This window comes from Streptococcus pseudopneumoniae ATCC BAA-960 = CCUG 49455 (assembly GCF_002087075.1).
GTDB lineage: Bacteria > Bacillota > Bacilli > Lactobacillales > Streptococcaceae > Streptococcus > Streptococcus pseudopneumoniae.
In genome coordinates this window covers 1-57,671 of the sequence record NZ_MWSM01000031.1, presented here as the reverse complement: position 1 = coordinate 57,671, position 57,671 = coordinate 1, and the positions used below count along the sequence as shown (strand labels likewise).

57 protein-coding genes and 4 pseudogenes (1 of these 61 running past the window's edge) are annotated in these 57,671 nt (G+C 40.5%); 46 read left to right on the top strand and 15 right to left on the bottom strand.

Features of this window, described 5'->3' with window-relative positions:
* The 6 genes from pbp1b to B4W83_RS07775 form a co-directional block, all read left to right on the top strand.
* A protein-coding gene (gene pbp1b / locus B4W83_RS07800) for a penicillin-binding protein PBP1B (protein WP_001180957.1) crosses the window boundary here: on the top strand, positions 1-947 show its 3' portion. Its footprint begins 1,519 nt before the window's first position; the window shows 947 of its 2,466 coding nt (coding positions 1,520-2,466); the start codon falls outside the window, past its left edge; it ends in the stop codon at positions 945-947.
* 71 nt (positions 948-1,018) lie between these two features.
* Positions 1,019-1,930, top strand: a complete 912-nt coding sequence (locus B4W83_RS07795; protein WP_007285066.1) for a DMT family transporter — start codon at positions 1,019-1,021, stop codon at positions 1,928-1,930.
* Positions 1,931-2,161: 231 nt separating this feature from the next.
* Positions 2,162-2,860: a 2,3,4,5-tetrahydropyridine-2,6-dicarboxylate N-acetyltransferase gene (dapD, locus tag B4W83_RS07790; protein WP_000127477.1), complete on the top strand. Its 699-nt coding sequence runs from the start codon at positions 2,162-2,164 to the stop codon at positions 2,858-2,860.
* 68 nt (positions 2,861-2,928) lie between these two features.
* Positions 2,929-4,059 (top strand): N-acetyldiaminopimelate deacetylase, encoded by a 1,131-nt coding sequence (locus B4W83_RS07785; protein WP_000885081.1) that lies wholly within the window; start codon positions 2,929-2,931, stop codon positions 4,057-4,059.
* A gap of 11 nt (positions 4,060-4,070) precedes the next feature.
* Complete coding sequence (locus B4W83_RS07780) at positions 4,071-4,610, top strand: 5-formyltetrahydrofolate cyclo-ligase (RefSeq protein ID WP_000834335.1); 540 nt, start codon at positions 4,071-4,073, stop codon at positions 4,608-4,610.
* Entirely contained in the window at positions 4,594-5,268 is a 675-nt protein-coding gene (locus B4W83_RS07775; RefSeq protein ID WP_000658506.1) for a rhomboid family intramembrane serine protease, read from the top strand. Before B4W83_RS07780 ends, B4W83_RS07775 begins: the two co-directional genes overlap by 17 nt.
* Before the next feature lie 160 nt (positions 5,269-5,428).
* On the opposite strand, the gene galU is transcribed toward B4W83_RS07775, so the two are convergent.
* Positions 5,429-6,328: a UTP--glucose-1-phosphate uridylyltransferase GalU gene (gene galU / locus B4W83_RS07770; RefSeq protein WP_001185619.1), complete on the bottom strand. Its 900-nt coding sequence runs from the start codon at positions 6,326-6,328 to the stop codon at positions 5,429-5,431.
* A 21-nt stretch (positions 6,329-6,349) separates the two neighbouring features.
* Entirely contained in the window at positions 6,350-7,366 is a 1,017-nt protein-coding gene (locus tag B4W83_RS07765) for an NAD(P)H-dependent glycerol-3-phosphate dehydrogenase (protein WP_000745045.1), read from the bottom strand.
* A 411-nt stretch (positions 7,367-7,777) separates the two neighbouring features.
* On the opposite strand from B4W83_RS07765, the gene B4W83_RS13445 reads away from it, so the two are divergent.
* Positions 7,778-8,029 (top strand): hypothetical protein, encoded by a 252-nt coding sequence (locus B4W83_RS13445; protein ID WP_007284768.1) that lies wholly within the window; start codon positions 7,778-7,780, stop codon positions 8,027-8,029.
* A gap of 114 nt (positions 8,030-8,143) precedes the next feature.
* Here B4W83_RS13445 and B4W83_RS07750 read toward each other — a convergent pair.
* The 9 genes and pseudogenes from B4W83_RS07750 to B4W83_RS07710 form a co-directional block, all read right to left on the bottom strand.
* A pseudogene (locus B4W83_RS07750) lies at positions 8,144-8,596 on the bottom strand (transposase); the annotation flags it as partial.
* 40 nt (positions 8,597-8,636) lie between these two features.
* On the bottom strand, positions 8,637-9,287 hold the full coding sequence (gene phoU / locus B4W83_RS07745; RefSeq protein WP_001245782.1) for a phosphate signaling complex protein PhoU: 651 nt from the start codon (positions 9,285-9,287) through the stop codon (positions 8,637-8,639).
* A 14-nt stretch (positions 9,288-9,301) separates the two neighbouring features.
* Positions 9,302-10,054, bottom strand: coding sequence for a phosphate ABC transporter ATP-binding protein PstB (gene pstB / locus B4W83_RS07740; protein WP_000536446.1), 753 nt, complete (start codon positions 10,052-10,054; stop codon positions 9,302-9,304).
* Position 10,055: 1 nt separating this feature from the next.
* On the bottom strand, positions 10,056-10,871 hold the full coding sequence (gene pstA / locus B4W83_RS07735) for a phosphate ABC transporter permease PstA (protein ID WP_000049768.1): 816 nt from the start codon (positions 10,869-10,871) through the stop codon (positions 10,056-10,058).
* Complete coding sequence (gene pstC / locus B4W83_RS07730; RefSeq protein WP_000165892.1) at positions 10,864-11,727, bottom strand: phosphate ABC transporter permease subunit PstC; 864 nt, start codon at positions 11,725-11,727, stop codon at positions 10,864-10,866. Before pstC ends, pstA begins: the two co-directional genes overlap by 8 nt.
* A 117-nt stretch (positions 11,728-11,844) precedes the next feature.
* Positions 11,845-12,720 carry a substrate-binding domain-containing protein gene (locus tag B4W83_RS07725; RefSeq protein WP_000669427.1) on the bottom strand — a complete coding sequence of 292 codons (876 nt, stop codon included), beginning with the start codon at positions 12,718-12,720 and terminating at the stop codon, positions 11,845-11,847.
* Between the two features lie 166 nt (positions 12,721-12,886).
* Positions 12,887-14,218, bottom strand: coding sequence for a two-component system histidine kinase PnpS (gene pnpS / locus B4W83_RS07720; protein ID WP_000833272.1), 1,332 nt, complete (start codon positions 14,216-14,218; stop codon positions 12,887-12,889).
* The gene (locus B4W83_RS07715; RefSeq protein ID WP_000166478.1) at positions 14,219-14,926 is read right to left on the bottom strand and encodes a response regulator transcription factor; all 708 of its coding nucleotides are present in this window, start codon (positions 14,924-14,926) and stop codon (positions 14,219-14,221) included.
* A gap of 83 nt (positions 14,927-15,009) precedes the next feature.
* Positions 15,010-15,150, bottom strand: a pseudogene (locus B4W83_RS07710) (cupin domain-containing protein); the annotation flags it as partial.
* On the opposite strand from B4W83_RS07710, the pseudogene B4W83_RS07705 reads away from it, so the two are divergent.
* Positions 15,143-15,655 (top strand): annotated as a pseudogene (locus B4W83_RS07705) (transposase family protein); the annotation flags it as partial. The pseudogenes B4W83_RS07710 and B4W83_RS07705 overlap by 8 nt on opposite strands.
* 314 nt (positions 15,656-15,969) lie before the next feature.
* On the opposite strand, the gene argS reads toward B4W83_RS07705, so the two are convergent.
* Positions 15,970-17,661 (bottom strand): arginine--tRNA ligase, encoded by a 1,692-nt coding sequence (argS, locus tag B4W83_RS07700; protein WP_001092730.1) that lies wholly within the window; start codon positions 17,659-17,661, stop codon positions 15,970-15,972.
* A gap of 135 nt (positions 17,662-17,796) precedes the next feature.
* On the opposite strand from argS, the gene argR reads away from it, so the two are divergent.
* The 19 genes and pseudogenes from argR to B4W83_RS07595 form a co-directional block, all read left to right on the top strand.
* Complete coding sequence (gene argR / locus B4W83_RS07695; protein ID WP_001231477.1) at positions 17,797-18,243, top strand: arginine repressor; 447 nt, start codon at positions 17,797-17,799, stop codon at positions 18,241-18,243.
* A gap of 50 nt (positions 18,244-18,293) precedes the next feature.
* Positions 18,294-20,828 carry a DNA mismatch repair protein MutS gene (gene mutS, locus B4W83_RS07690; RefSeq protein ID WP_000179944.1) on the top strand — a complete coding sequence of 845 codons (2,535 nt, stop codon included), beginning with the start codon at positions 18,294-18,296 and terminating at the stop codon, positions 20,826-20,828.
* 145 nt (positions 20,829-20,973) lie between these two features.
* Complete coding sequence (gene patA, locus B4W83_RS07685) at positions 20,974-22,680, top strand: multidrug efflux ABC transporter subunit PatA (RefSeq protein WP_000908160.1); 1,707 nt, start codon at positions 20,974-20,976, stop codon at positions 22,678-22,680.
* A 1-nt stretch (position 22,681) separates the two neighbouring features.
* Positions 22,682-24,448: a multidrug efflux ABC transporter subunit PatB gene (patB, locus tag B4W83_RS07680; protein WP_000859875.1), complete on the top strand. Its 1,767-nt coding sequence runs from the start codon at positions 22,682-22,684 to the stop codon at positions 24,446-24,448.
* A 252-nt stretch (positions 24,449-24,700) separates the two neighbouring features.
* Positions 24,701-25,390 (top strand): gamma-glutamyl-gamma-aminobutyrate hydrolase family protein, encoded by a 690-nt coding sequence (locus B4W83_RS07670; RefSeq protein WP_001138353.1) that lies wholly within the window; start codon positions 24,701-24,703, stop codon positions 25,388-25,390.
* Positions 25,391-25,560: 170 nt separating this feature from the next.
* A complete protein-coding gene (locus tag B4W83_RS07660; RefSeq protein WP_000018269.1) occupies positions 25,561-26,910 on the top strand; it encodes a glucose-6-phosphate isomerase in 1,350 nt (449 codons plus the stop codon).
* Positions 26,911-27,040: 130 nt separating this feature from the next.
* Positions 27,041-28,501, top strand: a complete 1,461-nt coding sequence (gene gltX / locus B4W83_RS07655; protein WP_000031080.1) for a glutamate--tRNA ligase — start codon at positions 27,041-27,043, stop codon at positions 28,499-28,501.
* A 13-nt stretch (positions 28,502-28,514) separates the two neighbouring features.
* The gene (locus B4W83_RS07650) at positions 28,515-28,949 is read left to right on the top strand and encodes a cytidine deaminase family protein (protein WP_000355904.1); all 435 of its coding nucleotides are present in this window, start codon (positions 28,515-28,517) and stop codon (positions 28,947-28,949) included.
* A gap of 113 nt (positions 28,950-29,062) precedes the next feature.
* The gene (locus tag B4W83_RS07645; protein WP_000907298.1) at positions 29,063-29,302 is read left to right on the top strand and encodes a hypothetical protein; all 240 of its coding nucleotides are present in this window, start codon (positions 29,063-29,065) and stop codon (positions 29,300-29,302) included.
* 318 nt (positions 29,303-29,620) lie between these two features.
* Entirely contained in the window at positions 29,621-30,661 is a 1,041-nt protein-coding gene (locus B4W83_RS07640; protein WP_000649462.1) for a zinc-dependent alcohol dehydrogenase family protein, read from the top strand.
* Between the two features lie 121 nt (positions 30,662-30,782).
* A complete protein-coding gene (locus tag B4W83_RS07635; protein ID WP_000286404.1) occupies positions 30,783-31,148 on the top strand; it encodes a DUF1033 family protein in 366 nt (121 codons plus the stop codon).
* Between the two features lie 75 nt (positions 31,149-31,223).
* The gene (comGA, locus tag B4W83_RS07630; protein WP_000249547.1) at positions 31,224-32,165 is read left to right on the top strand and encodes a competence type IV pilus ATPase ComGA; all 942 of its coding nucleotides are present in this window, start codon (positions 31,224-31,226) and stop codon (positions 32,163-32,165) included.
* The gene (gene comGB, locus B4W83_RS07625; RefSeq protein ID WP_080564700.1) at positions 32,113-33,129 is read left to right on the top strand and encodes a competence type IV pilus assembly protein ComGB; all 1,017 of its coding nucleotides are present in this window, start codon (positions 32,113-32,115) and stop codon (positions 33,127-33,129) included. Before comGA ends, comGB begins: the two co-directional genes overlap by 53 nt.
* Position 33,130: 1 nt before the next feature.
* Entirely contained in the window at positions 33,131-33,454 is a 324-nt protein-coding gene (comGC, locus tag B4W83_RS07620; RefSeq protein WP_000738649.1) for a competence type IV pilus major pilin ComGC, read from the top strand.
* Positions 33,417-33,851, top strand: coding sequence for a competence type IV pilus minor pilin ComGD (gene comGD, locus B4W83_RS07615; protein WP_007284894.1), 435 nt, complete (start codon positions 33,417-33,419; stop codon positions 33,849-33,851). Before comGC ends, comGD begins: the two co-directional genes overlap by 38 nt.
* A complete protein-coding gene (gene comGE / locus B4W83_RS07610) occupies positions 33,814-34,116 on the top strand; it encodes a competence type IV pilus minor pilin ComGE (RefSeq protein ID WP_000413380.1) in 303 nt (100 codons plus the stop codon). Before comGD ends, comGE begins: the two co-directional genes overlap by 38 nt.
* Positions 34,079-34,540 (top strand): competence type IV pilus minor pilin ComGF, encoded by a 462-nt coding sequence (comGF, locus tag B4W83_RS07605; RefSeq protein ID WP_000250513.1) that lies wholly within the window; start codon positions 34,079-34,081, stop codon positions 34,538-34,540. Before comGE ends, comGF begins: the two co-directional genes overlap by 38 nt.
* Positions 34,518-34,931, top strand: coding sequence for a competence type IV pilus minor pilin ComGG (comGG, locus tag B4W83_RS07600; protein WP_000265633.1), 414 nt, complete (start codon positions 34,518-34,520; stop codon positions 34,929-34,931). Before comGF ends, comGG begins: the two co-directional genes overlap by 23 nt.
* 32 nt (positions 34,932-34,963) lie before the next feature.
* Positions 34,964-35,089: pseudogene (locus tag B4W83_RS07595) on the top strand (SAM-dependent methyltransferase); the annotation flags it as partial.
* Positions 35,090-35,721: 632 nt separating this feature from the next.
* Here B4W83_RS07595 and B4W83_RS07590 read toward each other — a convergent pair.
* The gene (locus B4W83_RS07590; RefSeq protein ID WP_007284935.1) at positions 35,722-36,138 is read right to left on the bottom strand and encodes a GNAT family N-acetyltransferase; all 417 of its coding nucleotides are present in this window, start codon (positions 36,136-36,138) and stop codon (positions 35,722-35,724) included.
* 149 nt (positions 36,139-36,287) lie between these two features.
* Positions 36,288-37,042, bottom strand: a protein-coding gene (locus B4W83_RS07585) for an IS5 family transposase (protein WP_100127772.1) whose coding sequence is annotated in 2 segments (ribosomal slippage) — positions 36,288-36,634 and positions 36,634-37,042 — 756 coding nt in all. Because the reading frame shifts where the segments join, the coding sequence is not laid out codon by codon here.
* Positions 37,043-37,427: 385 nt separating this feature from the next.
* On the opposite strand from B4W83_RS07585, the gene B4W83_RS07580 reads away from it, so the two are divergent.
* The 15 genes from B4W83_RS07580 to gap all read left to right on the top strand — a co-directional run bounded on the left by B4W83_RS07580 (position 37,428) and on the right by gap (position 53,451).
* The gene (locus tag B4W83_RS07580; protein ID WP_000345094.1) at positions 37,428-38,381 is read left to right on the top strand and encodes a class I SAM-dependent methyltransferase; all 954 of its coding nucleotides are present in this window, start codon (positions 37,428-37,430) and stop codon (positions 38,379-38,381) included.
* Between the two features lie 49 nt (positions 38,382-38,430).
* Positions 38,431-39,621 carry an acetate kinase gene (locus B4W83_RS07575; protein ID WP_000167760.1) on the top strand — a complete coding sequence of 397 codons (1,191 nt, stop codon included), beginning with the start codon at positions 38,431-38,433 and terminating at the stop codon, positions 39,619-39,621.
* A 147-nt stretch (positions 39,622-39,768) separates the two neighbouring features.
* Positions 39,769-40,140: a ribonuclease P protein component gene (gene rnpA, locus B4W83_RS07570; protein ID WP_000739244.1), complete on the top strand. Its 372-nt coding sequence runs from the start codon at positions 39,769-39,771 to the stop codon at positions 40,138-40,140.
* Complete coding sequence (locus tag B4W83_RS07565) at positions 40,115-40,939, top strand: membrane protein insertase YidC (protein WP_000727902.1); 825 nt, start codon at positions 40,115-40,117, stop codon at positions 40,937-40,939. The genes rnpA and B4W83_RS07565 overlap by 26 nt, the downstream gene beginning before the upstream one ends.
* Before the next feature lie 17 nt (positions 40,940-40,956).
* On the top strand, positions 40,957-41,943 hold the full coding sequence (jag, locus tag B4W83_RS07560; protein WP_000259999.1) for an RNA-binding cell elongation regulator Jag/EloR: 987 nt from the start codon (positions 40,957-40,959) through the stop codon (positions 41,941-41,943).
* A 50-nt stretch (positions 41,944-41,993) separates the two neighbouring features.
* Positions 41,994-42,617, top strand: a complete 624-nt coding sequence (locus B4W83_RS07555) for a hypothetical protein (RefSeq protein WP_000932647.1) — start codon at positions 41,994-41,996, stop codon at positions 42,615-42,617.
* A gap of 116 nt (positions 42,618-42,733) precedes the next feature.
* Positions 42,734-44,710: a transketolase gene (tkt, locus tag B4W83_RS07550; protein WP_000067886.1), complete on the top strand. Its 1,977-nt coding sequence runs from the start codon at positions 42,734-42,736 to the stop codon at positions 44,708-44,710.
* 116 nt (positions 44,711-44,826) lie between these two features.
* Positions 44,827-45,126, top strand: a complete 300-nt coding sequence (gene yajC, locus B4W83_RS07545; protein WP_001069050.1) for a preprotein translocase subunit YajC — start codon at positions 44,827-44,829, stop codon at positions 45,124-45,126.
* 46 nt (positions 45,127-45,172) lie between these two features.
* Positions 45,173-45,616 carry a low molecular weight protein-tyrosine-phosphatase gene (locus B4W83_RS07540; RefSeq protein ID WP_000737439.1) on the top strand — a complete coding sequence of 148 codons (444 nt, stop codon included), beginning with the start codon at positions 45,173-45,175 and terminating at the stop codon, positions 45,614-45,616.
* The gene (locus B4W83_RS07535) at positions 45,603-46,013 is read left to right on the top strand and encodes an MORN repeat-containing protein (protein WP_000429322.1); all 411 of its coding nucleotides are present in this window, start codon (positions 45,603-45,605) and stop codon (positions 46,011-46,013) included. Before B4W83_RS07540 ends, B4W83_RS07535 begins: the two co-directional genes overlap by 14 nt.
* Before the next feature lie 300 nt (positions 46,014-46,313).
* Positions 46,314-48,965: a bifunctional acetaldehyde-CoA/alcohol dehydrogenase gene (gene adhE, locus B4W83_RS07530; protein WP_000763953.1), complete on the top strand. Its 2,652-nt coding sequence runs from the start codon at positions 46,314-46,316 to the stop codon at positions 48,963-48,965.
* 122 nt (positions 48,966-49,087) lie between these two features.
* Positions 49,088-50,008 carry a helix-turn-helix domain-containing protein gene (locus tag B4W83_RS07525; RefSeq protein WP_001033774.1) on the top strand — a complete coding sequence of 307 codons (921 nt, stop codon included), beginning with the start codon at positions 49,088-49,090 and terminating at the stop codon, positions 50,006-50,008.
* A 305-nt stretch (positions 50,009-50,313) separates the two neighbouring features.
* Positions 50,314-50,997, top strand: a complete 684-nt coding sequence (locus tag B4W83_RS07520) for an ABC transporter ATP-binding protein (RefSeq protein ID WP_007284917.1) — start codon at positions 50,314-50,316, stop codon at positions 50,995-50,997.
* Positions 50,966-52,267 (top strand): ABC transporter permease, encoded by a 1,302-nt coding sequence (locus B4W83_RS07515; protein ID WP_007284918.1) that lies wholly within the window; start codon positions 50,966-50,968, stop codon positions 52,265-52,267. Before B4W83_RS07520 ends, B4W83_RS07515 begins: the two co-directional genes overlap by 32 nt.
* A gap of 176 nt (positions 52,268-52,443) precedes the next feature.
* Positions 52,444-53,451, top strand: a complete 1,008-nt coding sequence (gene gap, locus B4W83_RS07510; protein WP_000260684.1) for a type I glyceraldehyde-3-phosphate dehydrogenase — start codon at positions 52,444-52,446, stop codon at positions 53,449-53,451.
* Between the two features lie 68 nt (positions 53,452-53,519).
* Here gap and B4W83_RS07505 read toward each other — a convergent pair whose 3' ends face one another.
* Positions 53,520-54,395: an RluA family pseudouridine synthase gene (locus tag B4W83_RS07505; protein ID WP_001160820.1), complete on the bottom strand. Its 876-nt coding sequence runs from the start codon at positions 54,393-54,395 to the stop codon at positions 53,520-53,522.
* Between the two features lie 86 nt (positions 54,396-54,481).
* On the opposite strand from B4W83_RS07505, the gene pbp2a reads away from it, so the two are divergent.
* From pbp2a to nusG, 4 genes are read left to right on the top strand one after another with little or no spacing between them, the layout of a single operon-like run.
* Complete coding sequence (gene pbp2a, locus B4W83_RS07500; protein WP_000762638.1) at positions 54,482-56,677, top strand: penicillin-binding protein PBP2A; 2,196 nt, start codon at positions 54,482-54,484, stop codon at positions 56,675-56,677.
* Positions 56,678-56,729: 52 nt separating this feature from the next.
* Positions 56,730-56,882, top strand: coding sequence for a 50S ribosomal protein L33 (gene rpmG / locus B4W83_RS07495; protein WP_014017356.1), 153 nt, complete (start codon positions 56,730-56,732; stop codon positions 56,880-56,882).
* Positions 56,883-56,891: 9 nt separating this feature from the next.
* Entirely contained in the window at positions 56,892-57,068 is a 177-nt protein-coding gene (secE, locus tag B4W83_RS07490; RefSeq protein ID WP_001210991.1) for a preprotein translocase subunit SecE, read from the top strand.
* Between the two features lie 50 nt (positions 57,069-57,118).
* On the top strand, positions 57,119-57,655 hold the full coding sequence (gene nusG, locus B4W83_RS07485; RefSeq protein WP_000376740.1) for a transcription termination/antitermination protein NusG: 537 nt from the start codon (positions 57,119-57,121) through the stop codon (positions 57,653-57,655).
* Positions 57,656-57,671 lie beyond the last annotated feature (16 nt).

Below are 57,671 nucleotides of genomic sequence, written 5' to 3'. Positions count from 1 at the left end.
TGACCTTGGGAGAAGCTCTGAACTATTCATGGAATATCCCGGCTTACTGGACCTACCGTATGCTCCGTGAAAAGGGTGTGGATGTCAAAGGTTATATGGAAAAGATGGGCTACGAGATTCCTGAGTACGATATTGAGAGCTTGCCAATGGGTGGTGGTATTGAAGTCACAGTTGCCCAGCATACCAATGGCTATCAGACCTTGGCTAATAATGGAGTTTATCATCAGAAGCATGTGATTTCAAAGATTGAAGCAGCAGATGGTAGAGTGGTGTATGAGTATCAGGACAAACCGGTTCAAGTCTATTCAAAAGCTACTGCGACAATTATGCAGAGCTTGTTGCGAGAAGTTCTATCCTCTCGTGTGACAACAACCTTCAAGACGAATCTGACTGCTTTAAATCCTACTCTGGCTAATGCAGATTGGATTGGGAAGACTGGTACAACCAACCAAGACGAAAATATGTGGCTTATGCTTTCGACACCTAGATTAACCCTAGGTGGCTGGATTGGGCATGATGATAATCATTCATTGTCACGTAGAGCAGGTTATTCTAATAACTCTAATTACATGGCTCATCTAGTAAATGCGATTCAGAAAGCCTCCCCAAGCATTTGGGGGAACGAGCGCTTTGCTTTAGATCCTAGTGTAGTGAAATCGGAAGTCTTGAAATCAACAGGTCAAAAACCAGGGAAGGTTTCTGTTGAAGGAAAAGAAGTAGAGGTCACAGGTTCGACTGTTACCAGCTATTGGGCTAATAAGTCAGGAGCGCCAGCGACAAGTTATCGCTTTGCTATTGGCGGAAGTGATGCGGATTATCAGAATGCTTGGTCTAGTATTGTGAGGAGTCTACCAACTCCATCAAGCTCCAGCAGTTCAAGTAGTAGTTCTAGCGATAGCAGTAACTCAAGTGCTACACGACCTTCTTCTTCAAGGGCGAGACGATAATTCTCTAAATGAAGTGGCGAATCAATGGATTGCCACTTTTTTCTTTTTTCCTTTCGTGTTACAATAAAGGTATGAATCAGTATCAGAAAAAGATTGTTAAAGGAACTATTTATTCGCTCCTATCCGGCTTAATCTGGGGAATCTGTGGAATTCTAGGAGAGTATTTCTTTACTCATTACCAGGTGTCTTCTGGCTGGATTACCTCTATGCGATTGACACTAGCAGGGAGTCTTGTACTCATTTGGTCTGCAATACAATTAAAATCGCAAGTGCTAGATATTTGGCGAGACAAGAAAAATTACCTACCCTTTTTGGCCTATGCTATTTTGGGGATTTTTTCAGTCCAGTATTTTTTCTATCTCTGTGTAGAATACTCAAATGCAGCGACAGCGACTATTTTACAGTTTATCAGTCCTGTCTTTATCCTCTTTTACAATCGCTTGGTTTATCAAAAACGAGCGTCAAAAAGTGCTATTTTCTATGTTTTGATTGCTATGCTGGGTGTTTGCTTGATGGCGACAAAGGGAGATCTCTCTCAGTTATCCATGACACCACTAGCCCTTGTGACGGGCTTACTGAGTGCTATGGGTGTTATGTTTAATGTTATCTTGCCCCAGCCTTTTGCGAAGCGCTATGGTTTTGTACCCACGGTTGGGTGGGGGATGATTTTGGCAGGTTTATTTAGCAATGTTCTCTCGCCAGTGCATCAGCTTTCCTTTACTCTTGATATTTGGAGTATCTTGATTTGTCTCATTATCGCTTTCTTTGGGACGGCTTTTGCTTTTTTTATTTCCATGAAGGCGGTGTCCTTGGTTTCTCCTTTGGTGGTTTCCGTTATCAGTGCCAGTGAACCTCTCTCTTCTGCTCTCTTGAGTGTTTTGTTCTTAGGCCTGGTAGTGGATTGGTCACTCCTTCTAGCTATGGCCTTGATTATTTTACCCATGATATTTTTGTCTATAGAAGAAGCGAAAGAAAGTAGATAAAAAGTCTTTTCTTAATTCTAAAAGTGTGCTATACTAGAATAGTCAATAAAACACGGGGAGATAGTTGTGAAGAGTGTTTTTAGGTTGTATCGGTAGGGGTTTGCTTTTACCGACAGCACGTTTTATCTCACATCCCTAAAAAAATCATACCTAAAAACAGACAAAAAGGCTTCAAATTTGAGGCTTTTTTTGGTAGAATAGTTATCATTATAAAGAATGAGAGGTTTTTTTATGACTGCTACAAAAATGAATGCTCAAGAAATTATCCAATTTATCGCTAATGCTGAGAAGAAAACCAGTGTGAAAGTAACTTTTGAGGGACAACTCGCAACTGCTGTACCTAGCTCGGTTGTTAGACTAGGGAATGTTTTATTTGGAGACTGGAAGGACGTGGCTCCGCTTCTCAATGGTTTGGTAGAAAATCAAGACTATGTTGTTGAGCAAGATGCCCGCAATTCTGCAGTTCCTTTGCTAGATAAACGTGCTATCAACGCTCGTATCGAGCCAGGCGCTATTATCCGTGACCAGGTAGAAATTGGTGACAATGCTGTTATCATGATGGGAGCTGTTATCAATATCGGTGCTGAAATCGGTGCAGGAACCATGATTGACATGGGGGCTATCCTTGGTGGCCGTGCCATCGTTGGGAAAAATAGCCACGTTGGTGCAGGTGCAGTTTTAGCAGGTGTGATTGAGCCAGCTAGCGCAGAACCAGTCCGTGTTGGAGACAATGTTCTTATCGGTGCCAATGCAGTGGTTATCGAAGGAGTCCAAATCGGTAGTGGTTCAGTTGTCGCAGCAGGAGCTATCGTTACCCAAGATGTTCCAGAAAATGTAGTAGTAGCAGGTGTTCCAGCTCGAATTATCAAAGAGATTGATGCCCAAACTCAACAAAAAACAGCGCTAGAGGATGCGCTTCGTACCTTGTAATTTGTAAAAGAAAAATAGAGGCGGGACCCTTTTTCCAGCCTCTTTCTGCTATATAGGAGGATAGATAGATGTTAGATTTGATTCAGACTAGACGAGATTTGCACCAGATTCCAGAGATTGGCTTGGAGGAGTTCAAGACTCATGCTTATTTGCTGGATGTGATTGAGAAATTGACTGCGGGCAAGGAGTTTGTTCAAGTTCGTACTTGGCGGACAGGTATTTTGGTTTACTTGCAGGGAAGTCAGCCAGAGCGTACTATTGGTTGGCGGACGGATATTGATGGTCTGCCTATCGTTGAACAAACAGGACTTCCTTTTGCTTCTCAGCATCAAGGTCGCATGCACGCTTGTGGTCATGATTTCCACATGACTATTGCCTTAGGCTGTCTCGAGCGCGCCCTTGAGGAACAACCTAAAAATAATCTACTCTTCCTATTTCAGCCTGCTGAAGAAAATGAAGCTGGTGGCATGCTCATGTATGAGGATGGCGCTTTTGGAGACTGGTTGCCAGACCAGTTTTATGGGCTTCATGTTCGACCAGATTTGAAGGTTGGTCAGATTGCGACCAATACTCATACACTCTTTGCAGGAACTTGCGAGGTGAAGATCCGTTTCAAAGGCAAAGGAGGACACGCAGCCTTTCCACATGAAGCTAATGACGCCTTGGTGGCAGCTAGTTACTTTGTGACCCAGGTGCAGTCAGTTGTCAGCCGCAATGTCAACCCAATCGAGGGAGCGGTGGTGACCTTTGGAGTTTTCCAAGCTGGAACAACCAACAATGTTATCACAGATACAGCCTTTTTGCATGGAACTATTCGGGCCTTGACTCAGGACATGAGTCTCTTGGTACAAAAGCGGGTCAAAACAGTTGCAGAAGGAGTTGCAGCTGCCTTTGATATGGAAGTCGAAGTGGAACTCAAACAAGGTGGATACCTACCTGTTGAGAACCATCCAGCCTTGGCGCGTGAACTAATGGACTTTTTTGAAGAGAAAGACGGAATTGAGTTGATTGATATCGAGCCTGCTATGACAGGCGAGGACTTTGGTTATCTCCTTTCAAAGGTTGATGGCGTGATGTTTTGGCTGGGTATCGATAGTCCCTACGCCCTTCATCACCCTCAGATGGCTCCTAAGGAAGAAGCATTAGCTATTGGGGTGGATGCGGTCTCTAGTTTCCTGAAAAAGAAGGCAGCAGAGTAGAGGGGTTGTCTATGAAATCGGAACTACGCAAGCAAGTCTTGCAAGAAATGAAGGCTATATCTCAAGAGCAAAAACAGGCTATAGAGCAAGCTTTAACCGAGCGGCTTTTACACCATCCCTTCTACCAAGAAGCCAAGGTCATCGCAACCTATCTCTCTTTTCCGCACGAATTTCAAACGCAGGGATTGATTGAGCAGGCGCTGAGGGACGGCAAGAAGGTTCTGATACCCAAAACCTATTCCAAGGGGCGCATGGACTTTGTGGTCTATGATCTGCAACAACTGGTCAAAACTTCCTTTGGCTTACTGGAACCACAGGGAAATTTGGAAGTGGTAGATGCCTCTCAGATTGATTTGATTCATGTCCCAGGGCTGGCTTTTACGATGGAAGGCTATCGGATTGGCTATGGCGGAGGTTATTATGACCGCTATCTGGAACAGTTTACTGGTCATACTTTGAGTACGGTTTATCATTATCAAGTTCAGGACTTTATCCCTGAAAACCATGATATTCCTGTTCAGGAGGTTTTGATTGATGAAGGAAATCTTTGATAGGCGTTACCCTGTGACGAGTTTCTTTCTTTTAGTGACGGCCGTGGTATTTCTACTAATGTTGGTAACTACAGGAGGAAACTTTGACAGGGCGGATACTCTATTTCGATTTGGAGCCATGTATGGGCCTGCCATTCGCCTCTTTCCCGAGCAAATTTGGCGTCTCTTTTCGGCTATTTTTGTTCATATTGGGTGGGAGCATTTCATTGTTAATATGCTTTCACTTTATTATCTTGGAAGGCAGGTAGAGGAGATTTTCGGTTCTAAGCAGTTTTTTTTTCTCTATCTTTTATCAGGAATGATGGGCAATCTCTTTGTTTTTGTATTTAGTCCCAAATCCTTAGCAGCAGGTGCATCCACCTCTCTTTATGGTCTATTTGCCGCGATTATCATTCTTCGCTATGCAACTCGTAATCCTTATATCCAACAGCTAGGACAGTCTTATCTGACACTTTTTGTGATTAACATTATTGGAAGTGTTCTGATTCCAGGAATCAGCCTAGCAGGCCATATCGGAGGTGCAGTTGGTGGTGCATTTCTAGCAATTATCTTTCCAGTTAGAGGAGAAAGACGGATGTATAGTGCTAGTCAGAGACTGGTAGCGTTAGTCTTGTTCGTAGGACTCGCAGTCTTACTTCTCTACAAGGGAATGGGATGAAAATTTGTGAAATGAAAAAAGATAAGGCATTTTTTGAACCTTATCTTTTTTTATTTTATACTCAATGAAAATCAAAGAGCAAACTAGGAAGCTAACCGCAGGCTATACTTGAGTACGGCAAGGTGAAGCTAACGTGGTTTGAAGAGATTTTCGAAGAGTATTATTCCTTCTCAGCCAATTCTTTTCCCAGTTGGATGAGGTAATCTTTTAAGTCATCTTTGACTTGTGGATGTTTGAGGGCGTAGTCAATAGATGTTTTCATAAATCCAAACTTATCCCCAACGTCGTAACGAGCTCCTGTAAATTCACGGGCAAAAACACGCTGTGTTTTATTGAGCGTATCAATAGCATCAGTAAGTTGGATTTCATTTCCAGCACCAGGAGCTTGCTTTTCGAGGATATCAAAAATCTCAGGTGTGAGTAGATAGCGACCGATGATTGCAAAATCACTTGGTGCATCTTCGGTCGCTGGTTTTTCAACAAAAGTTTCAACGCTATAGAGTCCGTTGATTCCTTCACCTTGAGGAGCAATGACTCCATATGATGAAACGTCTTCGTGTGGTACGGGCATGACAGCAATGGTTGATGCGTGTGTCTTTTCGTAATCCTTCATCAGTTGTTTTGTCAAAGGAACGGCGTTCTCATCTGTGATGTCCATAAGGTCATCACCCAGCATAACAACGAAGGGCTCATTCCCTACAAAAGCTTTGGCTTGTAGGACAGCATCTCCAAGACCACGAGGGTGAGTTTGGCGGATGAAATGGAGGCGCATACCAGTTGCTTCATCTACCAATTTTAACAGATCTGTTTTACCTTTCTCTTTGAGGTTGTACTCAAGCTCAAAATTTGAATCAAAGTGGTCCTCAATAGAACGTTTTGACTTACCAGTGACAACCAGAATATCTTCAATACCTGATTTGAGAGCCTCTTCCACGATAAACTGGATAGTTGGTTTGTCTACAATTGGCAACATTTCTTTGGCAAGGGCCTTGGTTGCTGGTAAAAATCGAGTTCCTAGTCCAGCGGCAGGAATGACTGCTTTTCTAACTTTCAGTGCCATAAGAATCCTTTCTCTAGAGGGTTAAGACCACTCATTTTCTGCTTTAAATTCATTGTTCATGATGTCATAAATGGCATCTTTGATATTGGTTCCGTGGTAGATAACTTGGTAAATGGCTTGTGTAATGGGCATATAGACTCCAAGTTCTTGCGCTAGTTCATAGGCTGCTCGGGTCGTTGAAATTCCTTCAATCACCATGCCCATATTGGCTTCGATATCAGCTAGAGATTCTCCACGACCAAGGGCATCTCCAGCTCTCCAGTTACGAGAGTGGATGGAGGTTCCCGTTACGATCAAGTCTCCTACACCAGACAAGCCACTATAGGTCAATGGACTAGCCCCGAGTGCCACCCCTAGGCGGGTAATTTCTGCCAAGCCTCGAGCGATGATGGCTGCCTTGGCATTGTCACCAAATCCCAAACCATGTAAAGCTCCGGCACCGACAGCGATAATATTTTTAAGAGCACCAGCGGTTTCGACCCCGATAACATCCGTATTGGTATAAAGTCGGAAGTAGTGATTACTAAATAGCTCCTGAACGTATTGAGCTGTGTGTAAATCTTTAGAAGCAGCAGTGATTAAAGTCAGGTCACGCACAATGGTCTCTTCTGCATGACTAGGACCTGAAACAACGACAATATCACTGCGGAGATGTTCAGGAATTTCTTCTTCAAGGATGGTTGATAATCGTTTATGGCTATCAGGTTCTAATCCCTTTGATGCGTGCATGATGATAACCTTATGGTCCAAGGTTTGTGCAACTTGTTGGGCAACAAGTCGTGTCACTTTTGTTGGGACAACAAACAAAATCGCATCCACATCTCTCAGTGCCTCTGCTAAGTCGGTGTAGGCAATGATATTTTCATCTAGAACGACATCTTTAAAGTAGTGCTTGTTAGTATGATAGGTATTAATTTCATTGATTTGTTCGGGAAGATTTCCCCAAATACGTACCTCGTGTCCATTGTCATTTAAGACTTGTGAAAGGGCAGTTCCCCAGGAACCAGGCCCCAAGACGGCGACGGTTTGTTTTTTCATGATTTCCTCCTTAATAGAGTCCTTTCTCTTATTCTATCATATTCTAGAGGATTTTGCACTTGCATTGCTGGGAAGTGGTGTCTTTGTGACTTCAAAAATACACAAAAACCGGGGCTAGTATTAAACTCTCAGTCTTTAGTTAAAGTGAGAAGAAATCTGATAGATAGTTTGATTCAGTATATGCTTATAATAGAGGTAAACAACTCAGGAGGTTCTTGTAGCTTGCGAGAGTTTGGCGAAAAAATTAAAAGATTACGTTTGGCTAAAAAAATCAGTAGTTCAGAATTTTGTGGCGATGAGTCTGAATGAAGTATCCGTCAATTAATTAGAATTGAAAATGGAGAATCCAGACCAACACTAACAAAGTTAAAATATATCGCTGAACGTTTGGGGGTTGAAGATTACAAGTTGATGCCAAGTTATATAGAGTTGGATAAGGAATACCTAGAATTGAAGTATTTCTTGATGAGGACTCCTACATACGAAGATGAAACTATCGCCCAAAAGAAAGAGAGTGTTTTTGATAAGATTTTTGAAGAGTATTATGATAGGCTACCTGAGGAAGAAAGATTTATCATCCCAAATTATTCATATCTGGCACTAACGAACTACACAGTTCAAAAATCACCAGAAAAGCTAGTTAAACTACTGTCCTTCTGGTGATTTTGCTTAATTTCTGATGTTCGAGACATAATTGAGGAGATTTGTCTTGATTTTTTCCTAAAAAAGGGTAGACTCCTCCCTTGGTTTGATGCTCGATTTTTAAAATAAGGTGACTTATTCTGTTAGGCATGTTTTCCCCTGCCCTCTAGCTCTATATGGAACAGGGAGTATCAGATTTATCTGGCAGATTGTATCAAATAAGGCTTGAAATTGTTTTGAATAGGCGTATAGACTTGAGAATTTGAGAATATGTCGTCTAGCAGTAGAGACATATTTTCCGGCAATATGAAGGAAGAGAGGTCGAAAACGCTTGATAGTCAAGGCCTTTACTTCATCACCAGCTAGCTGCTTTAAAAAGAGGTAGAGATTATAAGCCAGACAGCCCATCATCATACGTACTTCATTCTTAATCATGGTCGAACTATCTGTCTTATCCCCAAAGAATCCTGCTTTCCTTTCTTTGATAAAGTTTTCAGCATTCCCTCGTTCACGATAGAATTGAAACAGCTCCTCACTATCTACACTGCTTAAATTGGTCAAATGAACTTTTTTACAACCATAAAAAAGAGCACTTAATCGTACTCTTCTCTTTTAAGGATTAGTTGAATTAATTCAAATCCACTAGTTCTCCTGTTTCTAGGTAGACTAGGCGTTCACAAATGTTAGCAATGTAATCAGCGAAGCGTTCCAGATGCCCTATGATATAAAGGTATTGTGTTCCATTGGGAATTGAGGTTTCTTGGTCTTTCATAAGTCCAATGATTTCCTTTGATAAGGCATAATAATATTGGTCAATCTGTTCATCTTTTTGAGCAATACTAATAGCTTTTGAGGCTTGGTGCAAAGGAAAGGCAACCAATAAATCGGATAGCATGCTGAGGGATAATTTACCCATTTGGTGTAACTGTTCTTCGTCAGGGGCTAGTTGATTTTCTTTTAGTTGCAAAACAGCTTTAGCAATGCCTGCCATATGGTCTCCCATACGTTCAAGGTCTGAACAAGAAGACATGATGCTAATCACAAATCGAAGGTCAGACACTTGTGGCTGCTGCAAGGCCAACAAACGGGCACAGGTCAATTCGATAGCGCTTTGACCTTGGTTGATAGCATGATCCTTATTGATAATTAGCTCTGCCATCTCCTTGTCTTTGGAGGCTAAGGCCAGTAAGGCTTTTGAAGCTGTTTCAAGGACAAGTTGCCCTAGTCCTAAAAAGGATTGTTCTAATTCATGCAATTCTAAGTCAAATTGATTTCTCATAGGTTTTTCCTTCCTTATCCGAACCGTCCTGAAATATAGTCTTCTGTGCGCTGATCTTTTGGATTGGTAAACACGTCAACGGTGTCTCCAAATTCGCAAATTTCTCCTGTTAAGAAAAAAGCAGTTTTATCTGAAATACGTGAAGCTTGTTGCATGTTATGGGTAACAATGATAATCGTATAATCCTTTTTTAGTTGCTGAATGAGGTCTTCAATTTTTAAAGTGGAGATAGGGTCTAAGGCTGAAGTCGGCTCATCCATTAACAGAATATCAGGTTCTACTGCTAAAGCTCGCGCAATGCAAAGGCGTTGCTGCTGACCGCCTGATAAGGACATGGCACTCTTTTTAAGATTATCTTTGACTTCGTCCCAAATGGCTGCCCCTTTTAAAGATTTTTCCACTAAGGCATCTAATTGTTTTTTGTCTCGAATACCATGTGTCCTTGGGCCATAAGCCACGTTATCATAGATAGACATGGCAAAGGGATTAGGCTGTTGAAAAACCATCCCTACACGCTTACGTAGCTGATTAAGGTTGAATTTGCTACTATAAATATCTTGCTCATCTAAGAGGACTTGGCCTTCAATATGGCAAGAAGGAACCAAATCGTTCATCCGATTAAGGGTTTTTAGAAAAGTTGATTTACCACAACCAGATGGGCCTATCAAGGCAGTAATCTGTCTTTCTGGTAATTGAATCGAAATATTTTTTAAGGCTTGAAAGTCCCCGTAAAATAAGTCTAGGTGTCTGACTGAAAATGTTCCCATACTAGGAAGCTCCTTTCACAAGTTTTCGAGATAATAAGCTTGATAGAGTATTTATCATTAAAACAGTAATAATCAAAATCACACCGGTAGCATAGGCTTCATTGACATGTAGCCCCTCACTTGACAGCATATACATATGCAGGGCTAGAGAACGACCTGAAGACATGAGACTACTTGGCGTATTGGTAGAGGTACCTAATGTATACATGAGGGCAGCTGTCTCACCAACGATACGGCCAATAGCTAGTATCACTCCAGCTAAAATACCTGGCATGGCAACTGGTAGAACAATTCTAAAAACAGTCCGTAACTTACCTGCCCCAAGTCCATAACTTGCTTGACGCATGCTATCACTAACAGATAAAAGGGCTTCTTCTGTTGAGCGAATAATGACTGGCAACACCATGATGACTGAGGTTAAGATTCCTGATAACAGAGAGTATTGAAAACCTAAGAAGACTACAAAGAAGAGCATGCCAAACAGACCAAAAACAATGGAAGGAATCCCAGACAAGGTATCTGAGGCCAATCGCATGATTTTAACACAAAGGGAATCTTTTTTTGTATATTCCACAAGATAAAAACCAGCAAAAATCCCTATGGGCAAGGCTAAAAGAAGAGCACCAAAGACCAGAATAACGGTGGAAATAATCGCTGGCATAAGGGAAATGTTCTCAGAAGTATAAGTCCAAGAAAAGAGGGATAGACTTAGATGAGGTAAGCCTTTGATGAGGATAAAACCAATGATTAAAAAGAGAGAGCCAAAGGTTAAAGCTGAAAAACAATAAACGAGAAGTTTTAGCAGGTATTTACTCATAAGATGATTTTCCTTTCAAGTAGGCAAAGTAGGCATTAATCAAGAGAATAAGGAAAAAGAGAACTGCTGAGGTTGCAATAAGGGCTTCCCTATGCTGACCTGATGCGTAAGCCATCTCCAGAACAATATTGGTTGTTAAGGTTCTGGTTCCTGAAAAGAGTCCACTTGGAATAATTGGCTGGTTGCCTGCCACCAAAATAACTGCCATGGTTTCACCTACTGCGCGACCGATTCCTAAAATAACTGCTGATAAAATACCAGATCTCGCAGCTGGCAAGATGACACTAAAAATACTCCGTTCATGACTAGCTCCTAGAGCCAAGCTACCAGAATAATACGTTTTGGGAACTGTTCGGATAGCAGATTCTGACAAACTGATAATGGTTGGCAAAATCATTATTCCTAATAGTAACGAAGCGGTTAGGACACTCATGCCATTTCCTAAAAAGCTTCTAATCCAAGGCACCAATAATTGTAGGCCGAAAAAACCATAAACAATAGATGGAATGGCCGCCATCAAGTTGATAGCTGATTTTAAGAAGCCATAGACGGGCTTTGGACAATAATAAACCATAAACACCGATGTCAAGATGCCTGTTGGCACCCCAATCACAATCGCTCCTAAGGTAATTAATAAGGAACCAACGATCATTGGTAAAATACCATAGCTTGCCGGAATGTTCGTTGGCGACCAATCACTGCCTAATAAAAAACGGGCAAAGCCGTAGTTAGCCATGAAAGGTAAGCCATTACTAAAAATAAAGAAACAGATTAGCAAAATAGCTACAACAGCTACTGTTGCACTCATGAAAAAAATTGCCCTAAAAACTGCTTCTTTGAAGGCTTGTTTTGTCACATCTTGTCCTTTCTAGTGAAGAAAGTAAGGGAGATACGACACCTCCCTACTTGCCTTCTTTATCTTATTGTACGATGAAACGTCTGCATCTCTTTAGAGATTTATGGAGCAAACATTTTATTTAATCTTGTCCCAGATGGTTAATTTGCCACTAAAAACGTCTGCAAGTTCAGCCATACTGACTTGGCTTGCCTTATTGTCATTATTGACCACAACAGCAATACCGTCTAAAGCAATAGCATCATGGGTGAGACTCTTACCTTCTTCAGGAGTTAATTCCCTAGAAACCATACCAATATCAGCGGTTTTCTCCGTAACAGCGGTAATACCTGCTGAAGACCCATTAGAGGTAATATCAATCGTAACTTCTGGATTTTCTTTTTTATAAGCTTCTGCTAATTTTTCCATTAAAGAAGATACTGAAGTGGAACCTACAACAGACAACTTGCCTGATAAGTGTTGGCTTGTATATTCTGTGGTTTCAGTTTTAGCTTCAATAAATTTATTATCTGTGACCACTTGTTGACCTTGTTTGGAGTGGATAAAGCTGATAAAATCTTGACCTAGCTTGGAAAGATTAGAAGACCAAACAATGTTGAAGGGACGTTGAAGAGGGTATTCACCATCTAAAACTGTGTCTCGACTAGCCTTGACACCATCAATCTCTAAAGCCTTGACAGATTTCGTTAAAGATCCCAAGGAGATGTAGCCGATAGCATTAGCATTCCCTTGAACTGCTGAGAGAACACCTTCTGTACTATTTTGAATCACAGCTGTTTTGGCAGTGTTGTCAATTTTTTTATCACCGTCTTTTTTGAGAATCCCTGTGATTTCTGTGAAGGCACCCCGTGTCCCAGAGCCATTTTCTCGTGAAATCACCTCAATCGTTCCTGAAGCTGACTGTTTGGAAGCAGATGACTGATTGCCACAGGCAACAAGCCCAAATCCTGATAAGCCAATGGCTGCAAGAGTAAGTATTTTTTTGAATTTCATAATAATCACCTTTATCTCTATGTATTTTTCTTGTGTAGGCTTACTACATTTATAGTCTAACAAGTCTTTGTAAAGGTTTATCCCTGATTCATGTAAAGATTGTGTAAAGAATCAAAAAAAGCCACTTTTGAAAAATGGCTGCTCCTAAAAATAGCTTTAAAAATTATTAGTCCTGTGCGAAAGATTGGTTAGGAAGAAAAATCGTGAAGCAACTGCCTCTGCCAAGCTGACTCGTCACCGTGACTTGGCCACCTAATAATTGACTGAGTTCTTTGACAATGGCAAGGCCAAGACCAGTGCCACCAGTTTGTCTGCTTCGACCTTTATTAACTCGGTAAAAACGTTCAAAAATACGATCCTGCTCTAATTGACTAATACCAATCCCTGTATCTGATACAGAAATCTTAATGCCTTCGTTCACCTTTTGGGTCTTGACCTCAATTTTTCCCCCTTGTTCAGTGTAACGGATGGCATTGGATAAAAGATTGAGTAAGATTTGGGAAAGTAATTGACTATCTGATACGAGGGTGACATCATCTGGCACCTGCACCTTTAGCTGTAAATCCTTCTTCTTGAGCTGAGGTTGCAAGCTTTGAGTCAAATCCTGTACAAATTCTGCCAAAGAAAGGGTCGTCCATTGTATAGGCATTTGTTGAGCCTTAGATAAGGTAAGAAGGTGCTCAACAATATGCTCAAGACGCAAGCTTTCTTTGTAAATAATGTCTAGAAAGTTATCCTTGAGCGCTTCTTCTTCAGCTGACATCCCCTTAATGGTTTCAGCAAAGCCCTTAATCGAAGTAACTGGTGTCCTCAATTCATGGGAGGCATTTGAGACAAAGGCTAAATTTAACTTTTCATAAGTTCTAATCGTTGTTAAATCATATAGCAAGACGAGCACAGCTTCCACAGATTGGGTGGGGCTAAAAACGGGAACTGCTGTCACTTCTAAAATCAAGTCACCCTCATGAAACCCACTTACTTCTTGTTTTAACCTTGTTTTTTGATCAAAGGCTTGGTGAACTAAATTCCGAATATCCATCCGTTTGAGGTCATCAAGTGAACTTATGTCGCCGTCCACATCGGGAAAATAATGAGGCAGAGAGCGACTGGATAATAACATCTGACCTTGAGCGGAAACTAAAAACGTCCCCATGGTTAGGTGCGACAGAAGAACCTCCATTGTTTCGGCTAGGTCCTTGTATTGCTGATCCTGTTGGGAGACTTTGGTTTTTAGGCCAGACACATACTGAGCCAAAGACTTTAAGTCTTCTTGCCCTTTTTCTAAAAAGTATTCACTACTGGTCAAGAGAGGTTGGTGCAAGGTCTCAAAAGCAACTTCCCATTTCCAAAGGCAAAAGAGCCAGTAGCTACCTAGTCCCAAAGAAAGGGCTAGAAGAAAGAGACCGATGCCTTTACTGATCCAAGTTAATGCCATCCCTGCAATCAGAATGAGGCTAACACTTAGATTGACTAGCCAAAATTGAAGGTAGCGTTTCATCTATAACTCCTTGAACTTATAACCATAACCCCGAATGGTTCGAATAAATTGAGGGGCTTTAGGATTGTCTTCAATTTTTTCCCTCAACTTACCAATATGAACGTCCACCAAACGTGTTTCCTGCCCAAAGTCATACCCCCAGATACGTTCCAAAAGACGCTCTCTAGTCAGTGTCATGTTGGGATGTTTCATAAGATAGAGCAAGAGTTCAAATTCTTTTGGGGTCAAACTCAGTAACTTATTCGCCTTGTAGACTTCATGACGCTCAGGGTATACTTTCAAGGTCCCAAATAGCCAAGAATCGTCAGCGATATTATCTGAATCATCTCCTTCTTGTTCTCCTTTAGTTCGCCTGAGGACAGCCTTGACACGCGCCAGCAATTCTCTAGGGCTAAAAGGCTTGGTCAGGTAGTCATCAGCCCCTAATTCCAAGGCCAAAACCTTATCAAATTCATCACTTTTCGCAGAAACCATCATAATTGGAGTTTTGACGCCTTTGGCTCTCAGCCGCTTACAAACTTCTATGCCATCTAATTGTGGTAACATGATATCAAGCAAGATAAAATCAAAGGGTTCTGTTTCTGCCAAAGCTAAGGCCTTCCGTCCATTTGTTACCAATTGAGTAGAAAAGCCTTCCTTACTTAAATGGTAGTCAAGCAATCTCAGAATGTGTTCTTCATCATCCACTAATAAGACTTGTTTTGTCATCTATTATCTCCTATTGGTAACATTATAACACAATTATCAGAAATCCTAACATTGCTAAATCAGATTAAATTTGCTTATCAAGACTAGGATCTGGTCAAACGCTCAATCATCTCCTTGTGCTCTAGATAGGTCGCCAGTAGATCTACCCTTTCAAATAATTCAAAATCCTCAAATTCAAAACCAGGAGCAACAAGACAAGAAACCAGAGCATAATCCTTATCAACTTCAAGAACTCCTCTCAGTTCTGAGGACACGGTAATGATTGATGCGACGGAAGTAAAAATCCATCGCCCTAAAAAACAATTAGCGAATGATTCTGGTAAAAAGAAATGCCACGCTATGAAGGCTCAAGCGATTGTCACAAGTCAAGGGAGAATTGTTTCTTTGGATATCGCTGTGAACTATTATCATGATATGAAGTTGTTCAAAATGAGTCGCAGAAATATCGGACAAGCTGGTAAAATCTTGGCTGACAGTGCTTATCAAGGGCTCATGAAGCTATATCCTCAAGCACAAACTCCACGTAAATCCAGCAAACTCAAGCCACTAACAGCTGAAGAGAAAGCCTGTAACCATGCGCTATCTAAGGAGAGAAGCAAGGTAGAGAACATCTTTGCCAAAGTAAAAACGTTTAAAATGTTTTCAACAACCTATCGAAATCATCGTAAACGCTTCGGATTACGAATTAATTTGATTGTTGGTATTATCAATCATGAACTAGGATTCTAGTTTTGCAGGAAGTCTATTATTTGGTTAGGTGAATTAGTGAAGCGTTTAGGCAAGTGTCTCTGGTTACGACGTCATGGACTCTAAATCGATTATATTTAGGGGTCATGACTAGTGAAGCAATTAGCTAGTTCGCATATAAGCGGCTAGCGTCTAACAATTAGGAACTTTAGTTCCAATAACTTTAAGATTACGACGTTTTAGGACATAAATCGATCATATTTATGTCCTAAAACTAGTGAAGCGCCTAGCCAAAGTCCGAATAGGATTTGGCGTTAGTTACTTAGATTGCTTTGCAATCAAGTAACTTTGGCGATTTACATCTTCTCTGGCGCTTCTACTCCAAGCAAGCGAAGGGCTTCTTTGAGAACGACTGCAGTTGCGTAGCTGAGGGCTAGACGGCTGTCGCGTTCTGGGTTTTCATCCAAGATACGCGTATGTGCATAGTATTTGTTAAAGGATTGAGCTAGGTTAATTGCAAATTTAGCAATGATAGAAGGTTCAAAGTTATCTGCCGCACGGTTGATAATACGTGGGAAGTCTTGAATGAGTTTAATGATTTCCCAGCTTTCAGCATCATTCAAGCTATAGTTGCCAGCTGTTTCTGGTTTGAAATCCGCTTTGCGTAAGATCGATTGGATACGAGCGTAGGCGTATTGAACATAAGGTCCAGTTTCACCCTCGAAGGATACCATGGCCTCTAAGTCGAAGTCATATCCGTTTGTACGGTCAGTCTTGAGGTCATAGAATTTAATGGCTCCAACCCCAACAGCATGCGCTACCTGGTCTTTGTTTTCTAGTTCAGGATTTTTAGCCTCGATTTGGGCCTTGGCACGACTAACAGCCTCTGCAACAGTAGGCTCTAGCAAGATGACATTCCCTTTACGAGTAGAGAGTTTTTTCCCTTCTTTGGTAACTAAACCAAAAGGAACATGAGTAATGTCTTCACTCCAGTCGTAGCCCATCTCTTGCAAGACAGCCTTGAGCTGTTTAAAGTGGGCAGATTGCTCTTGACCAACGACGTAGATAGATTTAGCAAATTGATATTCGTTTTTACGGTAAAGGGCTGCAGCCAAGTCACGTGTGATATAGAGAGTTGCACCATCCGATTTCTTGATAAGGGCTGGATGTTCAATTCCATACTTCTCAAGATTCACAACTTGGGCCCCTTCTGACTCAACAAGAAGGCCTTTTTCAGAAAGAATGTCTACAACTGCATCCATCTTATCGTTGTAGAAGGCTTCCCCGTTATAGCTGTCAAAATCAACCTTCAATTCATTGTAAAGGCGGTTAAATTCCACTAAACTTTCATCACGGAACCATTGCCAAAGAGCGAGAGCTTCCTCGTCACCATTTTCCAGTTTACGGAACCATTCGCGTGCTTCTTCATCCAAGCTAGGGTCATTTTCAGCTTCAGCATTGATGCGGACATAGAGTTTAAGAAGTTCATCGATTGGATGAGCTTTTACAGCTTCTTCGTCGCCCCATTTTTTGTAGGCAACAATCAACATCCCAAACTGTTTACCCCAGTCTCCCAAGTGGTTGACCTTGACTGTTTGATAACCGATTTTTTGGAAAATATGTGACAAGCTATCTCCGATAACAGTTGAGCGTAGGTGGCCAATAGAGAATGGCTTAGCGATATTGGGACTAGACATATCGATAACAACATTTTCTTGTTTGCCAATAGTTTGATCAGCATAGTGTTCTTTTTCAGTGATAACAGCTTGCAATACTTGAGCAGAAATGGCAGATTTATCAAGGAAAAAGTTGACGTAAGGTCCTGTTGCAACAACCTTTTCAAAGGATTGGCTGTTAATTTTTTCAGCCAGTTCAGCCGCGATCATTTGAGGTGCTTTACGTTCGACTTTTGCAAGAGAAAAAGCAGGGAAAGCAATGTCTCCCATTTCTGAGTTTTTAGGGGTTTCCAGTAAATTTAAAATAGCCTCTTGGTCCAGGCTATCAATGACGCTAGCCAATTCGCTAGCAATCAATTCTTTTGTATTCATTAAGAGCTCCTTTTTGGACTTTTCTACTATTTTATCACAATTTTAAAGAAAGAAGAAAAAATTTTTGAAATCTCCTATTTTTTTGGTATAATATAGTTATAAAAATAGTTATAAATATTCACATAAGAGGATTTTATGAGAAAAAGAGATCGTCATCAGTTAATAAAAAAAATGATTACTGAGGAGAAATTAAGTACACAAAAAGAAATTCAAGATCGGTTGGAGGCGCACAATGTTTTTGTGACGCAGACAACCCTGTCTCGTGATTTGCGCGAAATCGGCTTGACCAAGGTCAAGAAAAATGATATGGTGTATTATGTGCTAGCAAATGAGACAGAAAAGATTGATTTGGTGGAATTCTTGTCTCATCATTTAGAAGGTGTTGCAAGAGCAGAGTTTACCTTGGTACTTCATACCAAATTAGGAGAAGCCTCTGTTTTGGCAAATATTGTAGATGCAAACAAGAATGAATGGATTTTAGGAACAGTTGCTGGTGCCAATACCTTATTGGTTATTTGTCGAGACCAGCACGTTGCCAAACTCATGGAAGATCGTTTGCTAGATTTGATGAAAGATAAGTAAGGTCTTGGGAGTTGCTCTCAAGACTTATTTTTGACAAGGAGAGACGGACAATGGCGACAGAAAAGCTATCACCTGGCATGCAACAGTATGTGGAGATTAAAAAGCAATATCCAGATGCGTTTTTGCTCTTTCGTATGGGTGATTTTTATGAATTATTTTATGAGGATGCGGTCAATGCTGCGCAGATTCTGGAAATTTCCTTAACGAGTCGTAACAAGAATGCCGACAATCCGATCCCTATGGCGGGTGTTCCCTATCATTCTGCCCAACAGTATATTGATGTCTTGATTGAGCAGGGTTATAAGGTGGCTATCGCAGAGCAGATGGAAGATCCTAAACAAGCAGTTGGGGTTGTGAAACGAGAGGTTGTTCAGGTCATTACGCCAGGGACAGTGGTCGATAGTAGTAAGCCAGACAGTCAGAATAATTTTTTGGTTGCTATAGACCGCGAAGGCAATCAATTTGGCCTAGCTTATATGGACCTGGTGACGGGTGATTTTTATGTGACAGGTCTTTTGGATTTTACGCTGGTTTGTGGGGAAATCCGTAATCTCAAGGCGCGAGAAGTGGTGCTGGGTTATGACTTGTCTGAGGAAGAAGAACAAATCCTCAGCCGCCAGATGAATCTGGTGCTCTCTTATGAAAAAGAAAACTTTGAAGACCTTCATTTACTGGATTCGCGATTGGCAACGGTGGAGCAAGCGGCATCCAGTAAGCTGCTACAGTATGTTCATCGGACTCAGATGAGGGAATTGAACCACCTCAAGCCTGTTATCCGTTATGAAATTAAAGATTTCTTGCAGATGGATTATGCGACCAAGGCTAGTCTGGATTTGGTTGAGAATGCCCGTTCAGGCAAGAAGCAAGGCAGTCTTTTCTGGCTTTTGGATGAAACCAAGACGGCTATGGGCATGCGTCTCTTGCGTTCTTGGATTCATCGTCCTTTGATTGATAAGGAACGAATCGTCCAACGTCAAGAAGTAGTGCAGGTCTTTCTCGGCCATTTCTTTGAGCGTAGTGATTTGACAGACAGTCTCAAGGGTGTTTATGACATCGAACGTTTGGCTAGTCGGGTTTCTTTTGGCAAGACCAACCCAAAGGATCTCTTGCAGTTGGCGACCACCTTGTCTAGTGTGCCACGGATTCGTGCGATTTTAGAAGGGATGGAGCAACCTGTTCTAGCTTATCTCATCGCACAACTGGATGCAATCCCTGAGTTGGAGAGCTTGATTAGCGCAGCGATTGCTCCTGAAGCTCCTCATGTGATTACAGATGGTGGAATTATCCGGACTGGCTTTGATGAGACTTTAGACAAGTACCGTCGTGTGCTCAGAGAAGGGACTAGCTGGATTGCTGAGATTGAGGCTAAGGAGCGAGAAAACTCTGGTATCAGCACGCTTAAGATTGACTACAATAAAAAAGATGGCTACTATTTCCATGTGACCAATTCTCAACTGGGAAATGTTCCTGTTCACTTTTTCCGCAAGGCAACGCTGAAAAACTCAGAACGCTTTGGAACCGAAGAATTAGCCCGTATCGAGGGCGATATGCTGGAGGCGCGTGAGAAGTCAGCTAATCTAGAGTACGAAATTTTTATGCGTATTCGTGAAGAGGTCAGCAAGTACATCCAACGTTTACAAGCTCTAGCCCAAGGAATTGCGACAGTTGATGTCCTGCAAAGTCTGGCGGTTGTAGCTGAAACCCAGCATTTGATTCGACCTGAATTCGGAGATGATTCGCGAATTGATATCCAGAAAGGACGCCATGCTGTCGTTGAAAAGGTTATGGGGGCTCAGACCTATATTCCCAATACGATTCAGATGGCAGAAGATACCAGTATTCAACTGATTACAGGGCCCAACATGAGCGGGAAGTCAACCTACATGCGTCAGTTAGCCATGACGGCGATAATGGCCCAGTTGGGCTCTTATGTGCCAGCAGAAAGTGCCCATTTACCTATTTTTGATGCTATCTTTACCCGTATCGGAGCAGCCGATGATTTGGTTTCAGGCCAATCAACCTTCATGGTGGAGATGATGGAGGCCAACAATGCCATTTCGCATGCAACAAAGAATTCCTTGATTCTTTTTGATGAGTTAGGTCGTGGAACTGCAACTTATGACGGGATGGCTCTTGCCCAGTCCATCATCGAATACATCCATGAACATATCGGAGCCAAGACCCTCTTTGCGACCCACTACCATGAGTTGACTAGTCTGGAGTCTAGTTTACAACACTTGGTCAATGTCCACGTGGCAACCTTGGAGCAGGATGGGCAGGTCACCTTCCTTCACAAGATTGAACCAGGGCCAGCTGATAAATCCTATGGTATCCATGTTGCCAAGATTGCTGGTTTACCGGCTGATCTTTTAGCGAGAGCGGATAAGATTTTAACGCAACTGGAGAGTCAGGGGCAAGAAAGTCCTGCTCCTATGAAACAAACAAGTACTGTCTCAGAACAAATTTCACTCTTTGATACGACTGAAGAACATCCTATCCTAGCAGAATTAGCTAAACTGGATGTTTACAATATGACACCTATGCAGGCTATGAATGTCTTGGTCGAGTTAAAACAGAAACTATAAAGAGAAAATTACTAGTCATTCTAGCTGTATCAAGGAGACTTCTTTGACAATCCCCCACTTTTTTGCTAGAATAACATCACACAAACAGAATGAGAAGGAGCTGACGCATTGTCGCTCCCTTTTGTCTATTTTTTAAGGAGAAAGTATGCTGATTCAGAAAATAAAAACCTACAAGTGGCAGGCCTTGACTTCGCTTCTGATGACAGGCTTGATGGTTGCTAGTTCACTTCTGCAACCGCGTTATCTGCAGGAAGTCTTAGACGCCCTCCTTGCTGGAAAATATGAAGCTATTTATAGTATCGGGGCTTGGTTGATTGGTGTGGCCGTAGTCGGTCTAGTTGCTGGTGGACTCAATGTTGTCCTCGCAGCCTATATTGCCCAAGGAGTTTCATCTGACCTTCGGGAGGATGCCTTCCGTAAAATCCAAACCTTTTCTTATGCTAATATTGAACAATTTAATGCGGGAAATCTAGTCGTTCGCATGACAAATGACATCAACCAGATTCAGAACGTGGTCATGATGACCTTCCAAATTCTTTTCAGACTTCCCCTCTTGTTCATCGGTTCGTTTATCCTGGCGGTTCAAACCCTTTCTTCTCTGTGGTGGGTGATTGTTCTCATGGTAGTCTTGATTTTTGGTTTGACTGCTGTCATGATGGGGATGATGGGGCCTCGTTTTGCCAAGTTTCAAACCCTTCTTGAACGCATCAATGCCATTGCCAAGGAAAATTTGCGTGGCGTTCGTGTGGTCAAGTCCTTTGTCCAAGAAAAAGAGCAGTTTGCTAAGTTTACGGAGGTTTCAGACGAGCTACTCGGTCAAAATCTTTACATTGGGTATGCCTTTTCAGTAGTGGAACCCTTTATGATGTTGGTCGGTTATGGGGCGGTTTTCCTCTCTATTTGGCTAGTTGCAGGGATGGTTCAGTCGGATCCGTCAGTTGTTGGCTCCATTGCTTCCTTTGTCAATTACCTGAGCCAGATTATCTTTACCATTGTTATGGTTGGATTTTTAGGAAATTCTGTCAGTCGTGCCATGATTTCTCTGCGTCGTATTCGAGAAATTCTTGATGCAGAGCCAGCCATGACTTTCAAGGATGTCCCAGATGAAGAGTTGGTCGGAAGTCTTAGCTTTGAAAATGTGACCTTTACCTATCCAATGGACAAGGAACCGATGCTGAAAGATGTGAGCTTTACTATTGAGCCTGGTCAAATGGTTGGTGTCGTTGGAGCGACTGGTGCAGGAAAATCAACCTTGGCTCAATTGATTCCACGTCTCTTTGACCCGCAGGAAGGGGCCATCAAAATTGGAGGCAAGGATATTCGAGAAGTGAGTGAAGGAACCCTGCGTAAAACAGTTTCTATCGTTCTTCAACGTGCTATTCTTTTCAGTGGAACGATTGCAGATAACTTGAGACAGGGTAAGGGAGATGCTACTCTATTTGAAATGGAACGCGCAGCTAATATTGCCCAGGCTAGTGAATTCATTCATCGTATGGAGAAAACCTTTGAAAGTCCAGTTGAGGAACGGGGAACCAATTTCTCTGGTGGGCAAAAACAAAGGATGTCGATTGCGCGTGGGATTGTTAGCAATCCACGTATTCTGATTTTTGACGATTCGACCTCGGCCTTAGATGCCAAGTCAGAGCGCCTGGTGCAAGAAGCCTTGAATAAGGACTTGAAGGGAACAACAACCATTATCATCGCTCAAAAGATTAGCTCGGTTGTTCATGCAGATAAAATCTTGGTTCTAGATCAAGGACGATTGATTGGTCAAGGTACGCATGCAGACTTGGTTGCCAACAATGCCGTTTACCGTGAAATCTACGAAACACAGAAAGGAAAGGAGGAGTAAAATGAAGACAGTTCAATTTTTTTGGAATTATTTTAAAGCCTATAAGCTATCATTTGTAGTTGTCATCCTGATGATTGTTCTGGCGACTCTTGCCCAAGCCCTCTTTCCGGTCTTTTCTGGACAAGCAGTGACGCAACTAGCCAATTTAGTTCAAGCTTATCAAGATGGCAGTCCAGAACTTGTTTGGCAAAGTCTATCAGGAATCATGGTCAATCTAGGCCTGCTGGTTTTGCTTCTCTTTATCTCCAGTGTCATATACATGTGTCTCATGACGCGCGTGATTGCAGAGTCGACCAACGAGATGCGTAAAGGTCTTTTTGGCAAATTGGCTCGTTTGACCGTTTCTTTCTTTGACCGCCGACAAGATGGCGATATCTTATCTCGTTTTACCAGTGATTTGGATAATATCCTCCAAGCCTTTAACGAAAGCTTGATTCAGGTCATGAGCAATATTGTTTTATATATCGGTCTGATTCTTGTCATGTTTTCGAGAAATGTGACGCTGGCCCTCATCACCATTGCCAGCACACCAGTTGCCTTCCTCATGCTGATTTTCATCGTGAAAATGGCCCGCAAATACACCAACCTCCAGCAGAAAGAGGTAGGGAAACTCAACGCTTATATGGATGAGAGTATCTCAGGCCAAAAAGCCGTGATTGTGCAAGGAATTCAAGAGGATATGATGGCAGGATTTCTTGAACAAAATGAGCGCGTGCGCAAGGCGACCTTTAAAGGAAGAATGTTCTCAGGAATTCTGTTCCCTGTCATGAATGGGATGAGCCTGGTTAATACAGCCATCGTCATCTTTGCTGGTTCAGCTGTACTTTTGAATGATAAGTCTATTGAAACAAGTACAGCCCTAGGTTTGATTGTGATGTTTGCCCAATTTTCACAGCAGTACTACCAGCCTATTATCCAAGTTGCAGCTAGTTGGGGAAGCCTTCAGTTAGCCTTTACAGGTGCTGAACGGATTCAGGAAATGTTTGACGCAGAGGAAGAAATCCGACCTGAAAAGGCTCCAATTTTCACTAAGTTGCAAGAAGGTGTTGAAATCAGCCATATTGATTTTTCATACTTGCCTGATAAACCTATTTTGAAAGATGTCAGCATTTCTGCCCCTAAAGGCCAGATGACAGCAGTTGTTGGCCCAACTGGGTCAGGGAAAACGACTATTATGAACCTCATCAATCGCTTTTATGATGTTGATGCTGGTGGTATTTATTTTGACGGCAAAGACATCCGTGACTATGATTTAGATAGTCTTAGAAGTAAAGTGGGAATTGTCTTGCAAGATTCCGTTCTTTTTAGCGGAACCATTCGAGACAATATCCGTTTCGGTGTGCCAGATGCCAGTCAGGAAATGGTTGAGTCAGCAGCCAAAGCAAGCCACATTCACGACTATATCGAAAGTTTGCCTGATAAGTACGATACTCTTATTGATGATGAGCAGAGTATCTTCTCGACAGGGCAGAAGCAATTGATTTCCATTGCTCGAACCCTGATGACAGATCCAGAAGTTCTCATTCTCGATGAAGGCACTTCAAACGTAGATACGGTGACAGAAAGCAAGATTCAGCATGCCATGGAGGCAGTTGTAGCAGGCAAAACCAGTTTCGTTATTGCCCACCGCTTGAAAACTATTCTCAATGCTGATCAGATTATTGTCCTTAAAGATGGAGAGGTCATTGAACGTGGTAACCACCATGAACTCTTGAAACTAGGTGGCTTCTACTCAGAACTCTATCACAATCAATTTGTTTTTGAATAAGAAAGAAGTTGTCCTATGGGGCAGCTTTTTCTTGTCCATAAAAAATTTTTATCACAGTCTTAAAAAAAACATATTAGACGAAAGATGCTTTGAGTGATATGATAGGACTATCGTTATACTCAATGAAAATCAAAGAGTAAACTAGGAAGCTAGCCGNNACTGACGAAGTCAGTAACATATATACGGTAAGGCGATGCTGACGTGGTTTGAAGAGATTTTCGAAGAGTATTAATATTCGAAAGGAGAGACATCATGCCTAGAACCGTTGTAGGAGTTGCTGCAAATCTATGTCCCGTAGACATAGAAGGCAAAAACATTCATTCATCTGTATCTTGTAGATTCGCAGAGAGCATTCGTCAAGTCGGTGGTCTCCCTCTAGTCATTCCTGTTGGTGATGAGTCAGTTGTACGCGATTATGTAGAAATGATTGACAAATTGATTTTGACAGGAGGCCAAAATGTTCATCCTCAGTTTTATGGAGAGAAAAAGACCATCGAGAGCGATGATTATAATCTGGTCCGTGATGAATTTGAATTGGCACTCTTGAAAGAAGCACTCCGTCAGAATAAACCAATTATGGCAATCTGTCGCGGTGTTCAACTTGTCAATGTTGCCTTTGGTGGAACCCTCAATCAAGAAATCGAAGATCACTGGCAAGGACTACCTTTCGGAACATCTCACTCTATTGAGACAGTGGAAGGAAGCGTGGTTGCCAAGCTATTTGGAAAAGAAAGTCAGGTCAATTCCGTCCATCGTCAGAGTATCAAAGAATTGGCATCTAATTTCCGTGTAACTGCTATTGATCCGAGAGATCAAACCATTGAAGCGATTGAATCTATCGACGAACACCGCATTATCGGTTTGCAGTGGCATCCAGAGTTTCTGGTTAATGAAGAAGATGGTAATTTAGAATTATTTGAGTATTTATTGAATGAACTGTAACGACTGGAACATCTAGTCGTTCTTTCTTTTATTTTTTCAAAATTTTTGGAATGTGACATTTTTACGCAAACGTTTGAATTCTGATAAAAATTGGAGAAATTCGACAAAAAAGCTTGAAAAAAACGAAGGTAAGCGTTATGATAGAAAAGAAGAAATATTGGAGGAATAACATGTCACATATTAAATTTGATTATTCAAAAGTTTTAGACAAATTTGTTGCACCACATGAAGTGGAATACATGCAATCACAAGTAACAGCAGCAGATGAATTGATTCGTAAAGGAACTGGTGCTGGTAGCGACTTTTTGGGATGGTTGGACCTTCCTGAAAACTACGACCGCGAAGAATTTGACCGTATCTTGAAAGCTGCTGAGCAAATCAAATCAGACAGCGATGTTTTAGTTGTGATCGGTATCGGTGGATCTTACCTTGGTGCCAAAGCAGCAATCGACTTCTTGAACCACCACTTTGCAAACTTGCAAACAAAAGAAGAACGCAAGGCTCCACAAATCCTTTACGCAGGAAACTCAATCTCATCTACTTACCTTGCTGACTTGGTAGAGTACGTAGCTGATAAAGATTTCTCAGTAAACGTGATTTCTAAATCAGGTACAACAACTGAACCAGCGATTGCTTTCCGTGTCTTCAAAGAACTTTTGGTTAAGAAATACGGTCAAGAAGAAGCCAACAAACGTATCTATGCAACAACTGACCGCCAAAAAGGTGCTGTTAAGGTTGAAGCAGACGCTAACGGTTGGGAAACATTTGTTGTTCCAGATGATATCGGTGGACGCTTCTCAGTATTGACAGCTGTTGGTTTGCTTCCAATCGCAGCATCAGGAGCTGACATCAAAGCCCTTATGGAAGGTGCGAATGCAGCTCGCAAAGACTACACTTCAGATAAAATCTCTGAAAACGAAGCTTACCAATACGCAGCAGTTCGTAACATTCTTTACCGTAAAGGCTATGCAACTGAGATCTTGGTAAACTACGAGCCATCACTTCAATACTTCTCAGAGTGGTGGAAACAATTGGCTGGTGAATCAGAAGGAAAAGATCAAAAAGGTATCTACCCAACTTCAGCCAACTTCTCAACTGACTTGCACTCACTTGGTCAATTTATCCAAGAAGGAACTCGTATCATGTTTGAAACAGTTGTTCGTGTTGACAAACCTCGTAAAAATGTGATTATTCCTACTTTGGAAGAAGACCTTGACGGACTTGGTTACCTTCAAGGAAAGGACGTTGACTTTGTAAACAAAAAAGCAACTGACGGTGTTCTTCTTGCACACACAGACGGTGATGTACCAAACATGTACGTGACTCTTCCAGAGCAAGACGCTTTCACTCTTGGTTATACAATCTACTTCTTCGAATTGGCTATCGCTCTTTCAGGTTACTTGAATGCTATCAACCCATTTGACCAACCAGGTGTTGAAGCCTACAAACGTAACATGTTCGCCCTTCTTGGAAAACCAGGGTTTGAAGAATTGAGCAAAGAACTTAACGCACGTCTATAATAATAGAAGAAAAGAGTGGTTTGTCCACTCTTTTTACTCTCTTTATCCATAGAAATTGGACTCAGCCAAGACTTGTGATATAATATAGAGAGCAAAAAGGCAGACGCCTAGAGACTTTATAGGAGAAACTATGTCAAAAGATATCCGCGTACGTTACGCACCAAGTCCAACAGGACTACTACACATCGGGAATGCCCGTACAGCATTGTTTAATTACTTGTATGCGCGCCATCATGGTGGAACATTTCTCATTCGTATCGAAGATACTGACCGTAAACGCCATGTCGAGGATGGTGAACGTTCACAACTTGAAAACCTTCGCTGGTTAGGCATGGATTGGGATGAAAGTCCAGAATCACATGAGAATTATCGCCAGTCTGAGCGTTTGGACTTGTATCAAAAATACATCGACCAACTGTTAGCTGAAGGAAAAGCCTACAAATCTTACGTCACAGAAGAAGAGTTGGCAGCTGAACGCGAACGCCAAGAAGCAGCAGGTGAAACACCTCGCTATATCAACGAATACCTTGGTATGAGTGAAGAAGAAAAAGCAGCTTACATAGCAGAACGTGAAGCAGTAGGGAGCATCCCAACGGTTCGTTTGGCTGTCAATGAGTCAGGTATCTACAAGTGGCATGATATGGTCAAAGGTGATATTGAATTTGAAGGTGGCAATATCGGTGGTGACTGGGTTATCCAAAAGAAAGACGGTTACCCAACATACAACTTTGCCGTTGTCATCGATGACCATGATATGCAAATTTCTCACGTAATCCGTGGAGACGACCACATTGCTAATACACCAAAACAGCTCATGGTTTATGAAGCACTTGGTTGGGAAGCTCCAGAGTTCGGTCACATGACCTTAATCATCAACTCTGAGACTGGTAAGAAGTTATCTAAACGTGATACTAATACACTTCAATTTATCGAAGATTACCGAAAGAAAGGCTACCTTCCAGAAGCAGTTTTTAACTTTATTGCTCTTCTTGGTTGGAACCCAGGTGGCGAAGATGAGATTTTCTCTCGTGAAGAATTGATTAAACTTTTCGATGAAAACCGCCTCAGCAAGTCTCCAGCAGCCTTTGACCAGAAAAAACTAGACTGGATGAGCAATGATTATATCAAGAATGCAGACCTAGAAACTATCTTTGAAATGGCAAAACCATTCCTAGAAGAAGCAGGTCGATTGACTGACAAGGCTGAAAAATTAGTTGAGCTCTATAAACCACAAATGAAATCAGTAGATGAGATTATCCCATTGACAGACCTCTTCTTCTCAGACTTCCCAGAATTAACTGAGGCTGAGAAAGAAGTCATGGCAGGTGAAACAGTCCCAACAGTTCTTGAAGCCTTCAAAGCAAAACTCGAAGTGATGACAGATGATGAATTCGTGACAGAGAATATCTTTCCACAAATTAAAGCAGTCCAAAAGGAAACAGGTATTAAAGGGAAAAATCTTTTCATGCCTATTCGTATCGCAGTTTCAGGTGAAATGCATGGACCAGAATTACCAGATACAATTTTCTTGCTTGGACGTGAAAAATCAATCCAGCATATCGAAAATATGTTAAAGGAAATCTCTAAGTAAGAAGGGGACAATAATGGACATCTGGGAAAAGATGTACGAAGAAGCACAGAAACTATACAATCCACATGAAGTATCAGACTTTGTTTATGCCAATCATGTTGTAGCTGCAGTAGAAGCAGAAGATGGACAAATATTTACAGGTTTCTGTATGGAGGGAACCTGTGGTGTTTTCCATCTCTGTGCAGAACGGGCGGCCCTCTTCAATATGTACCAATTTTCAGGACAAACTAAGGTTAAAAAAGTATTAGCCTTTCGAGATAAAGCACCTTATGGTGGAAGTTCAGGAATGCCCTGTGGAGCTTGCAGAGAATTTCTCTTGGAGTTGAACGCTGAAAATAAAGATGCAGAAGTCATGATGGACTATGATACAAGAAAAACAGTTAAAGTCGCAGAACTAATGCCCTATTGGTGGGGAGAAGAACGTGCTTCTAAGTTTAATAATCAATAGAAGAGTCAGTATAATTCTGGCTCTTTTTACTATAATTTGAAAAACTGTACTTGAAAAAATGAAAAAAGTTTAAAAAAGTAGAAAATCTAATTGCTACTGCTATTTCCGGTGGTGTGGCAGGCATTGGTAATTTGGTAAAGAAAAAAGGATTGGCAGTTGCTAAAGCTACTTTAAGTAGGGTAGCTAAAAAAGCTGCTATTCGTTTAGGCATTTATAGCAATCGGTTAGCTGAACTTCTTGAACGTATATTTGATTATATTAACATTTTCTACAATGTAGGTTATGCGGTAGCTCAATGGGTTGATGCTAGGGATGTATATCCAAATAATGGACGGATTAATTTCTGGGCTTAAATCTATGTGTAAGATTTTATTATCTTTGTTTTTGTTTGTTTTCTTATTTCATTTGCTAGCACATTACATTTTTGGATTTGATCAGTTGAGTGTTACCCAATTATTATTATCTTCGATTTTTGTTGCAGGTATCAGAAAAATTGGAGATGAGTCATAAGAGAGAAGGCAGAAGTTAGAGGCTAGCTTCTGCTTTTTTATCTACATTGCTTTACCGGTAAATAAAAAAGTTAAAAATATCACAAAAATACCTAAAGAGCCAATTGAAAAGGCTTGCAATTATATTATAAATAGTACATTTAAAAAACGGAGGAGTGCTTTATGAAAGCCTATACTTATGTTAAACCAGGACTTGCTTCTTTTGTTGACGTTGACAAACCAGTGATTCGTAAGCCAACAGACGCTATTGTGCGTATCGTAAAAACCACTATTTGTGGAACAGACCTCCATATTATCAAAGGGGATGTTCCTGCTTGCCAAAGTGGTACCATTCTTGGTCACGAAGGGATTGGGATTGTTGAAGAAGTTGGAGAAGGAGTTTCTAACTTCAAAAAAGGCGACAAGGTCTTGATTTCTTGTGTCTGTGCCTGTGGTAAATGCTACTACTGTAAAAAAGGAATTTATGCCCACTGTGAAGACGAAGGGGGCTGGATTTTTGGTCACTTGATTGATGGTATGCAGGCTGAGTATCTACGTGTCCCTCATGCAGATAACACTCTTTACCATACTCCAGAAGACTTGTCAGATGAATCCTTGGTTATGCTATCAGACATTCTGCCTACTGGATATGAAATTGGTGTCTTAAAAGGGGAAGTGGAACCTGGTTGTAGCGTAGCTATTATTGGTTCAGGACCAGTTGGATTGGCTGCACTTTTGACAGCTCAATTGATTATGGTAGACCTAGATGATAACCGCTTGGAAACTGCCCTATCATTCGGTGCGACTCATAAGGTTAATTCTTCAGATCCTGAAAAAGCCATTAAAGAAATTTATGATTTGACAGATGGTCGTGGTGTGGATGTCGCTATCGAAGCTGTTGGTATTCCTGTAACATTTGATTTCTGTCAAAAGATTATCGGTGTAGACGGAACAGTTGCCAACTGTGGTGTACATGGTCAACCAGTTGAATTCGATTTGGACAAACTTTGGATTCGCAACATCAATGTAACAACTGGTTTGGTATCTACAAATACAACTCCACAATTGTTGAAAGCACTTGAAAGTCATAAGATTGAACCAGAAAAATTGGTAACTCACTATTTCAAACTCAGTGAAATTGAAAAAGCCTATGAAGTTTTCAGTAAGGCAGCAGACCACCATGCCATTAAGGTTATTATCGAAAACGATATTTCAGAAGCTTAAATAGAAATTCAGTCATCCATCAGATGGCTGGATTTTTTATCAAGAAATTAAGAAATGAGCATATTTCTTTCCTTGTTTAGCGGAATTGGTTATAATATATGGTACAAAGGAATGAATGAATATGTATCGTGTTATAGAAATGTACGGAGATTTTGAACCCTGGTGGTTCTTAGAAGGTTGGGAAGAAGATATTGTAGCAAGTAAGAAATTTGACCAGTATTATGATGCTCTCAAATACTACAAGACTTGCTGGTTTAGATTGGAACAAGAATCCCCTCTTTATAAAAGTAGAAGGGACTTGATGACCATTTTTTGGGACCCGGAAGATCAACGCTGGTGTGATGAATGTGATGAGTATTTACAACAATACCATTCTTTGGCTCTTTTACAGGATGAGCAGGTTATTCCAGATGAAAAACTACGTCCAGGCTATGAAAAACAAACAGGTAAGGAAAGGCACCGTTCTTGCCGTATGAAAGTAAAATAGAGAAAAAGTAACTTTTTGGAGTTGCTTTTTTATTTTTTCCAAATCTTTGCGAATAGTATAGGTGAGGAGGTAGGTATGGTTCAAGAAATTGCACAAGAAATCATTCGTTCGGCCCGGAAAAAAGGAGCGCAAGATATTTATTTTGTCCCTAAGTTAGATGCCTATGAGCTTCATATGAGGGTAGGAGACGAGCGCTGTAAAATTGGCTGTTATAACTTCGAAAAATTTGCGGCCGTCATCAGTCACTTTAAGTTTGTGGCGGGTATGAATGTGGGAGAAAAGCGACGTAGTCAACTCGGTTCCTGTGACTATGAATATGACCAGAAGATGGCGTCCCTACGTTTATCTACCGTAGGCGATTATCGAGGGCATGAGAGTTTAGTCATTCGCTTGTTGCACGATGAAGAGCAGGACTTGCATTTTTGGTTTCAGGATATTGAAGAATTAGGCAAGCAGTACAGGCAACGGGGACTCTATCTTTTTGCTGGCCCGGTTGGGAGTGGTAAGACGACCCTGATGCATGAATTGTCCAAGTCACTCTTTAAAGGACAGCAAGTTATGTCCATCGAAGATCCTGTCGAAATCAAGCAGGACGACATGCTTCAGTTGCAGTTGAACGAAGCAATCGGCCTAACCTATGAAAATCTAATCAAACTTTCCTTGCGTCATCGACCAGATCTCTTGATTATCGGAGAAATTCGGGACAGCGAGACGGCGCGTGCAGTGGTCAGAGCTAGTTTGACAGGTGCAACAGTTTTTTCAACCATTCACGCCAAGAGTATCCGAGGTGTTTATGAGCGTCTGCTGGAGTTGGGTGTGAGTGAAGAAGAATTGGCAGTTGTTCTGCAAGGAGTCTGCTACCAGAGATTAATCGGGGGAGGAGGAATCGTTGACTTTGCAAGCAGAGATTATCAAGAACACCAAGCAGCCAAGTGGAATGAGCAAATTGACCAGCTTCTTAAAGATGGACATATCACAAGTCTTCAGGCTGAGACGGAAAAAATTAGCTACAGCTAAGCAAAAAAATATCATCACCCTATTTAACAATCTCTTTTCTAGCGGTTTTCATCTGGTGGAGACCATCTCCTTTTTAGATAGGAGTGCTTTGTTGGACAGGCAGTGTGTGACCCAGATGCGTGTGGGCTTGTCTCAGGGGAAATCATTCTCAGAAATGATGGAAAGTTTGGGATGTTCAAGTGCCATTGTCACCCAGTTATCCCTAGCTGAAGTTCATGGCAATCTCCACCTGAGTTTGGGAAAGATAGAAGAATATCTGGACAATCTGGCTAAGGTCAAGAAAAAATTGATTGAAGTAGCGACCTATCCCTTGATTTTGCTGGGTTTTCTTCTCTTAATTATGCTGGGGTTACGGAATTACCTGCTCCCACAACTGGATAGTAGCAATATTGCCACCCAAATTATCGGTAATCTGCCACAAATCTTTCTAGGAATGATAGTTTTTGTTTCAGTAGGTGTCCTTTTAGCACTAACTTTTTATAAAAGAAGTTCTAAGATGCGCGTCTTTTCTATCTTAGCGCGCCTTCCCTTTATTGGAATCTTTGTGCAGACCTATTTGACAGCCTATTATGCACGTGAATGGGGGAATATGATTTCACAGGGAATGGAGTTGACGCAGATTTTTCAAATGATGCAGGAACAAGGTTCCCAGTTCTTTAAAGAAATCGGTCAAGATTTGGCTCATTCTCTCCAAAATGGTCGAGAATTTTCTCAAACTATAGGAACCTATCCTTTCTTTAAAAAGGAGTTGAGTCTCATCATCGAGTATGGGGAAGTCAAGTCTAAGCTGGGGAGTGAGTTGGAAATCTATGCTGAAAAAACTTGGGAAGCCTTTTTTACCCGAGTCAACCGCACCATGAATTTGGTGCAGCCACTGGTTTTTATCTTTGTAGCACTGATTATCGTTTTACTTTATGCGGCAATGCTCATGCCCATGTATCAAAATATGGAGGTAAATTTTTAAAATGAAAAAAATGATGACATTCTTGAAAAAAGCTAAGGTTAAAGCTTTTACACTTGTGGAGATGTTGGTGGTCTTGCTCATCATCAGCGTACTTCTCTTGCTTTTTGTACCTAATTTGACCAAGCAAAAAGAAGCAGTCAACGACAAAGGAAAAGCTGCTGTTGTTAAGGTGGTGGAAAGTCAGGCAGAGCTTTATAGTTTGAATAAAAATGAAGAGGCTACTCTAAGCAAATTACAAGCAGATGATCGCATCACAGAAGAGCAAGCTAAAGCTTATAAAGAATATCATGCAAAACAAAATAAGACTCAAACGGTCGCGGATTAAGGCCTTTACCATGCTTGAAAGTCTCTTGGTTTTGGGACTTGTGAGTATCCTTGCCTTGGGCTTGTCAGGCTCTGTCCAGTCCACTTTTGCGGCGGTAGAGGAACAGATTTTCTTTATGGAGTTTGAAGAACTCTATCGGGAAACCCAAAAACGCAGTGTAGCTAGTCAACAAAAGACTAGTCTGAACTTAGATGGGCAGACCATTAGCAATGGCAGTCAAAACTTGACAGTTCCTAAAGGAATTCAGGCACCATCAGGCCAAAGTATTACATTTGACCGAGCTGGGGGCAATTCGTCCTTAGCTAAGGTTGAATTTCAGACCAGTAAAGGAGCGATTCGCTATCAATTATATCTAGGAAATGGAAAAATTAAACGCATTAAGGAAACAAAAAATTAGGGCAGTGATTTTACTGGAAGCAGTAGTCGCTCTAGCTATCTTTGCCAGCATTGCGACCCTCCTTTTGGGACAAATTCAAAAAAATAGGCAAGAGGAAGCAAAAATCTTGCAAAAGGAAGAAGTCTTGAGGGTAGCTAAGATGGCCTTGCAGACAGGTCAAAATCAGGTAAACATAAACGGAGTTGAGATTCAGGTGTTTTCTAGTGAAAAGGGATTGGAGGTCTACCATGGTTCAGAACAGTTGTTGGCTATCAAAGAGCCATAAGGTCAAGGCTTTTACCTTATTAGAATCCCTGATTGCCCTCATTGTCATCAGTGGAAGCTTACTCCTCTTTCAAGCCATGAGTCAGCTTCTCATTTCAGAAGTTCGCTACCAGCAACAGAGCGAGCAAAAAGAGTGGCTCTTGTTTGTGGACCAGTTGGAAGCAGAATTAGACCGTTCGCAGTTCGAAAAAGTGGAGGGCAATCGTCTCTATATGAAGCAAGATGGCAAGGACATAGCCATTGGCAAGTCCAGATCAGATGATTTTCGTAAAACAGATTCTAGTGGTCGAGGCTATCAGCCTATGGTTTATGGTCTCAAATCTGCGCAGATTACAGAGGAGAATCAAGTGGTTCGCTTTCGTTTTCAATTCCAAAAAGGCTTAGAAAGGGAGTTCATCTATCGTGTGGAAAAAGAAAAAAGTTAAGGCAGGTGTTCTCCTCTATGCAGTCACCATGGCAGCCATCTTTAGTCTTTTGTTACAATTTTACTTGAACCGACAAGTCGCCCACTATCAAGACTACGCTTTAAATAAAGAAAAGCTGGTCGCTTTTGCCATGGCCAATCGAGCCAAAGATAAGGTTGAGCAAGAAAGTGGGGAACAGACCTTTAATCTGGGTCAGGTGAGCTATCAAAATAAGAAAACAAGCTTGGTGACAAGGGTTCGTACGCCGAAGAGTCAATATGAGTTTCTGTTTCCTTCAGTCAAAATCAAAGAAGAGAAAACAGAGAAAAAGGAAGAGGTAGTGACTGATTCAAGTAATCAAGCAGAGAAGAAAAAATCAGAAGAGAAGGTTGAAAAGAAAGAGAATTCCTAGCCAATCAAGCTACTTTGTGCTAAACTAAAAATATGAGACATGATTTTAACCACAAAGCAGAAACTTTTGATTCCCCTAAAAATATCTTCCTTGCAAACTTGGTTTGTCAAGCAGTCGAGAAACAGATTGATCTTCTATCAGACAAAGAAATTTCGGATGCTTTTTGTATGAATAATCGGGGTAGCTACCTATCCGAATTTTTAAATTTTCCTAGTACGAAGAAGTTACTAAGGAACATCGCGAAAGGTTCTCTTAATCAATCCAATATAAAGGCAAGGAGTAGTAAATACGAAACAAATTTTAAAATTTTTTAAATTGAAATTTGGCTTTTAACATGAGGGGTCTCCCTTCACCAAATTCGAGTCTGCCTATCCCTTGACTATTCTTTCCTTTCACAAACGAGTCGCTTATTCAATTATAAGTTTACGTGCTCCTAGTCACAGTTCTTGTGCTTGATGGAAAGAATGACACCTATAAAAATGCGAGGTAGTGGCTGTACCACTCACTTATTCACCTCCCCGTGATTTGTAGTAGTGATAGGCTTTCTCACTATTATTATAAAACAAAGAGCACAACACTTTTTCATTCTGTCTTGTGCCTTGAGTGAAACGAAAGGAATGAATTATAAACATAAAAGTTTAGTATATAGATTATTCCTCTCAAAATATGCAAATAAGCTAGGATACTAAATTTATAGCAGACTTAGTGAAAAGCAGAAACTAGAAATGATACTAGTTTCTGCTTTTCTCCATAATAATTAATTTCCCCTTTTTTCCTTCTAAATCTTTCTTCACAACAAAAAAACCTGAATTTCTATATGCTTTTTGAGCCAATATATTTTTTCATTTACAGCCAATACAATATGGTTAATTTCTAATTTTAAAGTTGAGTCTATGAATTCAAATATTTTATTCAGAGCATTAGAACCATATCCTTGATTTCTGAAATTATCATCAATAGAAAATCCTCTAATAAGCGCATAATCTTTTTGATAATAGCTATACTTTTTAGGACCAGTGTTTAGGTGTAGGCAAAAAAATCCAATTACTTTATGTTCTTTATTAAGTATTACTATTGGGTATCTATACTTATCTTTTTTAGACTTTTCAATAATATTTTTTGGGGTATCAGTATGTGTAATATCATTTAAAGAATAAGAACTTAAAGAATGGTAATGGTCAACTTCACTATACAAAGATAATTTCATGATAATTAATTCCTTTCTCTTTATGTAAGATACATAACTAAATAGGACTCTAGGTATGTAGATTTTTTTATGAAATGTCCTATAAAAATCAGATATATTTAGAGTTATTACTTTAGTCCTTTATTTTCATTATTAGACTTCCTGCAAAACTAGAATCCTAGTTCATGATTGATAATACCAGCAATCAAATTCATTCGTAATCCGAAGCGTTTACGATGATTTCGATAGGTTGTTGAAAATATTTTAAACGTTTTTACTGTGGCAAAAATATTCTCAACCTTGCTGCTCTCCTTAGATAGTGCATGGTTACAGGCTTTGTCTTCAAGAGTTAATGGCTTAAGTTTACTTGATTTCCTCGGAGTTTGTGCTTGAGGATATAGCTTCATGAGTCCTTGATAAGCACTGTCAGCCAAGATTTTACCAGCTTGTCCGATATTTCTGCGACTCATTTTGAACAACTTCATATCGTGACAATAGTTCACAGTGATCTCCAAAAAACAATTCTCCCTTGACTTGTGACAATCGCTTGAACCTTCATAGCGCGGCATTTCTTTTTACCAGAATCATTCGCTAATTGTTTTTTAAGGCGATGGATTTTTACTTCCGTCGCATCAATCATTACCGTGTCCTCAGAACTGAGAGGAGTTCTTGAAATCGTAAAACCACTTTGAACAAGAGTTACTTCAACCCATTGACTCCGATGGGTTAAGTTGCTTTCGTGAATACCAAAATCAGCCGCAATTTGTTCATAAGTTCGATATTCTCGCAAATATTGAAGAGTGGCCATAAGAAGGTCTTCTAGGCTTAATTTGAGTTTTCGTCCCCCTTTTGCGTGTTTACCTTGATAAGCTGTTTTTAATACAGCTAACATCTCTTCAAAAGTCGTGCGCTGAACACCAACCAGGAGCTTAAATCGTGCATCAGTTAGTTGTTTACTTGCTTCATAATTTTATTGTATCATATTTTTGTTTCACAGGAAGTCTAATAAAAACTCTTTAAAATTTTGTTGGGAAAATGGGAAAAGATATAAATGGAAACTTAGTATAACACTTGGAAAACTCTGTAAAAATAGTAAGTCAATTCATGCTTCGTTTTTTCTCTAGGGAAGTTGGGCGGCTATATTTCTATGACCATTTGTCGGAATAAACATCCCTGCCAAGAGTCAATAGAAATAAATTCAACGAAACTTTTGCTGTCAGATTTAGATGCCCAACTTGTCATTTATACTCTTTCATATAGGATTTTCTATAAGGATGGAAAAAAGAAGGGAAATTTGATAAGATAGGAATATGGATTTTGAAAAAATTGAACAAGCTTATACCTATTTACTAGAGAATGTCCAAGTCATCCAAAATGATTTGGCGACCAACTTTTATGACGCCTTGGTGGAGCAAAATAGCATCTATCTGGATGGCGAGACTGAGCTAAATCAGGTCAAGGAGAACAATCAGGCTCTTAAACGCTTAGCGCTTCTCAAAGAAGAATGGCTCAAGACCTACCAGTTTCTCTTGATGAAGGCTGGGCAGACAGAGCCCCTGCAGGCTAATCACCAGTTTACGCCAGATGCTATTGCCTTGCTTTTGGTATTTATTGTGGAAGAGTTGTTTACAGAGGAAGAAATCACTATCCTCGAAATGGGTTCTGGGATGGGAATTCTAGGAGCTACTTTCTTGACCTCGCTTGCTAAGAAAGTGGATTACTTGGGAGTGGAAGTGGATGATTTGCTGATTGATTTGGCAGCTAGTATGGCAGATGTAATTGGTTTGCAGGCTGGCTTTGTCCAAGGAGATGCCGTTCGTCCACAAATGTTCAAAGAAAGTGATGTGGTCATCAGCGACTTGCCTGTTGGCTATTATCCTGATGACGCCGTTGCGTCGCGCCATCAAGTTGCTTCTAGTCAAGAACATACTTACGCCCATCACTTGCTCATGGAACAAGGACTTAAGTACCTCAAGTCAGATGGATACGCTATTTTTCTCGCTCCGAGTGATTTGTTGACCAGTCCTCAAAGTGATTTGTTGAAAGGGTGGTTGAAAGAAGAAGCAAGTCTGGTTGCTATGATTAGTTTGCCTGAAAATCTCTTTGCCAATGCCAACCAATCCAAGACTATTTTTATCTTACAGAAGAAAAGCGAAACAGCAGTAGATCCTTTTGTTTATCCACTTGCTAGCTTGCAAGATGCAAGCATTTTAATGAAATTCAAAGAAAATTTTCAAAATTGGAGCAAAGGTACTGAAATATAAAATAGATTTTGTTATAATAGTTGAAAACGCTTAAAAGAGGTAATTGATAATGACAAAAACAATCGCAATAAATGCAGGAAGTTCAAGTTTAAAATGGCAATTATACTTAATGCCAGAAGAAAAAGTATTGGCGAAAGGCTTGATTGAACGTATCGGTTTGAAAGATTCAATTTCAACTGTAAAATTTGATGGCCGTTCTGAACAACAAATTTTAGATATCGAAAATCACACACAAGCTGTTAAAATCTTATTGGATGACTTGATTCGTTTCGATATTATCAAGGCTTATGATGAGATTACAGGTGTTGGACACCGTGTTGTTGCGGGTGGAGAATATTTCAAAGAATCAACAGTTGTTGAGGGGGATGTTTTAGAAAAAGTTGAAGAGTTGAGTTTGTTGGCTCCTCTCCACAATCCAGCCAATGCAGCAGGTGTTCGTGCCTTCAAGGAATTGTTGCCAGACATTACCAGTGTAGTTGTTTTTGATACTTCCTTCCACGCAAGTATGCCAGAGAAAGCTTATCGCTACCCTCTACCAACAAAATATTACACAGAAAACAAGGTTCGTAAATACGGTGCTCATGGTACAAGTCACCAGTTTGTAGCAGGAGAAGCTGCAAAACTCTTGGGACGTCCATTAGAAGACTTGAAGTTGATTACCTGTCATATTGGTAACGGAGGCTCAATTACAGCTGTGCAAGCCGGTAAATCTGTTGATACTTCTATGGGCTTCACTCCTCTGGGTGGTATTATGATGGGAACGCGTACAGGGGACATTGATCCAGCTATCATTCCTTATTTAATGCAATATACAGAGGATTTTAATACACCAGAAGATATCAGTAGTGTTCTTAATCGTGAATCGGGTCTTTTGGGAGTTTCTGCTAATTCTAGCGATATGCGTGACATAGAAGCTGCTGTAGCAGAAGGGAATCACGACGCTAGCTTGGCTTATGAAATGTATGTTGACCGTATTCAAAAACATATCGGTCAGTACCTTGCAGTACTAAATGGAGCAGATGCCATTGTTTTCACAGCAGGTGTTGGTGAAAATGCAGAAAATTTCCGTCATGATGTAATCTCAGGAATTTCGTGGTTTGGTTGTGATGTTGATGATGAAAAGAATATCTTTGGTGTGACAGGAGACATCTCAACAGATGCAGCGAAGATCCGTGTCTTGGTTATTCCAACAGATGAAGAATTAGTCATTGCCCGTGATGTTGAACGCTTGAAAAAATAAGTGAAACTAAAAAAATATTCAATACAAGGAGTTGGGAAAGAGATTTTCCGGCTCCTTTTTCTGATGAAATTGTCCAAAACCTTGCTATGATTGGCTTTTTTGAAAAATATGGTATAATAGTAGTAATTTAATAGATGGAGTTGAGTTTTGAAGAAAAACTTTCGTGTAAAAAGAGAGAAAGATTTTAAGGCGATTTTCAAGGAGGGGACAAGTTTTGCCAATCGCAAATTTGTCGTCTACCAACTAGAAAACCAGAAAAACCATTTTCGAGTAGGTCTATCAGTTAGCAAAAAGCTGGGGAATGCGGTCACTAGAAATCAAATCAAGAGACGAATCCGACATATTATCCAGAATGCAAAAGGGAGTCTGGTAGAAGATGTCGACTTTGTTGTCATTGCTCGAAAAGGGGTTGAAACCTTGGGATACGCAGAGATGGAGAAAAATCTACTCCACGTATTAAAATTATCAAAGATTTACCAGGAAGGAAATGGGAGTGAAAAAGAAACTAAAGTTGACTAGTTTGCTAGGACTGTCTCTATTGATCATGACAGCCTGTGCGACTAATGGGGTAACTAGCGATATTACAGCCGAATCGGCTGATTTTTGGAGTAAATTGGTTTACTTCTTTGCGGAAATCATTCGCTTTTTATCGTTTGATATTAGTATCGGAGTGGGGATTATTCTCTTTACGGTCTTGATTCGTACAGTCCTCTTGCCAGTCTTTCAGGTGCAAATGGTGGCTTCTAGGAAAATGCAGGAAGCTCAGCCACGCATTAAGGCGCTTCGAGAACAATATCCAGGTCGAGATATGGAAAGCAGAACCAAACTAGAGCAGGAAATGCGTAAAGTATTTAAAGAAATAGGTGTCAGACAGTCAGATTCTCTTTGGCCGATTTTGATTCAGATGCCGGTTATTTTGGCCTTGTTCCAAGCCCTATCAAGAGTTGACTTTTTAAAGACAGGTCATTTCTTATGGATTAACCTTGGTGGTGTAGATACAACCCTTGTTCTTCCGATTTTAGCAGCAGTATTCACCTTTTTAAGTACTTGGCTGTCTAATAAAGCCTTGTCTGAGCGTAATGGAGCTACGACAGCGATGATGTATGGGATTCCAGTCTTGATTTTTATCTTTGCAGTTTATGCGCCAGGTGGAGTCGCCCTATACTGGACAGTGTCCAATGCTTACCAAGTCTTGCAAACCTATTTCTTGAACAATCCATTCAAGATTATCGCAGAGCGCGAGGCTGTAGTACAGGCACAGAAAGATTTGGAAAATAGAAAAAGAAAAGCCAAGAAAAAGGCTCAGAAAACGAAATAATAAGGAGGAATCTGGTAATGGTAGTATTTACAGGTTCAACTGTTGAAGAAGCAATCCAAAAAGGATTGAAAGAATTAGATATTCCAAGGAAGAAGGCACATATTAAAGTCATTTCTAGGGAGAAAAAAGGCTTTCTTGGTTTATTTGGTAAAAAACCAGCCCAAGTGCATATTGAAGCGATTAGTGAAACGACTGTTGTCAAAGCAAATCAACAAGCTGTAAAGGGAGTTCCAAAACAAATCAATGATTTGAATGAGCCTGTTAAAACAGTTAGTGAAGCGACCGTTGATTTGGGTCATGTTGTAGAGGCAATTAAAAAGATTGAGGAAGAAGGCCAAGGTATTTCTGATGAAGTCAAGGCTGAAATCTTAAAACATGAAAGACATGCCAGCGCTATCTTAGAAGAAACTGGTCACATTGAGATTTTAAATGAACTTCAAATCGAGGAAGCGATGAGGGAAGAAACGGGCGCTGATGACCTTGAAACTGAGCAAGACCAGACTGAAAATCAAGACTTGACAGAGATGGGCTTGAAAGTTGAACCGAGCTTTGATATTGCCCAGGTGGCTACGGATGTGACTGCCTATGTTCAAGCGATTGTGGATGACATGGACGTTGAGGCGACGATTTCAAATGACTATAACCGTCGTAGCATCAATCTACAAATTAACACCAACGAACCAGGTCGTATTATCGGTTACCATGGTAAAGTCTTGAAGTCCTTGCAACTGTTGGCTCAAAATTATCTTTATAATAGCTATTCAAGAACCTTCTATATTACAATCAATGTCAATGATTATGTTGAACACCGTGCAGAAGTCTTGCAGACCTATGCGCAAAAATTGGCGACTCGTGTTTTAGAAGAAGGCCGCAGTCATCAAACAGATCCCATGTCAAATAGCGAACGCAAGATTATCCACCGTATTATTTCACGTATGGATGGCGTGACTAGTTACTCTGAGGGTGACGAGCCCAATCGCTATGTCGTTGTAGATACAGAATAAGTAAAATCAGGTTTATCCTGATTTTTTGCTAGCTAGAGGAGATGAAACGGATGTTGAATAAGATAAGAGATTATTTAGACTTTGCTGGTTTGCAGTACCGTAATCCTGATAAAGCGGGAGCAGAGCGAAAGAAGATGCTGGAATTGCGCTATAAAGGCCAAGAGGCACGAAAGGCTTTTACAGAACTGGCCAAAGCCTTTCAAGCAAGCCATCCAGAATGGCAACTCCAACAGACTAGTCAGTGGATGAATCAGGCCCAGCGTTTGAGACCACATTTTTGGGTTTATCTACAGAGAGACGGACAAGTGACAGAACCTATGATGGCCTTACGTTTGTATGGGACATATACTGACTTTGGAATTTCTTTGGAAGTCAGTTTCATCGAACGTAAGAAGGATGAGCAAACACTGGGCAAGCAGGCCAAAGTTTTAGACATTCCAACCGTTAAAGGGATTTATTATCTAACCTACTCTAATGGTCAAAGTCAACAGTGGGAGGCGAATGAAGAAAAGCGTCGTACTTTACGCGAGAAGGTGAGAAGTCAAGAAGTTCGAAAAGTTTTAGTGAAGGTAGATGTTTCTTTTATTGAAAATCAATCATTAGAAGTGATTTTAGAAAAATTAGATGAAGCTTATGAACGCTTACTTCCCTACTATCAGGCGACAAGAGAGTAGAAAATAGGAGACTTATCTAGCGCCGAATTGTTTAATTGCTATTCTATGTATTTTTTCATATAATAGTAAAATAGAATGTGTGATTCAATAATCACCTCAAATAGAAAGGAAATTCTATGTCAAATCTATCTGTTAATGCAATTCGTTTCCTAGGTATTGACGCTATCAACAAAGCCAACTCAGGTCACCCAGGTGTGGTTATGGGAGCAGCTCCGATGGCCTACAGCCTCTTTACAAAACAACTTCGTATCAATCCAGCTCAACCAAACTGGATTAACCGCGACCGCTTTATTCTTTCAGCTGGTCATGGTTCAATGCTCCTTTATGCCCTTCTTCACCTTTCTGGCTTTGAAGATGTTAGTATGGATGAGATCAAGAGCTTCCGTCAATGGGGTTCAAAAACACCAGGTCATCCAGAATTTGGCCATACAGCAGGGATTGATGCTACGACAGGTCCTCTAGGTCAAGGGATCTCAACTGCCACTGGTTTTGCCCAAGCAGAACGTTTCTTGGCAGCCAAATATAACCGCGAAGGCTACAACATTTTTGACCACTATACTTACGTTATCTGTGGAGACGGAGACTTGATGGAAGGTGTCTCAAGCGAGGCAGCTTCATACGCAGGCTTGCAAAAACTGGATAAGTTGGTTGTTCTTTATGATTCAAATGACATCAACTTGGATGGTGAGACAAAGGATTCATTTACTGAAAGCGTTCGTGACCGTTACAATGCTTACGGTTGGCATACTGCCTTGGTTGAAGATGGAACAGACTTGGAAGCAATCCATGCTGCTATCGAAACAGCAAAAGCTTCAGGTAAACCATCTTTGATTGAAGTGAAGACTGTTATTGGATACGGTTCTCCAAACAAACAAGGAACTAATGCCGTACACGGTGCTCCTCTTGGAGCAGATGAAACTGCAGCTACTCGTCAAGCTCTCGGTTGGGACTATGAACCATTTGAAATTCCAGAACAAGTTTATGCTGATTTCAAAGAACATGTTGCAGACCGTGGCGCATCAGCTTATCAAGCTTGGGTAAAACTAGTTGCTGATTATAAAGAGGCTCATCCAGAACTGGCAGCAGAAGTAGAAGCTATCATCGACGGACGTGATCCAGTGAAAGTGACTCCAGCAGACTTCCCAACCTTAGAAAATGGTTTCTCTCAAGCAACTCGTAATTCAAGCCAAGATGCCTTGAACGTTGTAGCGGCTAAGTTGCCAACTTTTTTGGGTGGATCAGCTGACCTAGCTCACTCAAACATGACTTACATCAAAACGGATGGGCTTCAAGACGATGCCAATCGCTTGAACCGTAACATTCAGTTTGGTGTTCGTGAATTTGCAATGGGAACGATCTTGAACGGGATGGCCCTTCACGGTGGACTTCGTGTATACGGTGGAACTTTCTTCGTCTTCTCTGACTATGTGAAGGCAGCTGTTCGCTTGTCAGCCTTACAAGGACTTCCTGTGACTTATGTCTTTACCCACGATTCTATTGCAGTTGGGGAAGACGGTCCGACTCACGAACCAGTTGAGCACTTGGCAGGTCTTCGTGCTATGCCAAATCTAAATGTTTTCCGTCCAGCAGATGCGCGTGAAACTCAAGCAGCTTGGTACCTTGCAGTGACAAGTGAGAAAACACCAACTGCCCTTGTCTTGACACGTCAAAACTTGACTGTTGAAGAAGGGACAGACTTCGACAAGGTTGCAAAAGGTGCCTATGTTGTCTATGAAAATGCAGCAGACTTTGATACCATCTTGATTGCGACAGGTTCAGAGGTCAATCTTGCTGTCGCAGCTGCCAAAGAATTGGCTAGTCAAGGCGCAAAAGTCCGCGTAGTCAGCATGCCATCTACAGATGTCTTTGATAAACAAGATGCAGCTTACAAGGAAGAAATTCTTCCAAATGCAGTTCGCCGTCGTGTTGCAGTCGAGATGGGTGCAAGTCAAAACTGGTACAAATATGTTGGTCTCGATGGTGCCGTTCTAGGTATTGATACCTTCGGAGCCTCTGCCCCAGCACCAAAAGTATTGGCAGAATATGGCTTTACTGTAGAAAATCTTGTAGAATTTGTGAATAACTTGAAATAATCCTAAAAATCAGGGCGTAAGCTCTGGTTTTTCTTACCAGAAAAGTAAGGTACAATCTTGTAAAAGTAGCTGAAATTTGATATAGTAGTCCTATGTAAAAGACAAAGGAGAAAACAATGAATCCAAATATTACTTTTTTAATCATGCTTGTAGGTATGATGGCCTTGATGTTCTTTATGCAACGTTCTCAAAAGAAACAAGCTCAAAAGCGTATGGACAGCTTAAATAAACTACAAAAAGGCTATGAAGTGATTACAATCGGTGGACTTTATGGAACAGTCGATGAAGTAGATACGGAGAAGGGAACAATAGTTCTTGACGTAGATGGAGTTTACTTGACTTTTGAACTAGCTGCTATCAAGACAGTATTACCGCTGAAAGAAACAGCTTCACTAGAAGGCGCAATTGAAAAATAAGACGGGATCACGAACTCCCGTTTTTCTATAAAAGAAAGGAAGTGGGATGAAAAAATTAGTCTTTGTCTGTCTGGGAAATATTTGCCGTAGCCCTATGGCCGAGTTTGTTATGAAATCAATGACAGATAACTACGAAATCCAAAGTCGAGCGACTTCCTCTTGGGAACATGGCAATCCGATTCATAAGGGGACTCAGGGAATTTTTCAAGAGTATGAGATTCCTTATGACAAGAACAAGACATCGCTTCAGATTAGTAAGGAAGATTTTGAAGCCTTTGATTATATTATCGGAATGGACGCTTCAAATATTTCTGACTTACGTCAGATGTGTCCAGCAGACTGTCAAGATAAGATTTACTCATTTGCATCTGAAAGTGTTCCAGACCCTTGGTATACAGGAGATTTTGAGGAAACCTATCGACGTGTTCAAGAGGGCTGTCAAGTTTGGCTAGAACGTTTAGAAAAGGAGAGTGAAGATGGAAAATCTTAAGAATTTTTACAACAAGTATCGTGTCTATCTGACTCGTCCACGTTTAGAGCTTTTGGCAGTAGTTGCCATTGTTTTCTGTGCTGTACTCGTCTTTTTTCTAAATATTCCCGGAAAAGGTGTTCTAAAACTCGATAATGGAACGATTGTTTACGACGGCAGTCTTGTCCGTGGTAAAATGAATGGCCAAGGTACCATTACCTTCCAAAATGGAGACCAATATACAGGTGGCTTCAACAATGGAGCCTTCAACGGAAAAGGCACCTTTCAATCCAAAGAAGGCTGGACCTACGAAGGTGATTTTGTAAATGGTCAGGCTGAAGGAAAAGGGAAACTAACAACAGAACAAGAAGTCGTTTATGAAGGAACTTTTAAACAAGGCGTTTTTCAACAAAAATAAAGCCTCCTTATTAAAGGAGGTATTGTTAGAATGTTTAAGTAAGCGCTTACCTGTAAATCCCTTTCTTTCCAAGCTCCTCTTCCAAGCAAGTTTGTGAAATAAAAAAATATTTGAAATAAATTTCACAAACTTTAAAGAAAAAGCTTGCTAAGAAAAGATAATGACAAACATTTCACAAGGTGCTAAAAATTCTTTGTGAAATGTTTATGAAACTGTTTACAAAGTTGAAATAATACGTTATAATAAACTTGTGAAAAAATTAACAAAGGATATCAATCCTTGAAAGCTATGGAGGAAATTATGGCTGATAAAAAAACTGTGACACCAGAGGAAAAGAAACTCGCTGCTGAAAAGCATGTCGATGGATTGGTGCAAAAAGCTCTAGTTGCTCTTGAAGAAATGCGTAAGTTGGATCAAGAGCAGGTTGACTACATCGTTGCCAAAGCATCAGTAGCAGCTTTGGATGCCCACGGAGAATTGGCTTTACATGCCTTTGAAGAAACAGGACGTGGTGTATTTGAAGATAAAGCGACTAAGAACTTGTTTGCTTGTGAACACGTAGTAAACAACATGCGCCACACTAAGACAGTTGGCGTTATCGAAGAAGACGATGTAACAGGTTTGACTCTTATCGCTGAACCAGTTGGTGTTGTTTGTGGTATCACTCCTACAACAAACCCAACATCAACAGCAATCTTCAAATCATTGATTTCATTGAAGACACGTAATCCAATCGTTTTTGCCTTCCACCCATCAGCACAAGAGTCATCAGCTCACGCAGCTCAAATCGTTCGTGATGCTGCGATTAAAGCAGGAGCTCCTGAAAACTGTGTGCAATGGATTACTCAACCATCTATGGAAGCAACAAGTGCCCTTATGAACCACGAAGGTGTTGCGACAATCCTTGCAACAGGTGGTAATGCCATGGTTAAGGCGGCTTACTCATGTGGTAAACCAGCTCTTGGGGTAGGTGCCGGAAACGTGCCAGCTTATGTTGAAAAATCAGCAAACATTCGTCAAGCAGCACACGATATCGTCATGTCTAAATCATTTGATAACGGTATGGTCTGTGCATCTGAACAAGCGGTTATCATTGATAAAGAAATTTACGATGAATTTGTAGCAGAGTTCAAATCTTACCACACTTACTTTGTAAACAAGAAAGAAAAAGCTCTTCTTGAAGAATTCTGCTTCGGCGTGAAAGCAAATAGTAAAAACTGTGCTGGTGCAAAATTGAACGCTGACATCGTTGGTAAACCAGCAACTTGGATTGCAGAACAAGCAGGATTTACAGTTCCAGAAGGAACAAACATTCTTGCTGCAGAATGTAAAGAAGTTGGCGAAAATGAGCCATTGACTCGTGAAAAATTGTCACCAGTTATTGCAGTTTTGAAATCTGAAAGCCGTGAAGATGGTATTACTAAGGCTCGTCAAATGGTTGAATTTAACGGTCTTGGACACTCAGCAGCTATCCACACAGCTGACGAAGAATTGACTAAAGAATTTGGTAAAGCTGTTAAAGCTATTCGTGTTATCTGTAACTCACCTTCTACTTTCGGTGGTATCGGGGACGTTTACAATGCCTTCTTGCCATCATTGACACTTGGATGTGGTTCTTACGGACGCAACTCAGTTGGGGATAACGTTAGTGCCATTAACCTCTTGAATATCAAAAAAGTCGGAAGACGGAGAAATAATATGCAGTGGTTTAAAGTTCCTTCAAAAATTTACTTCGAACGCAATTCTATCCAATACCTTCAAACATGTGAAGATATTGAACGCGTTCTGATTGTTACAGACAAATCTATCGAAAAACTCGGTTTCGTTCAACGTGTTATCGATCAATTGAACGCACGTAGCAACCGTGTAACTATCCAAGTCTTCTCAGATGTTGAACCAGATCCAGACATCACAACTGTAGAACGTGGTGCTGAGGTGATGAAAGCATTTGAACCAGACACAATCATTGCTCTTGGTGGTGGTTCACCAATGGATGCAGCCAAAGTAATGTGGCTCTTCTACGAACAACCAGAAATCGACTTCCGTGACTTGGTTCAAAAATTCATGGATATCCGTAAACGCGCCTTCCGCTTCCCATCACTTGGTAAGAAAGCGAAGTACATCGGTATCCCAACAACTTCAGGTACTGGTTCAGAAGTAACACCATTTGCCGTTATCTCTGATAAGAAAAACAACCGCAAATACCCATTGGCTGACTACTCATTGACACCGACTATTGCCATTGTTGACCCTGCTTTGGTTGAATCAGTTCCAGACTTTATCGCTGCTGATACAGGTATGGATGTCTTGACACACGCGACTGAAGCCTACACTTCAAACTTTGCTAACGACTATACAGACGGTATTGCGCTTCAAACAATCAAACTTGTCTTTGAATGGTTGGAAAAATCTGTTAAGACAGCTGACCCAGAAGCTCGTGAGAAAATGCACAATGCGTCTACAATGGCTGGTATGGCCTTCGCCAATGCCTTCCTTGGAATGAGCCACTCAATGGCCCATAAGATTGGTGGTGTTCATCACACTGTTCACGGACGTACAAATGCTATCTTGCTTCCGTACGTTATCCGTTACAACGGAACTCGTCCAGCTAAGACTACTACATGGCCTAAATACAACTACTGGAAAGCTGATGAGAAATTCCAAGACATCGCGAAAATGCTTGGCTTGCCTCACTCAACTCCAGAAGAAGCAGTTGAGGCATACGCTAAAGCTGTTTACGAACTTGGTGTTGCAGTAGGTATCAAGATGAACTTCCAGGATCAAGGAATTGATGAAAAAGCTTGGAAAGACAGCTTGCATGAAATTGCTTTGCTTGCTTATGAAGACCAATGTTCTCCTGCTAACCCACGCTTGCCAATGGTAGCTGACATGGAAGAAATTATGGCAGATGCATATTATGGCTACAAAGAAAGACCAGGACGCCGTAAATAATTGTTATCAGTTTAGAGGCAGGAGTTATCCTGTCTCTTTTTTGTAATTCTATTTGAAAAATGGTATAATCATCGCATATATTTATTTGAAAATCAAATCTTTAATAATCATGCGAGGGGCAAATGAACAAGATAAATGAGTTAGGGGATAAAGTGCGACTTTTAAGAGAGGAGAAAGGCCTTAGTCGTCCAGTTTTTTGCGGAGATGAGTCTGAATTATCAGTGCGTCAGTTGGTGCGGATTGAAAAAGGAGAATTTCGCCCGACGATAAAAACCCTAGAATATATTGCAGATAGATTAGAAATTCCGTCCTACGTCTTGATGCCAGATTATAAGGAATTGCCTAAACGCTACCAAGAATTAAAGTACTTTCTTTTACATCATCCTGACTATGGAGACAAGGAGTTGCAGGAACAAAAGGAAGAATATTTCGATGAGATTTTTGAGAATTTTTATGATGATTTGCCACGTGATGAGAAAGTGCTAGTGGATTGTCTTCAAGCTATAGATGCAGTGAGAATGACTAGTAATTCCTTATATGGAAGCAGTGTGATTGAGGACAGTCTTCAAGACTTGCTATCCAGAGATGTATATAAAGCCGAGGACTTGTTGAAACTGAGACTGTATTTCAACTGTCAGTTAATGGATGGTTTAAATATGGGTGAGATAAAAGAATCTGAGCATGAAACCATTCTTTGTTTTCATGACAAACTAAGTTCTCAGGTTGATAAGATAGAGTTCGATTGTTTGGACTTACTTAGAGACTCCTTGTTAGCTTCTTTAACTTGTATAGAGATTATGGGGTTGCTTCCTTATTTTAAGAGGGCAGTCGAGACCTTAAATAAAATAGGGCAAAAAACACGAGATTTTCAAAAACAACCGATTGTCTTGATGGTGGAGTGGAAATATTATATTCAGACGGATTATGATACAGCCAAACAAAAGTATGAAGAAGCAAAAATGATGGCGAGGATGTTTGGCAATGAGAAGTTAATCGTTAGTTTAGATAAGGAATGGAGCGAGGATCTAGAAAGATATCGTTAAAGAGTTTATAGGAGTGACATTTCTGTCATTGAGGAAATGCCGCTTTTTTGTTACAATGAATTTTATACTCAATGAAAATCAAAGAGCAAACTAGGAAACTAGCCGCAGGCTGTACTTGAGTACGGCAAGGCGACGTTGACGTGGTTTGAATTTGATTTTCGAAGAGTATTACTTGATATACATCCAGAAGCAAACGAGGCAATAGAGAGAAAATTCTAAGTAGTAGGCCTATAGGGTCAATCAACTTGAAGGATTTTCTATAAGTGTGATGTATGACGATAACAGTTTTAAACAAGGGGGAAAGAATGTCCATTTTATCCATTAAAAATATTTCAAAGTTTTACACTTTGGACGGTAAACATCAAGAGCAGGCTCTAAGAAATGTTAACCTGCAGATTGCAAAAGGTAAAATTACAGCGATTTACGGTCCATCAGGCTGTGGCAAAACCAGTCTACTCAATATCATCAGCGGTTTAGATAGACAATATGAAGGAGATTTAGAGTTTAAAGGGGAATCCCTCCGTGACTTATCAGAGATTGAACTAACTCAATTTCGTAAAGATAAGATTGGATTTGTGTTTCAAAACTTTAACCTCATTCCTCATCAGTCTGTTTTGGACAATGTCAAGCTACCTCTCTATGTCAAAGATTTATCTGACAGGGAGATGACAATGGTTGCAAAGGAGCAATTAAGTAACTTGGGCATGGAGCCTTTTGTAGCTAAAAATGTTAAACAACTTTCTGGTGGGCAAAAGCAACGTGTAGCAATCGCGCGTGCACTGGTAAATCAGCCAGATATGATTGTAGCAGATGAGCCAACGGGTTCGCTGGATTCTCAATCTCAAGAAATGGTATTGGAGGTATTTAAAAATTTAGCCCAAACAGGGAAAACAGTATTGATCGTAACCCATAATCCAGAGGTTGCCGAGTATGCAGATGTGATTATCAAAATGAAGGATGGTGAAATCGTTGAAGAAGTCAAAAAATAAAGGATTATCATTGAAAAACAAATTCAAACTTTCTTTAAATAACTTTATGGAAAGAAAGTGGCGTAATCTATTGATTGCGCTAGCAACCTCAATCGGTTTTGTAGGAGTCTTAATTTCTTTCGGCTTGGGAAATGCATTGATTTCGATGATTGATGAAAATACGAATGGAGGTCAAATCCCTTCTCAAGTTCAGATTGCTTTAAACACAAAAAATGTTGGACGAGGCTTTTTGAACCAAGATGATAAGAACTATATCACGGATACAGTTGGCAAAGAAGCTATTAAATATTTGGAGAGTCCTTTTGGGATGATCATGTCAAATATGACTATAGATGGTCAAGAAATGGATCTGAGTCAAACGATGCCTTCTTATGCTCAAGTAGTGAGTCTATATGAGGATACAAGTATTTCTGTTAGTAGTAATGAGGCGGACAAAGTATTAGCCGGTTCCCTCTATACGGATTCAAATGAACAGGGATTGACGATTCCAAGCAGTTTACTAAAAAATTGGAATGAACAGACAGGAAAAAATCTGACAGCTAGTGATATTATTGGCAAATCAGTCTCAGCCAGCATTGTAGAAAATGATGCTGAAGCTAGCAAGACTGCTCAATTTCAAACAAAGATTGTACGTGTAATCAATGATGAAGATGACTTGGAGGACAGCAACAGTTTCATGCCGTCTCATCAAATGGAAACGATTTTGAAAGAGGCTGGATTTACAAAAGCTGTATCTTATTTTATCTTGGAACTCAAAGATCCATCACAAACAAAAGCGATAACAGAAGAATTGCAGAAAAACAAGAAGTATACTGTTCTTTCTCAACAGAAGGTTCTTGATATTGTGATTACTTTTATTCGTGTCATTCAGGGATTGTTGATTGTACTTTCATCACAAGCTATTGTGGTAGCAGCGGTCATGATTGGTATCATTATTTACATCAATATCATGCAACGTTCTAAGGAAATAGGTGTCATGAAGGCAGTTGGTTATCAAAATCGTGATGTCAAAGGAATTTTTATTTACGAGGCTATCTGGATTGTAGGAATCGCCTTGCTGCTGGCATTTTTGGTTGCACAAGGGGTGGGAAGTTTGGCGAATGCGGTTGTAAATCACTTTTACCCATCCATCACGAAGGTTTTTGAATTAAATCTTTTATCTGTTTTAGGAACTCTAGCTTTCGCTCTATTACTTGGTTATGTCTCAGCCTACTTCCCAGCGCGTAAAATTAGTAAAATGGATCCTGTAGAATCGCTACGATATGAATAGTAAGGAAGTTCTTGATTTATAGCCTTAAAAAGAAACAAACATAGAAAAACAATGCCCATACTTGCAATTCAACTCAAATAGTTATATAATAGGTTTGTTGAAAGGTGATTTGTAGTGATTCAAGTTACTCTTTTCACAATAAAAATTTCATGATTTTCATAAGGAGGAAATCACTAATGGTAGTTAAAGTTGGTATTAACGGTTTCGGACGTATCGGTCGTCTTGCTTTCCGTCGTATCCAAAACGTAGAAGGTGTTGAAGTTACACGCATCAACGACCTTACAGATCCAGTTATGCTTGCACACTTGTTGAAATACGACACAACTCAAGGTCGTTTCGACGGTACTGTTGAAGTTAAAGAAGGTGGATTCGAAGTTAACGGTAAATTCGTTAAAGTTTCTGCTGAACGTGATCCAGAACAAATCGACTGGGCTACTGACGGTGTAGAAATCGTTCTTGAAGCTACTGGTTTCTTTGCTAAGAAAGAAGCCGCTGAAAAACACCTTAAAGGTGGAGCTAAAAAAGTTGTTATCACTGCTCCTGGTGGAAACGACGTTAAAACAGTTGTATTCAACACTAACCACGACGTTCTTGACGGTACTGAAACAGTTATCTCAGGTGCTTCATGTACTACAAACTGCTTGGCTCCAATGGCTAAAGCTCTTCAAGACAACTTTGGTGTTGTTGAAGGATTGATGACTACTATCCACGCTTACACTGGTGACCAAATGATCCTTGACGGACCACACCGTGGTGGTGACCTTCGCCGTGCTCGCGCTGGTGCTGCAAACATCGTTCCTAACTCAACTGGTGCCGCTAAAGCTATCGGTCTTGTAATTCCAGAATTGAACGGTAAACTTGACGGATCTGCACAACGCGTTCCAACTCCAACTGGATCAGTTACTGAATTGGTAGCTGTTCTTGAAAAGAACGTTACTGTTGATGAAGTGAATGCAGCTATGAAAGCAGCTTCAAACGAATCATACGGCTACACAGAAGATCCAATCGTATCTTCAGATATCATAGGTATGTCTTACGGTTCATTGTTTGACGCAACTCAAACTAAAGTCCTTGACGTTGACGGTAAACAATTGGTTAAAGTTGTATCATGGTACGACAACGAAATGTCATACACTGCACAACTTGTTCGTACTCTTGAATACTTCGCAAAAATTGCTAAATAATTCATGAGTCGATAAAAAGCAAGGCCTCTTGGTCTTGCTTTTCTTATATGGAAAAATGGATGACACAATCATCCATTCTTTTTTAATTCTGTTTCAAAAGTATCTGATGGGACAGTGAAGCTTAATTTCTCTAGAGTAAGCGGATGGGTAAAGGACAGTCGGAAGGCGTGGAGCATAAGCCGACTCGTCTTTGAATTGCTGTTATAGAGAGGGTCGCCCAAAATAGGGAAGTTATGATGCGAAAGGTGCACACGAATCTGATGGGTTCGCCCTGTCTTTAGTTTACAACGGACAAGGGTCGTTTTGTTTGGGAATTGCTTTAATCTGCTTACATGCGTTTCAGCATATTGCCCATTTTTTGTATCAACTATTCGTTTTCTGCGGTCATGGCGATCACGCCCAATTTTGTCTTTGAAAACAAGTTCTTTGCTGTTGATATTTCCGTCAACAAGCGCCCAATATTCCCTAGAAATCTCTTTTTTCTCCAATAAGCGGTTGAGAATGGGCAGGATAAAAGGATTTTTTGCAAAGAGAACCAAGCCACTGGTTTCCATGTCCAGACGATGAACGACATAGCAGGTTTGGCCAACATAGGCACTGACATGGTTGAGAAGGGCGATTTCGTTTGGCTGATTACCATGCGTTTTCATCCCCTCTGGTTTGTTCACAATAACCAAGTGTTGATCTTGATAAACTTCCTGAACGAGATTTGGGTTGCCCCAAGGAATTTCTTTTTCGGGATAATCTTCTTCGTCAAAAGTCAACTGGCAAACATCTCCAGGATTTACCATCTTGTTCCAGTGAACTTCTTTTTGATTTATCAAAATATGTTTCTTGATCCTCAAAAAATGACGGATTTTTCTAGGGATGAGGAGTTGTTCCTCCAGTAATTGCTTAACCGTCATTTGAGGTAAAGAGTCTGGTAAAGTAAAAGTGAATTGCATACAGATATTGTAACAAAAAAAGCCCTATTTGGATAGAAAATAGCTAAATTCTTGTCTTCCTATGATGAAGATGATAAAATAAACGCATGAAATTAGATAAATTATTCGAGAAATTTCTTTCTCTTTTTAAAAAAGAAACAAGTGAACTAGAGGATTCTGGGTCTACTAGCTTGCGACGTTCTCGTAGTGATCGAAAAAAATTAGCCCAAGTAGGTCCGATTCGAAAATTCTGGCGTCGCTATCATCTAACAAAGATTGTCCTTATACTAGGTTTGAGTGCAGGCTTGCTAGTTGGAACCTATTTGTTTGCTGTAGCTAAGTCAACCAATGTTAACGATTTGCAAAACGCCTTGAAAACTCGGACTATCATTTTTGACCGTGAAGAAAAAGAGGCTGGTGCCTTGTCTGGTCAAAAAGGAACCTACGTTGAACTGATTGACATCAGTAAAAATTTACAGAATGCCGTTATTGCGACAGAAGACCGTTCTTTCTATAAAAATGACGGAATTAACTATGGCCGTTTCTTCTTGGCGATTGTCACTGCTGGTCGTTCAGGTGGTGGTTCTACTATTACCCAACAGTTGGCTAAAAATGCCTATCTGTCTCAGGATCAAACTGTTGAGAGAAAAGCGAAAGAATTTTTCCTTGCCTTAGAATTAACAAAAAAATATAGTAAGGATCAGATCTTAACCATGTACCTTAACAATGCCTATTTTGGAAATGGTGTGTGGGGTGTAGAAGATGCGAGTAAGAAATACTTTGGAGTTTCTGCATCAGAAGTGAGTTTGGATCAAGCTGCGGCTCTGGCAGGGATGCTCAAGGGGCCGGAATTGTATAATCCCTTGAATTCCGTAGAAGATTCAACTAATCGTCGCGACACTGTCTTACAAAATATGGTTGCAGCAGGATATATTGATAAAAACCAAGAAACCGAAGCTGCAGAAGTTGATATGACTTCGCAATTGCACGATAAGTATGAAGGAAAAATCTCAGATTACCGCTATCCTTCTTACTTTGATGCGGTTGTTAATGAAGCTGTTTCTAAGTATAATCTAACAGAGGAAGAAATTGTCAATAATGGCTACCGCATTTATACAGAGCTGGACCAAAACTACCAAGCAAATATGCAGGTTGTTTATGAAAACACAGCGCTATTTCCGAGAGCAGAGGATGGAACATTTGCACAATCAGGAAGTGTAGCTCTTGAACCGAAAACAGGAGGAGTTCGTGGAGTTGTCGGTCAAGTTGCTGACAATGATAAAACTGGATTCCGGAATTTCAACTATGCAACTCAATCAAAACGTAGCCCTGGTTCTACAATTAAGCCTTTAGTTGTTTATACGCCAGCAGTTGAGGCAGGTTGGGCTTTGAATAAGCTCTTGGATAACCATACCATGCAGTATGACAGCTATAAGGTTGATAACTATGCAGGAATTAAAACGAGTCGAGAAGTTCCTATGTATCAAGCCTTGGCAGAATCGCTTAATCTACCTGCTGTTGCCATTGTTAATGATTTGGGCGTTGACAAGGCTTTTGAGGCAGGAGAAAAATTTGGACTCAACATGGAAAAGGTCGACCGTGTTCTCGGCGTCGCTTTAGGAAGTGGTGTCGAAACCAATCCTCTGCAAATGGCTCAAGCATATGCTGCCTTTGCAAATGAAGGTTTAATGCCGGAAGCTCATTTTATTAGTAGAATTGAAAATGCTAGTGGTCAGGTTATTGCGAGCCATAAAAATTCACAAAAACGGGTGCTTGATAAGTCTGTAGCTGATAAGATGACCAGTATGATGTTGGGTACATTCACTAACGGAACCGGTATTAGTTCATCGCCTGCAGACTATGTTATGGCAGGGAAAACTGGAACAACTGAAGCAGTTTTCAATCCGGAGTACACAAGTGACCAGTGGGTGATTGGTTATACTCCTGATGTGGTGATTAGTCATTGGCTTGGTTTTCCGACCACTGATGAAAATCACTATCTAGCAGGTTCTACATCAAATGGTGCTGCTCATGTCTTTAGAAATATTGCCAATACCATTTTACCTTATACACCAGGAAGTACCTTTACAGTTGAAAATGCATATAAGAAAAATGGAATTGCACCAGCCAATACAAGAAATCAAGTACAGAGTAATGAAGAAAATCAGGCGGATAATAGCCTTTCTGATATTAGAAGTCGTGCGCAAAGTCTAGTAGATGAGGCTAGTCGGGCTATCTCGGATGCGAAGATTAAGGAAAAGGCTCAAACAATATGGGATTCGGTAGTCAATCTATTTCGCTAAGATGCTTGTCAAAGCCTAGCTTTCTTGTTATAATAGATAAGATGGAGGCGTTATGGCACTAAAAAAAGCAAGCCTAGCTTGTGCGGTTTGTGGTTCGAGAAACTATTCAATCAAGATTAGTGGAACCCCCAAGCCTACACGACTAGAAGTAAATAAATTTTGTAAGCATTGTGGCAAGTACACTACACACAGAGAAACGAGATAGGAGAGAGCGATGCGTTTTATTGGAGATATTTTTAGACTTCTTAAAGACACAACATGGCCAACTCGCAAGGAAAGCTGGAGAGATTTTCGTTCTATCATGGAATACACAGCTTTCTTTGTAGTAATTATTTACATTTTTGACCAGTTGATTGTTTCAGGTTTGATTCGATTTATTAACATTTTTTAGAAGAGTAGTGAAAGTACACTAAAAATCTTCTATTTATGAAAGGAAATATCATGGATAGTTTTGATAAAGGGTGGTTTGTTTTACAAACTTATTCTGGTTATGAAAATAAGGTAAAAGAAAATTTATTACAACGTGCACAAACCTACAATATGTTGGATAATATTTTACGCGTTGAAATTCCAACGCAAACAGTGCAAGTTGAAAAAAATGGAAAGAGAAAAGAAGTAGAAGAAAATCGCTTTCCAGGTTATGTTCTTGTAGAAATGGTCATGACAGATGAAGCTTGGTTTGTTGTTCGAAACACACCAAATGTTACAGGATTCGTCGGATCTCACGGAAATAGATCAAAACCAACTCCATTATTGGAACAAGAAATTCGTGATATCTTGGTTTCTATGGGACAAACTGTACAAGAGTTTGATATCGATGTTGAAGTTGGTCAAACTGTACGTATTATTGATGGTGCTTTTGCAGACTACACTGGTAAGATTACAGAAATTGATAATAACAAAGTGAAGATGATTATCTCTATGTTTGGTAATGACACAGTTGCAGAAGTAAACCTAAACCAAATCGCAGAATTATAACCCAAAGAGAGGCAAG

What these genes read in the sequence shown, in the direction of transcription:
- B4W83_RS07795 (WP_007285066.1), top strand. Translation starts at nt 1,019, where the DNA reads ATGAATCAGTATCAGAAAAAGATTGTTAAAGGAACTATTTATTCGCTC.
- dapD (WP_000127477.1), top strand. Translation starts at nt 2,162, where the DNA reads ATGACTGCTACAAAAATGAATGCTCAAGAAATTATCCAATTTATCGCT.
- B4W83_RS07785 (WP_000885081.1), top strand. Translation starts at nt 2,929, where the DNA reads ATGTTAGATTTGATTCAGACTAGACGAGATTTGCACCAGATTCCAGAG.
- B4W83_RS07780 (WP_000834335.1), top strand. Translation starts at nt 4,071, where the DNA reads ATGAAATCGGAACTACGCAAGCAAGTCTTGCAAGAAATGAAGGCTATA.
- B4W83_RS07775 (WP_000658506.1), top strand. Translation starts at nt 4,594, where the DNA reads ATGAAGGAAATCTTTGATAGGCGTTACCCTGTGACGAGTTTCTTTCTT.
- galU (WP_001185619.1), bottom strand. Translation starts at nt 6,328, where the DNA reads ATGGCACTGAAAGTTAGAAAAGCAGTCATTCCTGCCGCTGGACTAGGA.
- B4W83_RS07765 (WP_000745045.1), bottom strand. Translation starts at nt 7,366, where the DNA reads ATGAAAAAACAAACCGTCGCCGTCTTGGGGCCTGGTTCCTGGGGAACT.
- B4W83_RS13445 (WP_007284768.1), top strand. Translation starts at nt 7,778, where the DNA reads ATGCCAAGTTATATAGAGTTGGATAAGGAATACCTAGAATTGAAGTAT.
- phoU (WP_001245782.1), bottom strand. Translation starts at nt 9,287, where the DNA reads ATGAGAAATCAATTTGACTTAGAATTGCATGAATTAGAACAATCCTTT.
- pstB (WP_000536446.1), bottom strand. Translation starts at nt 10,054, where the DNA reads ATGGGAACATTTTCAGTCAGACACCTAGACTTATTTTACGGGGACTTT.
- pstA (WP_000049768.1), bottom strand. Translation starts at nt 10,871, where the DNA reads ATGAGTAAATACCTGCTAAAACTTCTCGTTTATTGTTTTTCAGCTTTA.
- B4W83_RS07725 (WP_000669427.1), bottom strand. Translation starts at nt 12,720, where the DNA reads ATGAAATTCAAAAAAATACTTACTCTTGCAGCCATTGGCTTATCAGGA.
- pnpS (WP_000833272.1), bottom strand. Translation starts at nt 14,218, where the DNA reads ATGAAACGCTACCTTCAATTTTGGCTAGTCAATCTAAGTGTTAGCCTC.
- B4W83_RS07715 (WP_000166478.1), bottom strand. Translation starts at nt 14,926, where the DNA reads ATGACAAAACAAGTCTTATTAGTGGATGATGAAGAACACATTCTGAGA.
- argS (WP_001092730.1), bottom strand. Translation starts at nt 17,661, where the DNA reads ATGAATACAAAAGAATTGATTGCTAGCGAATTGGCTAGCGTCATTGAT.
- argR (WP_001231477.1), top strand. Translation starts at nt 17,797, where the DNA reads ATGAGAAAAAGAGATCGTCATCAGTTAATAAAAAAAATGATTACTGAG.
- mutS (WP_000179944.1), top strand. Translation starts at nt 18,294, where the DNA reads ATGGCGACAGAAAAGCTATCACCTGGCATGCAACAGTATGTGGAGATT.
- patA (WP_000908160.1), top strand. Translation starts at nt 20,974, where the DNA reads ATGCTGATTCAGAAAATAAAAACCTACAAGTGGCAGGCCTTGACTTCG.
- patB (WP_000859875.1), top strand. Translation starts at nt 22,682, where the DNA reads ATGAAGACAGTTCAATTTTTTTGGAATTATTTTAAAGCCTATAAGCTA.
- B4W83_RS07670 (WP_001138353.1), top strand. Translation starts at nt 24,701, where the DNA reads ATGCCTAGAACCGTTGTAGGAGTTGCTGCAAATCTATGTCCCGTAGAC.
- B4W83_RS07660 (WP_000018269.1), top strand. Translation starts at nt 25,561, where the DNA reads ATGTCACATATTAAATTTGATTATTCAAAAGTTTTAGACAAATTTGTT.
- gltX (WP_000031080.1), top strand. Translation starts at nt 27,041, where the DNA reads ATGTCAAAAGATATCCGCGTACGTTACGCACCAAGTCCAACAGGACTA.
- B4W83_RS07650 (WP_000355904.1), top strand. Translation starts at nt 28,515, where the DNA reads ATGGACATCTGGGAAAAGATGTACGAAGAAGCACAGAAACTATACAAT.
- B4W83_RS07640 (WP_000649462.1), top strand. Translation starts at nt 29,621, where the DNA reads ATGAAAGCCTATACTTATGTTAAACCAGGACTTGCTTCTTTTGTTGAC.
- B4W83_RS07635 (WP_000286404.1), top strand. Translation starts at nt 30,783, where the DNA reads ATGTATCGTGTTATAGAAATGTACGGAGATTTTGAACCCTGGTGGTTC.
- comGA (WP_000249547.1), top strand. Translation starts at nt 31,224, where the DNA reads ATGGTTCAAGAAATTGCACAAGAAATCATTCGTTCGGCCCGGAAAAAA.
- comGB (WP_080564700.1), top strand. Translation starts at nt 32,113, where the DNA reads ATGGACATATCACAAGTCTTCAGGCTGAGACGGAAAAAATTAGCTACA.
- comGC (WP_000738649.1), top strand. Translation starts at nt 33,131, where the DNA reads ATGAAAAAAATGATGACATTCTTGAAAAAAGCTAAGGTTAAAGCTTTT.
- comGD (WP_007284894.1), top strand. Translation starts at nt 33,417, where the DNA reads ATGCAAAACAAAATAAGACTCAAACGGTCGCGGATTAAGGCCTTTACC.
- comGE (WP_000413380.1), top strand. Translation starts at nt 33,814, where the DNA reads ATGGAAAAATTAAACGCATTAAGGAAACAAAAAATTAGGGCAGTGATT.
- comGF (WP_000250513.1), top strand. Translation starts at nt 34,079, where the DNA reads ATGGTTCAGAACAGTTGTTGGCTATCAAAGAGCCATAAGGTCAAGGCT.
- B4W83_RS07590 (WP_007284935.1), bottom strand. Translation starts at nt 36,138, where the DNA reads ATGAAATTATCTTTGTATAGTGAAGTTGACCATTACCATTCTTTAAGT.
- B4W83_RS07580 (WP_000345094.1), top strand. Translation starts at nt 37,428, where the DNA reads ATGGATTTTGAAAAAATTGAACAAGCTTATACCTATTTACTAGAGAAT.
- B4W83_RS07575 (WP_000167760.1), top strand. Translation starts at nt 38,431, where the DNA reads ATGACAAAAACAATCGCAATAAATGCAGGAAGTTCAAGTTTAAAATGG.
- jag (WP_000259999.1), top strand. Translation starts at nt 40,957, where the DNA reads ATGGTAGTATTTACAGGTTCAACTGTTGAAGAAGCAATCCAAAAAGGA.
- B4W83_RS07555 (WP_000932647.1), top strand. Translation starts at nt 41,994, where the DNA reads ATGTTGAATAAGATAAGAGATTATTTAGACTTTGCTGGTTTGCAGTAC.
- tkt (WP_000067886.1), top strand. Translation starts at nt 42,734, where the DNA reads ATGTCAAATCTATCTGTTAATGCAATTCGTTTCCTAGGTATTGACGCT.
- yajC (WP_001069050.1), top strand. Translation starts at nt 44,827, where the DNA reads ATGAATCCAAATATTACTTTTTTAATCATGCTTGTAGGTATGATGGCC.
- B4W83_RS07540 (WP_000737439.1), top strand. Translation starts at nt 45,173, where the DNA reads ATGAAAAAATTAGTCTTTGTCTGTCTGGGAAATATTTGCCGTAGCCCT.
- B4W83_RS07535 (WP_000429322.1), top strand. Translation starts at nt 45,603, where the DNA reads ATGGAAAATCTTAAGAATTTTTACAACAAGTATCGTGTCTATCTGACT.
- adhE (WP_000763953.1), top strand. Translation starts at nt 46,314, where the DNA reads ATGGCTGATAAAAAAACTGTGACACCAGAGGAAAAGAAACTCGCTGCT.
- B4W83_RS07525 (WP_001033774.1), top strand. Translation starts at nt 49,088, where the DNA reads ATGAACAAGATAAATGAGTTAGGGGATAAAGTGCGACTTTTAAGAGAG.
- B4W83_RS07520 (WP_007284917.1), top strand. Translation starts at nt 50,314, where the DNA reads ATGTCCATTTTATCCATTAAAAATATTTCAAAGTTTTACACTTTGGAC.
- B4W83_RS07515 (WP_007284918.1), top strand. Translation starts at nt 50,966, where the DNA reads ATGGTGAAATCGTTGAAGAAGTCAAAAAATAAAGGATTATCATTGAAA.
- gap (WP_000260684.1), top strand. Translation starts at nt 52,444, where the DNA reads ATGGTAGTTAAAGTTGGTATTAACGGTTTCGGACGTATCGGTCGTCTT.
- B4W83_RS07505 (WP_001160820.1), bottom strand. Translation starts at nt 54,395, where the DNA reads ATGCAATTCACTTTTACTTTACCAGACTCTTTACCTCAAATGACGGTT.
- pbp2a (WP_000762638.1), top strand. Translation starts at nt 54,482, where the DNA reads ATGAAATTAGATAAATTATTCGAGAAATTTCTTTCTCTTTTTAAAAAA.
- rpmG (WP_014017356.1), top strand. Translation starts at nt 56,730, where the DNA reads ATGGCACTAAAAAAAGCAAGCCTAGCTTGTGCGGTTTGTGGTTCGAGA.
- secE (WP_001210991.1), top strand. Translation starts at nt 56,892, where the DNA reads ATGCGTTTTATTGGAGATATTTTTAGACTTCTTAAAGACACAACATGG.
- nusG (WP_000376740.1), top strand. Translation starts at nt 57,119, where the DNA reads ATGGATAGTTTTGATAAAGGGTGGTTTGTTTTACAAACTTATTCTGGT.